49 protein-coding genes and 1 pseudogene (2 of these 50 running past the window's edge) are annotated in these 57,671 nt (G+C 66.9%); 13 read left to right on the top strand and 37 right to left on the bottom strand.

Annotation, left to right across the window (positions count from 1 at the left end; all coding sequences use genetic code 11):
* Positions 1 to 157: the end of an ATP-binding protein gene (locus tag ACZK3J_RS10075; RefSeq protein ID WP_032128780.1), read on the top strand. 920 nt of this gene lie to the left of the window's left edge; only the last 157 of its 1,077 coding nucleotides appear in the window; its start codon lies beyond the left edge, outside the window; its stop codon occupies positions 155 to 157.
* On the opposite strand, the gene ACZK3J_RS10070 is transcribed toward ACZK3J_RS10075, so the two are convergent.
* From ACZK3J_RS10070 to ACZK3J_RS10060, 3 genes are all read right to left on the bottom strand, one after another.
* Positions 135 to 1,931: a DUF7844 domain-containing protein gene (locus tag ACZK3J_RS10070; RefSeq protein WP_049462091.1), complete on the bottom strand. Its 1,797-nt coding sequence runs from the start codon at positions 1,929 to 1,931 to the stop codon at positions 135 to 137. The genes ACZK3J_RS10075 and ACZK3J_RS10070 overlap by 23 nt on opposite strands.
* Positions 1,932 to 1,971: 40 nt before the next feature.
* Complete coding sequence (locus ACZK3J_RS10065) at positions 1,972 to 2,271, bottom strand: DUF2388 domain-containing protein (protein WP_014037036.1); 300 nt, start codon at positions 2,269 to 2,271, stop codon at positions 1,972 to 1,974.
* Between the two features lie 62 nt (positions 2,272 to 2,333).
* A complete protein-coding gene (locus ACZK3J_RS10060; RefSeq protein ID WP_049462090.1) occupies positions 2,334 to 3,722 on the bottom strand; it encodes an FAD-binding oxidoreductase in 1,389 nt (462 codons plus the stop codon).
* A gap of 169 nt (positions 3,723 to 3,891) precedes the next feature.
* On the opposite strand from ACZK3J_RS10060, the gene serA reads away from it, so the two are divergent.
* Complete coding sequence (gene serA, locus ACZK3J_RS10055; RefSeq protein WP_014037034.1) at positions 3,892 to 5,133, top strand: phosphoglycerate dehydrogenase; 1,242 nt, start codon at positions 3,892 to 3,894, stop codon at positions 5,131 to 5,133.
* A 146-nt stretch (positions 5,134 to 5,279) separates the two neighbouring features.
* On the opposite strand, the gene ACZK3J_RS10050 is transcribed toward serA, so the two are convergent.
* On the bottom strand, positions 5,280 to 5,687 hold the full coding sequence (locus tag ACZK3J_RS10050) for a hypothetical protein (RefSeq protein ID WP_049462089.1): 408 nt from the start codon (positions 5,685 to 5,687) through the stop codon (positions 5,280 to 5,282).
* Positions 5,672 to 6,286: an NUDIX hydrolase gene (locus tag ACZK3J_RS10045; RefSeq protein ID WP_080356525.1), complete on the bottom strand. Its 615-nt coding sequence runs from the start codon at positions 6,284 to 6,286 to the stop codon at positions 5,672 to 5,674. Before ACZK3J_RS10045 ends, ACZK3J_RS10050 begins: the two co-directional genes overlap by 16 nt.
* 133 nt (positions 6,287 to 6,419) lie before the next feature.
* On the opposite strand from ACZK3J_RS10045, the gene ACZK3J_RS10040 reads away from it, so the two are divergent.
* The 6 genes and pseudogenes from ACZK3J_RS10040 to ACZK3J_RS10015 form a co-directional block, all read left to right on the top strand.
* Positions 6,420 to 7,895: an amino acid permease gene (locus ACZK3J_RS10040; RefSeq protein WP_049462087.1), complete on the top strand. Its 1,476-nt coding sequence runs from the start codon at positions 6,420 to 6,422 to the stop codon at positions 7,893 to 7,895.
* An 82-nt stretch (positions 7,896 to 7,977) separates the two neighbouring features.
* Entirely contained in the window at positions 7,978 to 9,405 is a 1,428-nt protein-coding gene (locus ACZK3J_RS10035) for an amino acid permease (protein ID WP_032128776.1), read from the top strand.
* 530 nt (positions 9,406 to 9,935) lie between these two features.
* Positions 9,936 to 10,577: a methylthioribulose 1-phosphate dehydratase gene (locus ACZK3J_RS10030; protein ID WP_032130340.1), complete on the top strand. Its 642-nt coding sequence runs from the start codon at positions 9,936 to 9,938 to the stop codon at positions 10,575 to 10,577.
* A 92-nt stretch (positions 10,578 to 10,669) separates the two neighbouring features.
* Positions 10,670 to 11,227, top strand: coding sequence for a 1,2-dihydroxy-3-keto-5-methylthiopentene dioxygenase (locus ACZK3J_RS10025; protein ID WP_125895900.1), 558 nt, complete (start codon positions 10,670 to 10,672; stop codon positions 11,225 to 11,227).
* 3 nt (positions 11,228 to 11,230) lie between these two features.
* Entirely contained in the window at positions 11,231 to 11,926 is a 696-nt protein-coding gene (mtnC, locus tag ACZK3J_RS10020) for an acireductone synthase (protein WP_043397315.1), read from the top strand.
* A gap of 120 nt (positions 11,927 to 12,046) precedes the next feature.
* Positions 12,047 to 12,184 (top strand): annotated as a pseudogene (locus ACZK3J_RS10015) (acireductone synthase); the annotation flags it as partial.
* Positions 12,185 to 12,312: 128 nt separating this feature from the next.
* Here ACZK3J_RS10015 and ACZK3J_RS10010 read toward each other — a convergent pair.
* From ACZK3J_RS10010 to ACZK3J_RS09985, 6 genes are all read right to left on the bottom strand, one after another.
* The gene (locus ACZK3J_RS10010; protein WP_478476858.1) at positions 12,313 to 14,931 is read right to left on the bottom strand and encodes a beta-mannosidase; all 2,619 of its coding nucleotides are present in this window, start codon (positions 14,929 to 14,931) and stop codon (positions 12,313 to 12,315) included.
* Between the two features lie 91 nt (positions 14,932 to 15,022).
* On the bottom strand, positions 15,023 to 16,249 hold the full coding sequence (locus ACZK3J_RS10005; protein ID WP_100468325.1) for an AGE family epimerase/isomerase: 1,227 nt from the start codon (positions 16,247 to 16,249) through the stop codon (positions 15,023 to 15,025).
* Positions 16,246 to 17,241 carry a carbohydrate kinase family protein gene (locus tag ACZK3J_RS10000; protein WP_032130344.1) on the bottom strand — a complete coding sequence of 332 codons (996 nt, stop codon included), beginning with the start codon at positions 17,239 to 17,241 and terminating at the stop codon, positions 16,246 to 16,248. The genes ACZK3J_RS10005 and ACZK3J_RS10000 overlap by 4 nt, the downstream gene beginning before the upstream one ends.
* 7 nt (positions 17,242 to 17,248) lie before the next feature.
* Positions 17,249 to 18,505, bottom strand: coding sequence for an L-fucose:H+ symporter permease (gene fucP / locus ACZK3J_RS09995; protein ID WP_414578556.1), 1,257 nt, complete (start codon positions 18,503 to 18,505; stop codon positions 17,249 to 17,251).
* 117 nt (positions 18,506 to 18,622) lie between these two features.
* On the bottom strand, positions 18,623 to 19,672 hold the full coding sequence (locus tag ACZK3J_RS09990; protein WP_049424705.1) for a LacI family DNA-binding transcriptional regulator: 1,050 nt from the start codon (positions 19,670 to 19,672) through the stop codon (positions 18,623 to 18,625).
* A gap of 96 nt (positions 19,673 to 19,768) precedes the next feature.
* Positions 19,769 to 22,234, bottom strand: coding sequence for a GH92 family glycosyl hydrolase (locus ACZK3J_RS09985; RefSeq protein WP_478476857.1), 2,466 nt, complete (start codon positions 22,232 to 22,234; stop codon positions 19,769 to 19,771).
* Positions 22,235 to 23,387: 1,153 nt separating this feature from the next.
* Between ACZK3J_RS09985 and ACZK3J_RS09980 the strand changes: the two genes are divergently transcribed.
* Complete coding sequence (locus ACZK3J_RS09980; RefSeq protein WP_197655931.1) at positions 23,388 to 26,465, top strand: TonB-dependent receptor; 3,078 nt, start codon at positions 23,388 to 23,390, stop codon at positions 26,463 to 26,465.
* A 200-nt stretch (positions 26,466 to 26,665) separates the two neighbouring features.
* Positions 26,666 to 26,860 carry a heavy-metal-associated domain-containing protein gene (locus ACZK3J_RS09975; RefSeq protein WP_021204511.1) on the top strand — a complete coding sequence of 65 codons (195 nt, stop codon included), beginning with the start codon at positions 26,666 to 26,668 and terminating at the stop codon, positions 26,858 to 26,860.
* An 80-nt stretch (positions 26,861 to 26,940) separates the two neighbouring features.
* Here the strand turns inward: ACZK3J_RS09975 and cueR are convergent, their stop codons facing one another.
* The 20 genes from cueR to hisS form a co-directional block, all read right to left on the bottom strand.
* The gene (gene cueR / locus ACZK3J_RS09970; RefSeq protein ID WP_032129957.1) at positions 26,941 to 27,396 is read right to left on the bottom strand and encodes a Cu(I)-responsive transcriptional regulator; all 456 of its coding nucleotides are present in this window, start codon (positions 27,394 to 27,396) and stop codon (positions 26,941 to 26,943) included.
* Between the two features lie 11 nt (positions 27,397 to 27,407).
* The gene (locus ACZK3J_RS09965) at positions 27,408 to 29,909 is read right to left on the bottom strand and encodes a heavy metal translocating P-type ATPase (protein WP_197655932.1); all 2,502 of its coding nucleotides are present in this window, start codon (positions 29,907 to 29,909) and stop codon (positions 27,408 to 27,410) included.
* Between the two features lie 128 nt (positions 29,910 to 30,037).
* Positions 30,038 to 32,995, bottom strand: a complete 2,958-nt coding sequence (locus ACZK3J_RS09960) for a TonB-dependent receptor plug domain-containing protein (protein WP_197655933.1) — start codon at positions 32,993 to 32,995, stop codon at positions 30,038 to 30,040.
* 282 nt (positions 32,996 to 33,277) lie between these two features.
* Positions 33,278 to 33,835 carry a hypothetical protein gene (locus ACZK3J_RS09955; protein ID WP_049398561.1) on the bottom strand — a complete coding sequence of 186 codons (558 nt, stop codon included), beginning with the start codon at positions 33,833 to 33,835 and terminating at the stop codon, positions 33,278 to 33,280.
* A 213-nt stretch (positions 33,836 to 34,048) separates the two neighbouring features.
* A complete protein-coding gene (locus tag ACZK3J_RS09950; RefSeq protein ID WP_197655934.1) occupies positions 34,049 to 34,780 on the bottom strand; it encodes a copper homeostasis protein CutC in 732 nt (243 codons plus the stop codon).
* The gene (locus tag ACZK3J_RS09945) at positions 34,777 to 35,775 is read right to left on the bottom strand and encodes a glycosylasparaginase (RefSeq protein ID WP_197655935.1); all 999 of its coding nucleotides are present in this window, start codon (positions 35,773 to 35,775) and stop codon (positions 34,777 to 34,779) included. Before ACZK3J_RS09945 ends, ACZK3J_RS09950 begins: the two co-directional genes overlap by 4 nt.
* 51 nt (positions 35,776 to 35,826) lie before the next feature.
* Positions 35,827 to 36,849 carry a glucokinase gene (locus tag ACZK3J_RS09940; protein ID WP_197655936.1) on the bottom strand — a complete coding sequence of 341 codons (1,023 nt, stop codon included), beginning with the start codon at positions 36,847 to 36,849 and terminating at the stop codon, positions 35,827 to 35,829.
* A gap of 84 nt (positions 36,850 to 36,933) precedes the next feature.
* Entirely contained in the window at positions 36,934 to 37,218 is a 285-nt protein-coding gene (locus ACZK3J_RS09935; protein ID WP_005409434.1) for a hypothetical protein, read from the bottom strand.
* A gap of 35 nt (positions 37,219 to 37,253) precedes the next feature.
* Positions 37,254 to 38,843, bottom strand: coding sequence for a calcineurin-like phosphoesterase C-terminal domain-containing protein (locus ACZK3J_RS09930; protein WP_049462014.1), 1,590 nt, complete (start codon positions 38,841 to 38,843; stop codon positions 37,254 to 37,256).
* 153 nt (positions 38,844 to 38,996) lie between these two features.
* Positions 38,997 to 39,617 (bottom strand): bifunctional phosphoribosyl-AMP cyclohydrolase/phosphoribosyl-ATP diphosphatase HisIE, encoded by a 621-nt coding sequence (hisIE, locus tag ACZK3J_RS09925; protein WP_049462015.1) that lies wholly within the window; start codon positions 39,615 to 39,617, stop codon positions 38,997 to 38,999.
* A complete protein-coding gene (gene hisF, locus ACZK3J_RS09920) occupies positions 39,607 to 40,383 on the bottom strand; it encodes an imidazole glycerol phosphate synthase subunit HisF (protein WP_012480036.1) in 777 nt (258 codons plus the stop codon). The genes hisIE and hisF overlap by 11 nt, the downstream gene beginning before the upstream one ends.
* Positions 40,377 to 41,111, bottom strand: a complete 735-nt coding sequence (hisA, locus tag ACZK3J_RS09915; RefSeq protein ID WP_049462016.1) for a 1-(5-phosphoribosyl)-5-[(5-phosphoribosylamino)methylideneamino]imidazole-4-carboxamide isomerase — start codon at positions 41,109 to 41,111, stop codon at positions 40,377 to 40,379. Before hisA ends, hisF begins: the two co-directional genes overlap by 7 nt.
* Positions 41,108 to 41,710, bottom strand: coding sequence for an imidazole glycerol phosphate synthase subunit HisH (hisH, locus tag ACZK3J_RS09910; RefSeq protein ID WP_008268504.1), 603 nt, complete (start codon positions 41,708 to 41,710; stop codon positions 41,108 to 41,110). The genes hisA and hisH overlap by 4 nt, the downstream gene beginning before the upstream one ends.
* Positions 41,707 to 42,780: a bifunctional histidinol-phosphatase/imidazoleglycerol-phosphate dehydratase HisB gene (hisB, locus tag ACZK3J_RS09905; RefSeq protein WP_262220690.1), complete on the bottom strand. Its 1,074-nt coding sequence runs from the start codon at positions 42,778 to 42,780 to the stop codon at positions 41,707 to 41,709. The genes hisH and hisB overlap by 4 nt, the downstream gene beginning before the upstream one ends.
* On the bottom strand, positions 42,777 to 43,871 hold the full coding sequence (hisC, locus tag ACZK3J_RS09900) for a histidinol-phosphate transaminase (RefSeq protein WP_197655610.1): 1,095 nt from the start codon (positions 43,869 to 43,871) through the stop codon (positions 42,777 to 42,779). The genes hisB and hisC overlap by 4 nt, the downstream gene beginning before the upstream one ends.
* On the bottom strand, positions 43,868 to 45,163 hold the full coding sequence (gene hisD, locus ACZK3J_RS09895; protein WP_197655609.1) for a histidinol dehydrogenase: 1,296 nt from the start codon (positions 45,161 to 45,163) through the stop codon (positions 43,868 to 43,870). The genes hisC and hisD overlap by 4 nt, the downstream gene beginning before the upstream one ends.
* The gene (gene hisG, locus ACZK3J_RS09890; protein WP_277779034.1) at positions 45,160 to 46,071 is read right to left on the bottom strand and encodes an ATP phosphoribosyltransferase; all 912 of its coding nucleotides are present in this window, start codon (positions 46,069 to 46,071) and stop codon (positions 45,160 to 45,162) included. Before hisG ends, hisD begins: the two co-directional genes overlap by 4 nt.
* 34 nt (positions 46,072 to 46,105) lie before the next feature.
* Positions 46,106 to 46,414 carry a YerC/YecD family TrpR-related protein gene (locus tag ACZK3J_RS09885; RefSeq protein ID WP_180844071.1) on the bottom strand — a complete coding sequence of 103 codons (309 nt, stop codon included), beginning with the start codon at positions 46,412 to 46,414 and terminating at the stop codon, positions 46,106 to 46,108.
* A 410-nt stretch (positions 46,415 to 46,824) separates the two neighbouring features.
* The gene (locus ACZK3J_RS09880; protein WP_065428524.1) at positions 46,825 to 47,091 is read right to left on the bottom strand and encodes a hypothetical protein; all 267 of its coding nucleotides are present in this window, start codon (positions 47,089 to 47,091) and stop codon (positions 46,825 to 46,827) included.
* 26 nt (positions 47,092 to 47,117) lie between these two features.
* Entirely contained in the window at positions 47,118 to 48,515 is a 1,398-nt protein-coding gene (gene hisS, locus ACZK3J_RS09875; RefSeq protein WP_478476853.1) for a histidine--tRNA ligase, read from the bottom strand.
* Positions 48,516 to 48,642: 127 nt separating this feature from the next.
* Between hisS and ACZK3J_RS09870 the strand changes: the two genes are divergently transcribed.
* Entirely contained in the window at positions 48,643 to 49,395 is a 753-nt protein-coding gene (locus ACZK3J_RS09870) for a Crp/Fnr family transcriptional regulator (protein ID WP_043397202.1), read from the top strand.
* Between the two features lie 101 nt (positions 49,396 to 49,496).
* On the opposite strand, the gene thrC is transcribed toward ACZK3J_RS09870, so the two are convergent.
* From thrC to thrA, 3 genes are read right to left on the bottom strand one after another with little or no spacing between them, the layout of a single operon-like run.
* Entirely contained in the window at positions 49,497 to 50,783 is a 1,287-nt protein-coding gene (gene thrC, locus ACZK3J_RS09865; RefSeq protein ID WP_197655606.1) for a threonine synthase, read from the bottom strand.
* Positions 50,784 to 50,812: 29 nt separating this feature from the next.
* Positions 50,813 to 51,727, bottom strand: a complete 915-nt coding sequence (locus ACZK3J_RS09860; protein WP_049462022.1) for a homoserine kinase — start codon at positions 51,725 to 51,727, stop codon at positions 50,813 to 50,815.
* Positions 51,724 to 54,228, bottom strand: a complete 2,505-nt coding sequence (gene thrA / locus ACZK3J_RS09855) for a bifunctional aspartate kinase/homoserine dehydrogenase I (protein ID WP_197655605.1) — start codon at positions 54,226 to 54,228, stop codon at positions 51,724 to 51,726. The genes ACZK3J_RS09860 and thrA overlap by 4 nt, the downstream gene beginning before the upstream one ends.
* A gap of 27 nt (positions 54,229 to 54,255) precedes the next feature.
* Here thrA and ACZK3J_RS09850 point away from each other — a divergent pair, with 27 nt between their 5' ends.
* Positions 54,256 to 54,576 carry a hypothetical protein gene (locus tag ACZK3J_RS09850; RefSeq protein ID WP_162292257.1) on the top strand — a complete coding sequence of 107 codons (321 nt, stop codon included), beginning with the start codon at positions 54,256 to 54,258 and terminating at the stop codon, positions 54,574 to 54,576.
* 9 nt (positions 54,577 to 54,585) lie between these two features.
* Here ACZK3J_RS09850 and ACZK3J_RS09845 read toward each other — a convergent pair whose 3' ends face one another.
* On the bottom strand, positions 54,586 to 55,536 hold the full coding sequence (locus ACZK3J_RS09845; protein ID WP_049462024.1) for a DMT family transporter: 951 nt from the start codon (positions 55,534 to 55,536) through the stop codon (positions 54,586 to 54,588).
* 159 nt (positions 55,537 to 55,695) lie between these two features.
* Positions 55,696 to 56,394, bottom strand: coding sequence for a helix-turn-helix domain-containing protein (locus ACZK3J_RS09840; RefSeq protein WP_049421347.1), 699 nt, complete (start codon positions 56,392 to 56,394; stop codon positions 55,696 to 55,698).
* An 81-nt stretch (positions 56,395 to 56,475) separates the two neighbouring features.
* Between ACZK3J_RS09840 and ACZK3J_RS09835 the strand changes: the two genes are divergently transcribed.
* Positions 56,476 to 57,255: a DUF6491 family protein gene (locus ACZK3J_RS09835; RefSeq protein ID WP_197655604.1), complete on the top strand. Its 780-nt coding sequence runs from the start codon at positions 56,476 to 56,478 to the stop codon at positions 57,253 to 57,255.
* Here the strand turns inward: ACZK3J_RS09835 and ACZK3J_RS09830 are convergent.
* Positions 57,252 to 57,671, bottom strand: partial view of a linear amide C-N hydrolase gene (locus ACZK3J_RS09830; protein WP_032127421.1) — the final stretch only. Its footprint extends 633 nt past the window's final position; only the last 420 of its 1,053 coding nucleotides appear in the window; its start codon lies off the right edge, out of view; its stop codon occupies positions 57,252 to 57,254. The genes ACZK3J_RS09835 and ACZK3J_RS09830 overlap by 4 nt on opposite strands.

Raw genomic sequence — 57,671 nt, 5'->3', positions numbered from 1 at the left:
CATGCGTGCCGACGGTTCGCGTTCGCGCCAGGGTGGCGGTAGCGGGCTCGGCCTGGCGGTGGTCAAGGCCATCGCCGACGCGCACGGCGGCCGCGTCTACTGCACGGCGGGCAACGCTGGTGGCAGCCGTTTCGTTATCGAGCTGCCGCGCCAATAGCCGGCGTGGCTGCCTGTTCCCGCAGGCGGGCACCGAGCGCAGCGAGGTTGGCGTCGATCGCATCCATTTCGTTGCGCTGCTTCTCCGGCAGCTGCTGACGCAGCTGTACGCGCAGCGCCTGCCAGGCCGGCACCGCCTGTGCGCTGGCGGTGGCAACCGCTTCGGCCAGCACCGCCTGCTCATCGGCCAGCGGCAACCCGTAGCCGCCGCCCGCCAGCAGCGTACCCGGGCGCAGCCATTGCCCACCCTGCTCCAGCAACTGGCGCAGGCCCCGGGTTTCGGCACTGTCCGGTGCGGCCAGCAGGCGCCGTTTCAGCACATCGCGCGCGCGCAGCTCGGCGCGGCGTTGCGCAGCCTGTTCCAGCAGCAGCAGGCCGGCGCTTGCGCGCAGGTCGCCCTTCAGCAACCACGGTGCCCGTTGCTGTGCAGGCAGCTTCAACCAGCCGCGTACGTCGCGTGCGGGCAATGCCAGCTGGGCTGCCGCCACGCCGAACAACTGCTGGTAGTGATCGCGTGCCGAGGCGAAGTAGTAACCCTGCGCCTGTGCTGCATTGCGGTCCGTGAGTACCTGCTCGTCCAGCACATGCAGCTGCGACAGCCGACGCTTCAAACCACGCGGACTCAGCTGGGCCAGCCCGGCCTCGCCCAGCCGCGGTACACCCGCCTGCAGCAGCTTGGCGGTTTCCACCGCGCAGTTGTTGCTGACGAAGTAATAGCGCCCGTCATAGCTCCAGTGCACCTGCGCAGTGCGCTCGAGCAGGCTGGCGATCTCGCCGGGCGACAACTGCAACGGCAGCGACTGCAACCCGCGCAGCTCGACCTTGGTGTACTCATCCACCACCTGCTGCAGCGGCAGCACGAACAGTCGCGACGGGTAGCCACCGGTAAGGCCACGCCAGTTGGAAATCTGCACGTCACCAACGAAGGCACGGAACGAAAGCACACGGTGGTATTCCAGGTCCAGGCGACAATCCTGCCCAGGTGCGCGCCCCGGCTTGCAGATCACCAGCCGCAGCATGCTGTGGCCCCAGCGACTCATCGGCTGCGCGCTGCCTTCGGCAAACAGGTAATCCACCGCGTAGACGCGCGCCGGATCGAGGTGCAGCAGCGATGCAGCGCCTTCTTCCGATTCGGCCTGGAGCAAGGGCAGCGTCGTAGCGCACTGCGGCTGTGGCAGCGACGGCGGGGTTCCGAAATGGGCCTGGTACCACTGCGCCAGTGCCGGGCGCCGGCAGGCAAACTCGCTGTCGAGCACGAAATGCTCGGCGTTCACTGCCAGGTACTCGGCCGGATCTTTCAGTTCATACGCATCGGGACTACGGTCTCGGAAGTCATTGCCGCCACGGCCGAGATGCCAGGGCTTGCGCTGCCATCCGGCCAGATCACGCCAGCGCATACTGCGCGACCAGTTCGCCGCCGTACGGTCGGCAACATGGGTCAGTTCGTGTACCAGCGCGCTGCGTCGCGCACGCCGGGCGCCGGGCATGCCGTCATCCAGCAGATCGCGGCGCAACGTGATGCGGTCGCCGAAAGCGCGGCCGTGCACCTTGGCAGGAAGGTCGTCATTCCAGCGCACCTGCACCTGAGCCGGCAAAGCGCGCAGCAGACCCTCCGGCAGCAGTGACTGTACGTCGGTCAGTGTATGCGTCGCCATCTGCTGCTGTGCAGGGCTCAGCCCCGCAGGATCGAGCTGCAGGCGATCAGCCGCGTGCGCGACATGAGCGATCAGCAGTAGAGCCACGCCGTGCGTGGCTGCGTTCCTTGCAGTTGTCATGGCGTTGCCGGCCAGCGGCCGGCACTACCCGAAGGCGGGATCAACGCGCCAGCAGCGCGCGGGCCAGTTCCAGGTCGCTCTGCTGCTGTGCGGCAGTGCTCTGCTCACGCAGGTGGACAAGCGCCGCCTGCAGGCGAGCGCCACGGATCTGGCCGTCGCTGGCGACGAACGCGGCGGCATCGTCGCGTGCAGCCAGCACCACCTTGTCATCGCCCGAGCTGCTGCCCGAGGAACCGGAGGACGCACCGGTGGCCGAGCCGGCCGAGGTGCCGGCGAAGCTGGAAGCGAAGCCGGCCAGCGGCAGGGACAGCAGGGCAAGCAGCAGAAGCGGACGGGTCATCGGTTCGAAGCCGGTTGTTAGGAAGCGTGGAGCGTAACGGGTACGTGAAGGATTTGCCCGGCTCAAACGTCGAACAGCTTGCCGGGATTCAGCCGCGCTTGGGGATCGAACGCGCGTTTGACCGCCTTCATCAGCGCGATCTCGGCCGGGCCGCGAGTGCTGTCCAGGTAGCCCTTCTTGACCAGGCCGATGCCGTGCTCGGCCGAGATGCTGCCATCGAAGCGGGCCAGCACCTGCGCCAACAGCTTGGTTACGTGCTCGCATTGCGCCACGAAATCAGCGTCGCTGGTGTCGTCCGGCTTGAGCACATTGATGTGCAGATTGCCGTCACCGATGTGGCCGAACCAGACCACGTCGAAATGCGGATAGGCCTGCCCGATCAGCGCCTGGGTCTCGGCCAGGAACGCAGGCATCGACGAGATCCGCACCGAGACGTCATTCTTGTAGGGCGTGTAGCGCGCCAGCGATTCGGTGATGCCTTCGCGCAGGCGCCACAGCTGCGCGGCCTGGGCATCGCTGGCGCTGATCACACCGTCGCTGACCCAGCCATTGCCCATGCAGTCCTCGAACGCGGCCATCGCCGCCGCTTCCTGGGCCTCGTCGCCCGCGGCGAACTCGGTGACCACGTAGTACGGATGCACCTCGTCGAACGGTGCCTGTGCGCCATGTGCCTGCACGTGCTCCAGCGCCCGGTCGGTGAAGAATTCGAAGGCCTGCAGCTGCAGGCGCGCGCGGAACGCGGCGAATACCTGCATCAGCACCTCGAAGCTGGGTACGGCCAGCAGCATCACATTGCTGGCCGGCGGCGGATCGGTCAATTTCACCGTGGCTTCGACGATCACGCCCAGCGTGCCTTCCGAGCCGATCAGCAGCTGGCGGAAGTCGTAGCCGCTGGAGTTCTTGATCAGGCCCTTGTTGAGCTCCAGCAACTCGCCATCAGCCGTGACCACTTTCAGCCCGGCGATCCACTCGCGGGTGTTGCCGTAGCGGATCACGCGGATGCCACCGGCATTGGTAGCGATGTTGCCGCCGATCGAGCAGGACCCGCGCGCGGCGAAATCCACCGGGTAGATCAGGCCGTGATCCAGCGCGGCGTTGTGCACGGCCTCCAGCGGCATGCCGGCCTGCACCACCAGGGTGCGATCGACCGCGTCGTAGGCCAGTGCCTTGTTCATCCGTTCCAGGCTGAGCACCAGCTCGCCGTTGGCGGCCACCGCGCCACCCGAGAGGCCGGTGCGGCCACCGGACGGCACCACGGCCACGCCCTCACCTGCGCTCCAGCGCATCACCGCCTGCACTTCCTCGACCGTGGCCGGCAGTGCGATCGCCAGCGGCGCCGGCGTCCAGCGCCGGGTCCAGTCGCGCCCGTAATGCTCCAGGTCGGACGGATCGGTCTTCAGCTTCAGGCCGGGGCAGGCTTGTTGCAGCGAGGCAATGCGGGAATCGGTCATGACGGTCCAGCGCGGTGCATGAAGAACGGGCAAGCGTGCCAGCGGCACGCGCCAGCGTCCAGCCCCGCAGCCGTGCAGATAGCTACGGATGCAACCAATTGCGCACTGCACCATGGTCGCTGCGATCTGGCATAGTGGTCAGCCCCTGTCCCACTGGCCGTGTCGCCCCATGTCGCCGAAGAAGACCTCGTTCCCGAAGCAGGATATCCGCGTGCTGTTGCTGGAGGGGGTCAGCCAGACCGCCGTGGAGGTATTCAGCGCCGCCGGCTACAGCCAGATCGAAGCGCACACCAAGGCGCTGCCCGAGGACGAACTGAAGGCGCGCATCGCCGAGGCGCATATCGTCGGCATCCGTTCGCGCACCCAGCTCAGCGCCGAAGTGCTGGCCGAGGCCAAGCGCCTGATCGCGGTGGGCTGCTTCTGCATCGGCACCAACCAGGTCGACCTGGACGCGGCCGAGCTGGCCGGCATCCCGGTGTTCAACGCGCCGTACTCCAACACCCGCAGCGTGGCCGAACTGGTGATCGCCGAGGCGATCATGCTGACCCGTGGCATTCCGCAGAAGAACGCTGAATGCCATCGCGGCGGCTGGTCGAAGTCGGCCAGCGGCAGCCATGAAGTGCGCGGCAAGACGCTGGGCATCATCGGTTACGGCCACATCGGCACCCAGGTCGGCGTGCTGGCCGAATCGCTGGGCATGCAGGTGATCTTCCACGACGTGGAAACCAAGCTGGCACTGGGCAATGCCCGTGCGGCGGCCAGCCTGGACGACCTGCTGGCGCGCGCCGACATCGTCACCCTGCACGTGCCGGAGACCCCGTCCACGCAGTGGATGATCGGCAGCACCGAGCTGGCGAAGATGCGCAAGGGCGCGCACCTGATCAACGCCGCACGCGGTACCGTGGTCGACATCGATGCGCTGGACGCGGCACTGGCCAGCGGCCACGTCGGCGGCGCCGCGCTGGACGTGTTCCCGGTCGAACCGAAGGGCAACGGCGATATCTTCGAATCGCCGCTGACCCGCCACGACAACGTGATCCTGACCCCGCACGTGGGCGGCAGCACGCTGGAGGCGCAGGACAACATCGGCGTTGAAGTGGCCGCCAAGCTGGTGCGCTACAGCGACAACGGCAGCACCCTGTCGGCGGTCAATTTCCCGGAAGTGACCCTGCCCGAGCACGCCGACAGCCTGCGCCTGCTGCACATCCACCAGAACGTGCCGGGCGTGCTGTCCAAGGTCAACGAGATCTTCTCGCGCCACAACGTCAACATCGACGGCCAGTTCCTGCGCACCGACCCGAAGGTGGGCTACGTGGTGATCGACATCACCGCCAGCGAGGAACAGGCCGCCGCCGTGCGCGACGAGCTGGCCGCGATTCCGGGCACGCTGCGCACGCGCATCCTGTACTGATCGAAGGTTCGGCGGGCATGGCCCGGCCCGCAAGATGACGGTAGCGCCGGGCCATGCCCGGCGACATGCATCTGCACCACGCGACCCCCTCATGGAGCGGATCTGCCGGGTTGCAGTAGAGCCACGCCATGCGTGGATGGGACACCTCAGAACCTTACGGCGTAAAGGCTCTTGTAGAAGTCCCAATGGATCAGAACCCTGTCTTCCATCGACAGGAACAGCGTATCGACGAAATCCAGCTCCTCGGCATGAACCAGCCAGTCCTGCAGGCGGCTGCCCAGCGAAGGCACCGCCCCATCCACCTGGACAATCGTCAACACAGCTTCGCATGGCAAGCCAACAGCACCTGCAATGGCACTCAACTCCTGCGCCAGCCGCTCCCGCCCCACCTCTGGGACCTCCAGGCGCGATGGCACGCGCTCCCAGTTGATGGATGTGATGACGGGCAATGCAGCCTTGATCATCGCGAGTGCCGCATCCTGCTTCGCCTCACCACAGGCATGAGCCGCAACAAACGCTGCACAGCCGTCGGAGAGCATCAGCGCGCCAACCACCGGCGCGCCATGCGCTGCATGGATTCGTCCGATTCCGGATCGGCCGCGACCTCGGTCACCGGCCGCCAGGCCAGTTCCAGCGACTCCTCGCTGAGCACGAAGGCCTCGCCACCCAGCGCGCGGATCACGAAACGCACGTCGTAGTGCCAGTGTCCCGGCACGTCCTTGCGCTCCGGAATCCAGTGCTTGTCCAGGTCGAAGATGGCCGGGTCTTCCAACACCAGGCCGCTCAGTCCCGATTCTTCTTCGGCTTCCTTCAGTGCCACCTGGGCCAGGTCGCGGTCGCCGTCGGCGTGGCCACCCAGCTGCAGCCAGCGCTGCAGCTTGCGGTGATGGGTCAGCAGCAGGCGCTGGCCGTCGGCACTGACCAGCCAGCAGCTGGCGGTGAAGTGGCCGGCCAGCCGCTCGCGCCGGAACGGATCTTCCGGATCGTCCAACAATGTGCCGAATTCGGCAGCCAGTGCGTCGTGGGCGGGCTCGCGCCGGGCATAGTCCCGCAGCAGGCCACGCAGGCGATCGTCAAGCACGGCAAGGGTTTCGGCGGTCTGGCGCATGAATGGGGGCGGTCTGGAAAAATACTGCTCATTATCGCCGTTCATTGTTGCGATTGCGCTTGTGCGTTGGCTTCAGCTTTGGCTAAGGTACAGCGGGCCGTTCGCGCGGCCTTCACCATTCCAGGGTTGCCGGCAACGTATCGGCGGCCCACCCAATCCGATCACTAGGAAGTACTGCATGCTGAAAGCTCTGTTGAGGGTCAAGCCGGTTGAACCGGCCGGGCACGTCGATGCCGGCGAACCCATCGAAGGCAGCCTGGACGGCGAAGCCACGTTGAAACGGACCCTCACGGCTAAACACCTCATCCTGCTTGGCGTGGGTGCGGTGATCGGCGCTGGTATCTTCGTGCTGACCGGCCAGGCCGCGGCCAACCATGCCGGCCCGGCGGTGATGCTTTCGTTCGTGCTGGCCGGTTTCGCCTGTGCCCTGGCGGGCCTGTGCTACGCCGAATTCGCGGCGATGATGCCAGTCTCCGGCAGCGCCTACTCCTACTCCTACGCCACCCTCGGCGAAGGCATGGCCTGGTTCATCGGCTGGTGCCTGGTGCTGGAATACCTGTTTGCCTCGGCCTCGGTCGCGGTGGGCTGGTCGGCATACCTGATCAGCTTCATCACCACCACGCTGCACATGCCGTTCCCGGATGCCCTGAGCGCAGCCCCGATCGCCTGGACCGGCAGCGAGTTCATCGCCTCGGGCAAGCTGTTCAACCTGCCGGCAGTGCTGATCGTGGCGGCGGTGTCCGGCCTGCTGTACGTGGGCGTGACCCAGTCGGCCTTCGTCAACGCGATCATCGTGGCGATCAAGGTCACCGTCATCTGCCTGTTCATCGGCATCGGCGCGGCCCACATCGACCCGGCCAACTGGCAGCCGTTCATCCCGGAAAACACCGGTGTGCCGGGTGAGTTCGGCTGGAGCGGCGTGTTCCGTGCGGCCACCATCGTGTTCTTCGCCTACATCGGCTTCGATGCGGTCTCCACCGCCGCCGGTGAAACCAAGGACCCGCAGCGCAACATGCCGATCGGCCTGCTCGGCTCGCTGGCCGTGTGCACCATCGTCTACATCATCGTCTGTGCGGTGCTGACCGGCATGATGCCGTACCACCTGCTGGGCACCGACAAGCCGGTGGCGACCGCGCTGGAGCCCTACCCGACCCTGTCCTGGCTGAAGACGTTCGTGGAAATCGGCGCCATCGCCGGCCTGTCCTCGGTGGTGCTGGTGATGATGATGGGCCAGACCCGCATCGCCTACACCATCTCCCGCGACGGCCTGCTGCCGAAGTTCTTCGGCAGGGTCCACGCCCGCTTCCGCACCCCGTACGTCGCCACCATCGTGGTCGGCGTGATCGCCGCGGCACTGGCCGGCCTGGTACCGCTGAACGTGCTGGGCGAACTGGTCTCGATGGGCACCCTGCTGGCCTTCGCCACGGTCTGCATCGGCGTGCTGGTGCTGCGCTATACCAAGCCGGAGATCCACCGCCCGTTCCGCGTGCCGGCGGTCTGGATCATCTGCCCCCTCGGCGCAGCCACCTGCCTGTTCCTGTTCTGGCAGGCGTTCGTGGTGCACTGGCACCTGTTCGTTGGCTGGACGCTGCTCGGCCTGCTGATCTACCTGGGCTACGGCATCCGCAACAGCAAGCTGGCCAAGTCGCCCTGATCCGCCTACGGGCCGGCCTCGCGCCGGCCCGTCCGTTTTCCCCGCGCGCCGGTCATGGCGCGCTTCGACAAGACCACCACACATGTTCAAGCAACTGTGGGCCACGAAGCACCCGCATGCCGCCCATGAAGACGCCAACGGCCTGAGCCTGCGCCGCCACCTCGGCCCCTGGGGGCTGACTGCCCTGGGTATCGGCGCGGTGATCGGCGGCGGCATCTTCGTCATCACCGGCCAGGCCGCCGCCAACCACGCCGGCCCGGCCATCATGCTGTCCTTCGTACTGGCCGCCATCTGCTGCGCCTTCTGCGCGCTGGCCTACGCGGAATTCGCCTCGATGGTGCCGGTTTCCGGCAGCGCCTACACCTATACCTACGCCACCTTCGGCGAGCTCTCCGCCTGGTTCATCGGCTGGATGCTGGTGCTCGAGTACGGCGTCTCCGCCTCGGCGGTCGCGGTCAGCTGGACCGGCTATTTCCTCAGCCTGCTCAGCCAGTTCGACATCCATCTACCGGCGGCGCTGGTCAGTGCCCCACTCGATGCACAGCTGCGCCCCACCGGCGCGATCGCCAACCTGCCGGCCGCCGCGCTGGTACTGCTGCTGACCTGGCTGTGCTACGTCGGCATCAGCAAGTCCTCGGCGATGAACATGGCGATGGTCGTGCTGAAAACCGGCCTGATCGTGCTCGTCATCGTGGTCGGCTGGAAGTACGTGGACACCAGCAACTGGACTCCGTTCATTCCGGCCAATGAAGGCCCCGGCAAGTACGGAATGGAAGGCGTGCTGCGTGGCGCGGCGATGGTGTTCTTCGCCTACATCGGCTTCGAGGCGGTGTCGGTGGCGGCGCAGGAATCGAAGAACCCGCAGCGCGACATGCCGTTCGGCATGATGCTGTCGCTGGTGATCTGCACCGTGCTGTACATCGCCATGGCCGCAGTGATGACCGGCCTGGTGCCGTTCCAGCTGCTGGGCACCGACGAGCCGGTGGTGACTGCAGTGGCAGCGCATCCGCAGCTGGGCTGGCTGCGCTGGGTGGTCGAGGTGGGCGCGCTGGTCGGCCTGTCTTCGGTGGTGCTGGTGATGATCATCGGCCAGCCGCGCATCTTCATGATCATGGGCCGCGACGGCCTGCTGCCGCCGGTGTTCACCAAGATCCACCCGAAGTACCGCACCCCGCACATCAACACCGTGATCACCGGCATCGGCATCGCCCTGCTGGCGGCGCTGTTCCCGCTGGACATCCTCGGCGAGCTGACCTCGATGGGCACGCTGATCGCGTTCGCGGCGGTGTGCGCGGGCGTGCTGATCCTGCGCCGCACCCAGCCGGACCTGCCGCGTCCGTTCCGCATGCCGATGGCGTGGCTGATCTGCAGCCTGGGCGTGCTGAGTTGCCTTGCCCTGCTGTCGGCGATGACGATGCACAACTGGATGCTGATGGGGGTGTGGACGTTCGTCGGCTTCGTGATCTATTTCTGCTACGGCTTCAGACACAGCCGCCTGCGGGGTAAGTAAAGGGATTGCAGGGCCTGCGGCCCTGCACCCGCCTTTGAAGCCGGAGCAACGACAAGAGCTGGGCTGAGGGTTTGGCGGGGAGGCATGGGTTCGCGGGGGACGCCGTGAATCCATCCCTGGAGGCTTGGCCGCGGCATCCATGCCGCGGACACCCCCGCGAACCCATGCCTCCCCACCCCTGACACTCTCCCGGCGCGTCCGGGGGATCCACGCCATGCGTGGATGAATTCGGTCTGGGAAATGAATTCTCTGTAGAGCCGAGCCATGCTCGGCTCCGAGCAAGCGCAGCGCCGCGACCCGCTTCTGCCTTTCCTTCTTCACTCCGTGGCTGACGCGCACGGAACCTGTCCGTGGTCGGGCGGGTGGGTTGTGCAGGGGTGTCCGCGGCATGGATGCCGCGGCCAAGCCCCCAAGGAAGGGTCTACGGCGTCCCCTGCACAGCCCACCCGCCCGGCCAAAGCAAGAAATCCAGCCCGGCGAGACAGCCACGAGGGGCTCAGCCGTTGGCCGAATCCAGTAAAATCGACGGCATGAACGCCCCCACCTTCCCGTACGACACCGCGCGCCTGAGCGAACTGGCCCAGCTGCTGATCGACAACGTCCGCGAACTGGCCCACGCCGGCTGGACGCCGGCCACCAGCAGCAACTTCTCCCACCGCCTGGATGACCGCCACGCCGCGATCACCGTCTCCGGCAAGGACAAGGGCCGCCTGATCGAGGACGACATCATGGTGGTGGACTTCGACGGCCTGGCCGTCGGCCGCCCGCTGCGCCCGTCCGCCGAAACCCTGCTGCACACCCAGCTGTACCGCCGCTTCCCGGAAATCGGCTGCGTGCTGCACACCCACTCGCCGGTGCAGACCGTCGCCTCGCGCCTGTACGCGCCGCAGGGCCACATCCGCCTGGAAGGCTACGAACTGCTGAAGGCCTTCGCCGGCAACAGCACCCACGAGATGGCCATCGACGTGCCGGTGTTCGCCAACACCCAGGACATGAACGTGCTTTCGAAGCAGGTCGATGACCTGCTCGACCGGCAGAACCTGTGGGGCTACCTGATCGACGGCCACGGCCTGTATGCCTGGGGCCGCGACATGGCCGAGGCACGCCGCCACCTGGAAGCGTTCGAGTTCCTGTTCCACTGCGAGCTGGAACTGCGCAAGCTGCGCGGCTGAACCCGCAAGCAGGTGCAGATGCCGATCCGGAATCTGCACCTCGTGCCCACCCTGCTACCCTGTCTTCCCCCCGAGACGTTCAAGCTGCCGCCATGAGCCGACTGCGCATCTACGACGACACCCGCCCCGAATCGCCGCTTCTGGATACCCAGGACGGCGCGGTCATCGCTGCCGAGCTGCAGAAGATCGGCGTCACCTTCGAGCGCTGGCAGGCCACCGCACCGGTCGCACCGGGCGCCAGCCAGGATGAAGTGTTCGCCGCTTACCGCGCCGACATCGACCGCCTGGTTGCCGAGCGCGGCTTCAAGAGCGTGGACGTGGCCTCGATCGCCCCGGACAACCCGAACCGCGCCGAGCTGCGCAGGAAGTTCCTCGACGAACACTTCCACAAGGAAGACGAGGTGCGCTTCTTCGTCGCAGGCTCCGGCCTGTTCACCCTGCACGTGGGCGACAAGGTCTATGAGATCGAGTGCGTGAAAGACGACCTGATCGCCGTGCCCGATGGCACCACCCACTGGTTCGACATGGGCGAAGAGCCCAGCTTCGTGGCGATCCGCTTCTTCACCGAGCCGGATGGCTGGGTCGGTCACTTCACCGGCACCGACATCGCGCAGAAATTCCCCCGTTACGTACCTACCCAGGCATCCTGATCCATGCAGCCCCGCGTCATCCTGACCGATATCGAAGGCACCACCAGCAGCATCTCGTTCGTCAAGAACGTGCTGTTCCCCTATGCCCGCAAGGCGCTGCCCGCGTTCGTCGCCGAGCACGGCCAGCAGCCGGAAGTCCGCCGTTGGCTGGATGCGGTGGCCACCGAGATCGGCGGCGCCTGCCAGGACAGCCTGGTAGCCGAGACGCTGCAGGGCTGGATCGACCAGGACCGCAAGCACACCGCACTGAAGGCGCTGCAGGGCCTGATCTGGGACGAAGGCTACCGCCGCGGCGACTACACCGCGCACTTCTACCCGGAAGTGGCGCCGGTGCTGAAGGGCTGGCACGCCTCCGGCCTGCCGCTGTACGTGTACTCCTCCGGCTCGGTGCCGGCGCAGAAGCTGTTCTTCGGCTTCAGCGACGCCGGTGACCTCAGCCCGTTGGTGTCGGGCTGGTTCGACACCGAAGTCGGCGGCAAGCGTGAGGCCGACAGCTACCGCCGCATCGTGCAGGCCATTGGCGTGCCGGCCGGCGAGATTCTGTTCCTGTCGGATGTGGTGGAAGAACTGGATGCTGCCCGCGAAGCCGGCCTGCAGACCCGCCTGATTGATCGCCTGGATGACTACCCGCTGCCGCGCACCGGCCAGGCCGCCAACGGCCACGAGCGGGTCGAGAATTTCCAGCAGATCCAGTTGTAAACGCCGCCTGCCGATGGGCTCTGGGGCATCGGCTACCGGGTACCGCTCTTGGTAGATGCCAACCTTGGTTGGCATACGACCGATGTGTCAACCAAGGTTGACACCTACCAAAGCGGCGGAGAAGAGCTGGATGCTGCCCGCGAAGCCGGCCTGCAGACCCGCCTGATCGACCGCCTGGACGACTACCCGCTGCCGCGCACCGGCCAGGCCGCCAACGGCCACGAGCGGGTCGAGAATTTCCAGCAGATCCAGCTGTAAAGAAGAGATGTGTGCGGACCAACGGTCCGCACCTACCCGTCTCCGCTTCTGGTAGATGCCAACCTTGGTTGGCATGTTCGGGGTGTGCCAACCAAGGTTGGCACCTACCAAAACAGGATGCGCCGCCTTCAACGATCGTTGAGGGTTTTTACCTTCAGCGCTTCGCGCAGCGTCGTCAGATCCACCGGGCCGCGTACTGCGATGTCGCGGGTTTCGCCCGGCAGCAGATCCAGCAGGTTGTCTTCCACCTGCACGTCCAATGCACCGAAGTCGATCCACACCGAACGCATGTAGGCCGCGCTTTCCAATCGCAGACGGTAGTGGTCGCCTTCAATGGACAGGCTGGCCTTGAGCTTCTGCCGCGGCAGGATCTGATCCTTGGCCTCAACGAAGCCGACCACCTGGCGGGCACTCACCGCCCCGTTCTGCAGCAGTTCGAACACGGCCACCGTGCGCTTTGGATCGGCACCGGCCAGCAATTCGGCGTCGCGGAAATCACCGATCGAGGTGACACCGGCGGCAGCCAGCGACACCGCTTCCTCGCGGCGGCGAAGCACCTTGCCGTCTACATCCATCACCCGCAACCGCCAGCGTGCATCCAGCGCGGCACCGTCGTTGATCAGGCGCACCCGCGTACCGCCCTCGTCGCGCAACGCCGCCACCGCCACCGGCGCGAAGAAACGCCGCGCGGCGAAGTGCAGCGCCTTCCAGCGACCGAAGTAGTCCACGCTGGACCATGAAGCACCTGGCCAGACGTCGTTGAGCTGCCAGTACAGCGAGCCCATCGTGTACGGCCGCGAGGCGCGATGATGCAGCGCCGCCAGTGCGATGCCATCGGCCTGCATCACCTGGCTGAGGTAGACGAAGTCCTCGAAGTCCTTCGGCGTGCCATAGCCCAGTTCGATGTAGTGCAGCAGGCGGCTGTTGCCCTCGCCGGCCATGAACTTCTGGTGCGCGCGGATCACCGGGCTGTCGATGCGCTGCTCGGCGCGGGTGGCGATCTGGTCCACCGTCGCCACCGACGGCCACGCCTGCAGCCCGTACTCGGACATGAAGCGCGGGGTCTCACGCAGGTAGGCCTGCACCGGCAGCGCTGGATTGCCCCAGACCTGCCAGTAGTGCTTGTCGCCGCGGGTGGAATCGTTGGCCTTCTCATCCAGATCATTGCTGGGCGAGCTGGACCAGTACGGCACGCCCAACCCCTCCTCGCCCACTACCTGGCGCAGGTCATTGCCGAACAGGTCGACATAGCCCTGCCAGACCTTCGCCGCAAATGCCGAGTCGGCCGCCTTCAGGTCGCGGCCGTGGCCCCAGTCCTTCCAGGCGGTTTCTTCCTCGTTGTTGCCACACCACAGCACGATGCTGGGGTGATGGCGCAGCCGGCGCACGTTGTCGCGCGCCTCGGCCACCACGCTTGCCCGGAAGGCCGGATCGTAGCCCGGCTGCATGCCGCCGCCGAACATGAAGTCCTGCCAGACCAGCAGGCCCAGCTCATCAGCGATGTCAAAGAACGCATCGTCCTCGTAGTAGCCGCCGCCCCAGTTGCGCAGCATGTTCATGTTGGCGTCGCGCGCGGCGGTCAGCACCTGGCGCAGGCGTGCGGCATCGACGCGTGCGGGGAAGGCGTCGAACGGAATGACGTTGGCGCCCTTGGCAAAGATCTCCACACCATTGATGACGAAGGCGAAGCCCTGCCCTCCCTTGCCGTCTTCCTCGCGGCGCAGTTCGACCGTGCGCAGGCCGATGCGCTGCTCGCGCGCCAGCGTTGCATCGCCGCCACCATCCAGGCGAGCCTGCACGGTATAGCGATCCTGAGCACCATGGCCCACCGGCCACCAGCGCCGCGGCGTGGCCAGCTCAACCGGCAGCTCAACCGTATTCTGGCCTGGCTTCAGCAACACCGTGCGTTGCACCTGCGCCACGTTGCGGCCTTCCGGATCACGCACATCCACATTCACCAAGGCCGAACCCGCTGCAGCATCCTGCTCCACCTGCAGCAACACCGCCAGCTTCGCCTGCTCCGCGCTCAATGCATCGGTACGCACGGCAAGATCGGCCAGGCGGTGCGCGTCCCAGGCCTGCAGGTCGACCCCGCGCCAGACCCCGGCGGTGACATAACGCGGGCCCCAGTCCCAGCCGAAGTGGTAGGCCGGCTTGCGCGCGAAGTTGCCGACCATCGCCTCCTTCGGCTCATCGCCATAGGGCGACGGGTAATTGCCAGCGATCTTGTGCGGCATTGCCTGCACGCCCGGCAGCAGCGTGCGGATCGGTGAGCGGAACACGATCTGCAGTTCATTGCCGTTCGCGCGCAGGCGCCCGTCCACACGTGCATGCCATGTGCGGTGCGCGTTGTCCGCGCGCAGCAGCGGCTTGCCGTTGAGGCTGACCTCGGCGTAGGTATCCAGCCCGTCGAAACGCAGTTCGGCATTCGGCTTGGCCAGCGTCGTGGCGTCCACGTCAAAGCGGGCGCGGTACTCCCAGGCAGCCAGGCCGATCCATTGCAGCTCGGCCTCGGGTGCACCGACGTACGGATCGCGGATCAGCCCATGCGCCAGCAGGTCGGTGTGCACGCTGCCCGGCACCTTCGCCGCACGCCATTGCTGCAGGCCTGGACGCGCGGCGCCCTGCGCGTCGCCGGGCAGCATGCGGAATTCCCACTGCGCCTGCAGCGGGGCTGCGGCCACCGGGAAGGAGATGGCTGCAGTCAGCAGCAGGAGCAGACGGACAACGAGGGAAATGCGATGCACGTGGCGCTCTTGTTTTTCCGCCGGGCGTGACCCGGCGCTACCGATTTCGGATTGCCAGGCATGGCCTGGCACTACTGCATTCGAACGATCTTCAACGCACGACGTTCAACACTTCGTAGCACGCGCCCATGGTGTGGTAATCCACCTTGCCGGCAGGGCTTTTCTCGTCGCTGTACTTGCGGTTGTCGGCATCGAGAATGCGGAACCATGCACCGTACTGGTGGTCGACGAAGTGCTCCCACGAATACGCCCAGATGCGTTCGTACCACTGCCAGTAGCGGTCATCGCCGGTACGCTTGGCCATCAGCGCGGCGGTCGCCAGCGTTTCGGCCTGCACCCAGAAATACTTGTCGTCGTCGCAGACGAAGCTGTCGCCGCCGATCGGGGCGCCGTCCATACCGGGCTGCCGGCGCGATTCCGGTGCGAAGCCGTAGTACAGGCCACCACGGGTGTCGTCCCAACTGCGTGCGACGGCGACGTCGAACAGATGCTGCGCGGTCGGCACCAGCCAGTCGGCCTGCACGTGGCGATCGAGGATCAGCAGCAGTTTGGCCCACTCGGTCTGATGCCCCGGCTGGAAGCCCCACGGGCGGAACAGGTGCTTGGGATCGTCCAGGTTGTAGTCCCAGTCGATTTCCCAGTTCACATCGTAATGTTCCCAGACCAGGCCACCGGCCTTGGCGGCCTGGCGGCGGGTCATGTTGTCGGCCAGCTGCAGCGCGCGCTCGACATAGCGCTGCTCGCCACTGGCCTCGAACGCGGCCAGCATCGCTTCGCACATGTGCATGTTGGCATTCTGGCCGCGGTAGCCAGTGAAGCTCCACTGGCCGTCAGCCTCGTCCTTGTACAGGCCATGCTGCGGCTCCCAGAAGCGTGCTTCCAGCAGCTGCCAGGTCTCGTCCATCCAGTCGCGCGCCTGCTCGATGCCCGCCTTCAGCGCGCAACTGTAGGCCAGCAGCACGAAGGCCACGCCGTAGCAGTGGTTCATATCGTCCTCGACCTTGCCGTCGCGCAGGGTCCAGGCATAACCGCCGGTGGCCGGGTTGCGGTGCACCTCGCGCAGATAGCGCACGCCATGCTCGACAGCCTCCCGGTATTCGGCATTGCCGAACTCGCGGTAGGCCATCGCATAGTTGAAGACGAAGCGGGTGCTGCTCACCAGGTGGCGGTGGCTGGCATCGTAGATGCTGCCGTCATCACGGAAGTAGTGGAAGAAACCGCCGTCCGGATCGATGCAGCGCGGGTGGTAGAACGCCATCGTGTCGGCGATATGCGCGCGCAGGAACGCGGGCGAACGGAAATCGGGCGAGGTGCTCATGCGGTAATGTCCTGGGCCTGCAGCAGCTGCTGCACTTCATCGAGCGAGGGCATCGCGGCGAACGCGCCCTTGCGGGTAACAGCCAGCGCACCCACGGCGGCACCGAAGCGCAGCGTGGCGGTGATCGCCTCCGGGTCCTGGCAGAACGCGGCAAAGCCTGCGCCCGCCCCACCACGCTCCAGCAGGCCGACCAGCACGCCACCGACGAAGGCATCGCCGGCGGCCGTGGTATCGACGGTGGCCACGCGGAAGCTGGTGACCGTGCCGTGGTTGTCGCGCGTGTACCAGTGCAGCGTGGCCGCACCATCGGTAACGATGACCCAGCGCGCCTGCGCGGCCAGAAGGCGCTTGAGCACCACTGACTCGCCATCGGCACCCAGCGGTGCCGCCAGGTAATCCAGCTCCTCGCGCGACAGCTTGACCAGGTCGGCGCGCTCCAGCGCCTGCCACAGGCGCGGCGTCGGATCTTCGTTGGCTGGCCACAGAGCCGGGCGCAGGTTGAGGTCCAGGCTGACCACCGCACCGGCGGCACGGGCGCGCTCCATGCCGGCGAAGGTCGCCTCGGCGATGGCCGGCTCGGTCAGGCTGTTGGAACAGACGTGGAAGCACTGCGCGCTGTCGAGGCACTCCGCCTGGAAGTCACTGTCACGGAACAGCAGGTCAGCCGCCGGCGGGCGGTAGAAACTGAAGCTGCGCTCGCCACTGGCATCCAGCGCGACGAAGGCCAGCGCAGTCTTGGCGGCGTCGGTGCGCACGATGTAATCCGTGCCCACGCCGTGCTCGACCAGACTGTCGGCCAGGAAATCACCGAACATGTCGCGGCCAAGCATGCCGACGAACTGCGTCTTCGCCCCCAGCCGCGCAGCGGCCACCGCGACGTTCGCCGGCGCACCGCCGGCGTACTGCAGGAACGCGCGCGGGGTATCGGCCGAGGCCGGCGGCTGCGCTAGTAGATCGATCAAAATTTCGCCGAAGCAGACAATGGCACCCATTTCCGACTCAGCCTCCCTGCGTTGCGGAAGCCGGCGGGCGCGAACCCACCAGGCCGTAGAAGATGATGTAGACGTAGCAGACCACCGGCAGCACGAAGCTGAGGTGCAGACCGATGCGGTCGGCCAGCACGCCCTGCAGCAGTGGGATGATCGCGCCGCCGACAATGGCCATGATCAACAGGCTTGACGCCTTGTTGGTCAGCGGGCCCAGACGTTCGATGGCCAGCGAGAAGATCGTCGGGAACATGATGGAATTGAACAGACCGGTCGCCACGATGCCGTACAGCGCGACCTTGCCACCCGACGCCAGCGTGACGCCCAGCAGCACCACATTGGCCACTGCGAATCCGGCCAGCAGGCCGCGCGGCGAGTACTTGGCCAGCAGCCACGCACCTGCAAAGCGACCAACCATGGCGCACCCCCAGTAGGCCGACACATAGTGCGTGGCCTGCTGTTCAGTCATGCCGCCGATCTCCGGCAGTGCCAGGTAGTTCACCATCAGGCTGCCGATGGACACCTCAGCACCGACGTAGAAGAAAATAGCCAGCACGCCGAAAAGTACGTGCGGATGCTTGAGTGCATCCAGCAGCGTGTGGTGGCCGCTGTCGGCCTGCTCGGTGGTCTCGGTCAAGCTGGGCAGGCGGAACAGGTAGACGAACACTGCCAGCAGCACCAGTGCGATGGCCAGGCCCACGTACGGGCCCTGCACCGACTGCGCTTCGGCGGTACGGTAGGCAATCTGTTCGGCCACGGGCAGCGCGTTGATCTCGTCGCCGCTCTTCACTGCGGTGCTCAGAATCAGGAAACCACCAAACAGCGGCGCCAGCGTGGTACCCAACGAGTTGAGTGCCTGCGCCAGGGTCAGACGGCTCGATGCGGTCTGTTCCGGGCCCAGCAGCGCAACGTAGGGATTGGCTGCCACCTGCAGCACGGTAATGCCGGTGGCAAGTACGAACAGCGAACCAAGGAACGCTTCATAGGTGCGCAATGCAGCCGACGGCCAGAAGCCCAGCGCGCCCACGCCGGCGATCAGCAGGCCGGCGATGATGCCCTTCTTGTAGCCCAGGTGGGCCACCAGCCGACCGGCCGGCACCGACATCAGGAAGTACGCGCCGAAGAAGGTGAACTGCACCAGCATCGCGCGGGTGTAATTCAGTTCGAACACCGCCTTCAGGTGCGGAATCAGCACGTCGTTGAGGCTGGTCAGGAAGCCCCACATGAAGAATATGGTGGTGGCAACCGCCAGAGCAGCACGGACATTCATGACCGGCGCCTGGCTGCTGGAGGTACCCGATGGACGGGGCGTTGCGGAGATCGGCATGCGGTACGCGCCTCGATGCGCGGAAGGTCGTTGTTGCGTGGAAGGGGTGTATGGAAGGAATCAGTTCGGTCGTGCGGCGCTGCTTTCGCGGATGCGCAACTGCACCGGCGCGACCGTGCGCCGTGGCGGCGCATCCGGCTCGTCCAGTCGTTGCAGCAACAGCGCGGCAGCTTGCCGACCACGCTCGCGCGGATCGGCAGTGAGCGTGGTCAACGGCGGCACCGCGACCGACGCCTCGGAAATATCATCGAAACCGGTAACGGCGAAGTCGCCACCCGGGCGGATGCCACGCGAGTTCAAGCCCAGCATCAGGCCCAGCGCGACGGTGTCGTTGTAGCAGACCGCTGCACTCGGGCGATGTCCGTCGGCAAACAGCTCATCGGTGCGCGCCGCAGCTTCCAGGCGGTTCGGCGCCGACTCGATCATCCAGCCCGGCGGCAGCGACAGACCGGCCTCGGCCAGCGCCTGCTGGAAACCGGCACGGCGCTGGTGGCACGAGCTCGATGCAGCGTGGCCGCCGAAGAAGGCGATCTGGCGATGGCCGCGCTCGATCAGGTGGCGCGTGGCCAGATAGGCGCCGTGCTGGTTGTCCAGGGTCAGGAAATCCCAGTCGGCCCCGTCCAGCTCGCGGTTGAACAGCAGCACGTTGGCATTGGCACCTAGTGCCTGCCGCAGCAGCGCGGTATCGCTGCCCTCGGCTGGCGACAGGATCAGGCCGGCCGGGGTGTGCTCCATCAACGTGGACAGCACCGCCTGCTGCCGCTCCGGCGATTCGCCGGTGCTGCCGAGCAGGGTCACGTATCCGCGTCCGCCCAGCGCCTCGTCCACGCCGGACGCGAATTCGGCGAAGAACGGGTTGGACAGATCGTTGATCACCAGCGCGATGCTCGACGAGGTGCGGCGGCGCAGGTTGGCCGCCGCGCGGTTGTAGACATAGCGCTGGCGGCGCAGTTCGGCCTCGACCTTGGCCCGGGTATCGACGTTGACCAGCGGGCTGCCGCGCAGCACCAGCGACACGGTTGCCCGTGACACGCCGATGGCACGCGCGATGTCGGTCACCGTCACCGCCTTGCCGGCGCGCTTGCTGGGACTGCTGCCGTTGTCGTTCATCGTCTTCCCGGACTCCGCTGGAAGCTCAAGCCTAATAGATCAGGGCCGTGTCGTGCCGTGCCGTTCGCTGGGTCACCGCGAACGGCACAGTCCGGCTCAGTGCAGCTGGCTGCCCGGTGCCGCGCACCAGGACACCGGCAGGTCCTTCACCGCCGTGCCCCAGCCCTGCTCCGGCGCCTTCGCGTCGAGCGCGAACTGCAGGCGCGGGCCCTGCTGCAGCTGGTTCCAGTCCAGCCACACCGGCGCATGCGCCTGGCCATCGGCCTTCACGCCCTGCACGTACTGCAGGCGGCGGCCATCGGCGCCCGGCGCGTCGATGCGCAGGGTGCGGCCATTGCCCATGTCCACTTCCACCTTGCTGAAACGCGGGGTATGCAGCAGGAACTGGCCGCTGCCCGGCACCGCCGGATACACACCGATGGCACTGAACAGGTACCAGGCCGACATCGTGCCGAGGTCATCATTGCCGGTCACGCCATTCGGGGCATTGGTGAACAACTGCTGCGCGGCACGCACCACGGCAGCGGTCTTCCACGGCTGGCCGATCAGCGTGTACAGCCACGGCGAGTGCAGGTCCGGCTCGTTGTTCGGGTTGTAGCGGAACTGGTTGTAGTAGCTGTACGGCCCGACCACCCACTCCTTGCGGGCAGCGTTGAGCGGGTCGGCCTGCAGCGCGTTCATCGCGAAGAACGCATCCAGGCGGCGGCCAGCCTGTTCGCGGCCATCCATCGCTTCGACCAGGCCTGGCACGTCCTGCTGCACCAGCCACTGGTACTGCCACGCCGTGCCTTCATGGAAACCGTGGTGCGAGCGCGGGCTGTAGTGACCATCGGCCGGCGTGTACCACTGGCCGTCCTCGGTACGCGGGCGCGGGAAACCGGTGAAGCCGGTCTCGGCGTCACGCACCTGCGGGTCCCACACCTTGCGCCAGTTTCGGCCGCGCTCACGCAGCGTCGCCGCGTCCTGCGCGTGGCCGAGGCCATCGGCCATCTGCGAAAGCGCGCAGTCGGCCAGCGCATATTCCAAGGTGGCCGAACCGCCGTGGTGCGGATCGACGTCCATGCCCTTGGATGGGAATGCGCGGTCGTAGACCACGTAGCCCTTGTCCAGGTAGGTCGGGTTACCGGAACGGCCGGCCATGCGCGAGTTCAGCGGCGGCGTGCCGAACGCATTGCGACGCAGCGCGTCCCAGGCCTGTGTTTCGCGGCCCTTGAGCGCACCGAAGCGCCACAGGTCGACCATGAACGGCGTGACTGGATCGCCGGTCATGATGTTGGTCTCGAAGTTGGCATAGCCCCAGCGCGGCAGCCAGCCACCCTGCTCGTCGATCGCCAGCAGGGTACGGCCGATGTCACGCGCCACGTCCGGGCGGGTCAGTGCCAGCCACTGGTTCTGCGCGCGGTAGGTATCCCACAGCGAGAAGTACTCGTAATAGGTCCAGCCATCGGCGCGGTGGATACCATCGTCATAGCCGCGGTAGCGGCCGTCGGCATCGTTGCCGGTCATCGGCTGCAGCAGCGCGTGGTAGGCCGCGCTGTAGAACACGGTGCGGTCATCGGCCGTACCGCCCTGCACACGCACCCGACCCAGCTGCTCGCGCCACGACTGCTGGGACAGCGCACGCATGCGGTCGAAACCGAGCAGCGCCCCACCCTGCATGCCGTCCGCGCGCAGATTGATGCGCGCGCCTTCGGCGTCCACATGCGAGATCGCGCTGACCGCCGTCACCGACTGGCCCTTGGCCAGGTCGAAGCTGAGCCAGGCCCCGTTCGGCTTCTGCTCGCCTTCCATGCTGTGGCGCGCACCCGGCAGGCCACCGCCCTCACCCCAGGTACCGTGTGCCTTGAACGGGCGGTCGAACTCGATGCGGAACCAGGTGGTGTACTGATGGCCACCACAGAAACTCTTGGTGACCAGCTTGCCCTCGACCACGCGGTCGCCGACCACATCGACCACGCTGCCGATCACCGAATGGCGCTCATTCGCCTGGCCGACATTGACCAGCACGTGGCCATCGCCACTGCGCTGGCTGAAGGTGTAGCGCTCGGCCGCGGCACGCGTACGCGCGGTGGTCTCGGCATCGATGCCGCCGTAGCTGGTCAGCCGCACCTTGTAATAGCCCGCCTGGCCGATCTCGCCGTCATGCGTGTACGACGCGGCATAGGCCTTGTGGTCAAACTTCTTCGCGTTGCCGGTATCGAAATCGCCGCCGGGACCGATCGAACCGGTCACCGGCAGCACCGACACCTGGCCACCCTGCTCCCAGCAACCTGCGCCGGAGATGAAGGAGTGGCCGAAACCGCGGATCTTCTCGTCGTCGTAGCGCCAGCCCGAATAGTGGCTGCCGATCGGGCTGACCTGGATCAGGCCGAACGGTGCCGACGCGCCCGGGAACGTGTTGCCGTCGTCCTTGCTGCCGATGAAGGTGTTGACCTCGCGCTCCAGCGCAGCCGGCGCGGCCTGCAGCAGCACCGGCACTGACGACAGTGCGAGCAGGCAGGCCAGGCGCAGCAGCGGGCGCGAGGACACTGGGACGGCGGGAGCGGACGGCACTGGACGCATGTCGGGTTCCTGTAGTCGATGAGGCGGAGGCAGACGGCCGGGGCCGTCCGGCACCGTTCCGCTGAGCCCCGCCATGACTGGCAGAAAGCTCCCCCTGGAATGACGCCCGACCCACCAGACCGTGAATTTAGATCGATTCAAGTAGAGCATGCAGGTTCAGCCGAATGCATTCTGCGGCGCAGCATGAGAGGGGGTGTTCGGCAGGGCTGCGCCCTGCACCCGCTGCGAGCTGGAGCAACAGCAACAGCAACAGCAACAGCAGAAGCTGATTTCCTGTGGGGAGGCGGGGTGGGTCCGGTTGCGGGGGCCGCTGCAAGTACGTCCATGTAAGCTCGGTCGCCGCATCCATGCGGCTCACGCCCCCGCAACCGGACCCACCCCGCCTTCGACAGTTTCTCGCGATCTGCAGTAGATCTACGCCATGCGTGGATCAATCTCTGTCGGATAACGAAATCAATCGGGATCAGATCCGTTTTCCAACGGAGAACGGATCTGACCCCATGACCTCGCGTGATTCCAAGACCTATCCAACCGTCACCGGGAAACTGTCAAAGGCGGGGCGGTGTGGGCTGGCAGGACCGTTGGCGCCATGGATGGCGCCATCGAGCCCCCAGGGGTGAGGGCGCTTTGCTTGCGAAGCACTGCTTCGCAAGCGCCCGAACGCACAGCCGCCAGCGGCTGGGCCGGTCTGGGGGTTTACGGCGTGTCCTGCCAGCCCACACCGCCCCGCCAAACCAGCAGAAACCCAGAGCCGCTTTGGCTTTGGCTTTGGCTTTGGCTTTGGCTCCGGCTTTGGCCGTTGCCTTAGCTTCAAGCAGGTGCAGGGCGCAGCCCTGCCGCCCCACCCTCCCCTGCGCACGAAAACGATTTCACTGATTTCAGCAAACCGTCATGCCTTCGCCACGCCAGTACCATATTGCGGAGCAGCATGCGCCCGCGGGCGACCCATGCTAAAAAACGCCCGCCCATCGCTTAGATCGATCCAAGAACGACACTGCGATGGCCGGGAGTTGGGGGAGCAGCAACAGGACGTACCAGGCCACGCGCACGGTGCTACTGCCACTGCATGGCAATAGCGACAATGTCACTTCAAATTAGATCGATTCAAGTTGTCCGTGCCACGTCACCGGATCAATCCAGGAGAGAGGGAGAGATGGGAATGAAGCATTCAACACGTACGCATGGCCAGGATGCACTGGCGCTGGCCATCGCGCTGGCCTTGGCCGCCGCCGTCATTCCGGCTGGCGCCGCCGCGCAGCAGGCCGCTTCCACCGGCTCGCAGGAAGCCACCAACCTGGACAGCGTCCAGGTCACCGGCTACCGCTACGCCATTGAAAAGAGTCTTGAGCAGAAGCGCGACGCCAACGCAGTGGTCGAAGTGATCACCGCCGAAGACGTCGGCAAGTTCCCCGACAAGAACGTGGCCGACGCACTGCAGCGCGTGCCCGGCGTGGTCATCACCCGCAGCGGTGGTGAAGGCAAGAGCGTCAGCGTGCGCGGCCTTGCGCCGGACCTGACCCTGACCCAGTTGAATGGCAACTACGTGGCCACGTCGGAAACCAACGACGAAGCCACCCGCTCGTTCAACTACACCCTGCTGCCGTCGAACATGCTGTCCAGCGCCGAGCTGTTCAAGTCGCCGGAAGCACGCATCGACGAAGGCGGCATCGGCGGCACGGTCATCCTGCACACCCGCCGTCCGCTGGACATGGAGTCCAACTCGGGCTTCGTCACGCTCGAGGGCACCTCCTCCGATACCCACCACGATATCGACCCGCAGGCCTCGGCCCTGTATTCGTGGCACAGCAAGGACGAGCGTTTCGGCGTGCTGGTCGGCGTGACGCAGCAGAAGCGCACGACCCGTACCATGGAAGCCAGCACCGAGGACTACCAGTGGTACGGCGCCGGCAAGGCACGCGACGCCTATGGCAACGTGCAGCAGCAGGATGGCATCCACTACTGGTGGGGCAAGTCCGGTTTCAACAACCAGACCGGCGGCAACTACAGCGATTTCTTCATGCCGACCTCGGTCAACTTCGCCGTGAAGGAAGAAAAGCGCGAGCGCAAGGGCGGCCAGCTGACCTTCCAGTTCAAGCCGGTCGACAACGTCACGATGACCGCCAACTACTTCCGCTTCGAGCTGCAGGGTGACTACACCCAGAACATGCTGAAGATTCCGGAATGGAGCATGGCCCGCTTCAACGGCGATGGAAACTGGGCCGGCGGCCGCCTGCTCAACGGCCTGGATTTCGACCCCAGCGGCAACACCGTCACCGGTGCCCAGTTCGAAAAGCTGGCCGGAAAGACCTACTACTGCAGCGAAGACCAGGCCAAGGCCGCCGGCCTCAAGCCCGGCGGCTGGGGCCCGGACGACTGCACGATTCCGACACCGCAGCTGACCGGTGGCTACAGCAAGGAAAAGGCGCTGTCGCAGACCGCCGACCTGACCATCGACTGGGACATCAGCCCGCTGTGGAAGGCCTCGTTCACCGGTGGCCGCACCTGGTCTGAAGGTGGTCCGTCGATGAACTTCCGCATGTCGGCCAAGCCGCGCCGCAAGGTCGGCAACGACTACCTGTCCGGTAACCAGTACAGCGCATGGGACCTGACCGGCACGCCGTCTGCCACCTTCTCGCCCGACCTGCAGCAGCAGCTGATGAACGGCATCGCCGAAGTCGACACCGGCTCGACCGATTCGTCGTGGAAGCGCACCGAGGTCAAGCAGAACTACTTCCAGGCTGACGTGACCAAGCTGTTCGAGTCCGGCTGGCTGGATTCGATCCAGTTCGGTGCCAAGTACCGTGATGGCAAGGTCCACCGCAACACCGGCAACACCTACTGGGTATGCCCGGGCCGTGACCCGGCCGACTATGACAACAGCCGCTACCAGAGTGGCTGCGATCCGACTGCCGGCGATGCGCAGCCCGGCTTCTTCCTGTCGAACCCGATCAGCAACATTGCCGGTGGCTTCGATGCCAACGTGTTCCCGGGCATCAACTACCCGGCGTACATCGACTATCTGAACAAGACCTACGGTGGTTCGCACAACCGCACCGAGGAAGACTTCGTCTACAACGTCAACGAGAAGATCTACTCCGGCTACTTCCAGGCCAACTTCCGCACCGAGCGCCTGCGCGGCAATGTCGGCGTGCGCGTGGTGCGCACCAAGCAGTTCGCGCAGTCTTCCGACTCGATCGAGAAGTTCAACGACTACTTCCTGGACAACGCGTCCGGCGCGCCGATGGCGTGCACCGACCCCGCCGCTGCGGCCTACCCGACCTACAGCTGCGAGAGCGGCTTCGTGCGCCTGCCGCATGACCTGGCGCAGAGCAAGACCTACAGCCTGATCGGCGTGGACCGCACCTACACCGACGTGCTGCCGAGTTTCAACATTGCATGGGACATCACCGACACGCTGGTGCTGCGTGGTGCCGCATCGAAGGTGATCGCCCGCCCTGGCTACACCGATATCGCAGCACCGGGCGCACTGAGCTACTACAGCGAGGAGTACGTCAATGATCGCCGCGTTGCCGGTGGCGCATCGACCGCAGGCTGGGTCGGCCAGGGCAGCAACAAGCAGCTGGAGCCGTTCAAGGCCACCCAGTTCGACCTGGGCCTGGAGTGGTACTTCCAGCCGGGCGCGGTCGCCGGCGTCAGCCTGTTCCGCAAGAACGTGGACAACTTCACCCTGCCGGTGGTGCGCGACACGCCCATGGTCATCAACGGTGAAGCGGTGAACGTGCAGCGCTACGAGACCCAGGCCAATGGCCGCGATGGTGTCTCGCAAGGCGTCGAGCTGTATGGCCAGTACACCTTCGATTTCGGCTTCGGCGTGCAGGCCAACTACACCTACAACGACACCAACCTGGCCTCCATTGTTCTGGACGGTCAGGAAATCGGCTCCTCGCCACTGGTCGGCAGCGCCAAGAACCAGGCCAATGTCACGGTGTTCTACGAGAACGAGAAGTTCCTCGCGCGCGCCTCGTTCAACCGTCGCGGCCAGGTGGTCGGTGGGCTCAACAATGGCCTCACCGTCTACACCGAGCCGTATGACCAGCTGGATCTGAACGTGGCCTACAACCTGACCCCGGACTGGACCCTGACCGCCTCGGTGATCAATGCCACCAAGTCCGAGCAGCGCGTTCACCTGGGCAGCGACACCAAGGCACGCCTGATCTCCAATACCTACGCAGGCCGCCAGCTGTACTTCGGCGCTACCTGGAAGTTCTAAGGCAACACCGGGTTGCCCGGGCCCGCCCCGGTGCAACCCACGCCCCGCCCTGGCGGGGACGTTCCTCCACGGCAGCCACGCTGGTACAGGTGGCTGCCGTTTTCATTGGTGCTTTGTCTTCGGTTCAGCCCTGCGCTTGACCCTGCCAATGTTGGAAGGTGCACACTGGCGCCACCCCAAGAGCACCGAAGGAGCTACAGATGGAATTCCACGTGGAAGGCATGACCTGCGGCGGCTGCGCACGCAGCGTGACCAAGGCAATCGAGCTGGTCGATCCGCAGGCCAGCGTGCAGGCAGATCCGGCCAGCCGTCGCGTGCAGGTGCAGACCTCGGCCAGCGAAGCGCAGATCGTGGCGGCGCTGACCGATGCAGGCTTCCCGCCGCGCACGGCCTGATCCCCTAGCCTGCGCCTGCAACGAAAAACCCGCCCGGTGCAGCTGCACCGGGCGGGTTTTTTCATGCATGCAACGCCAGGTCAGTGCTTGTGCGTGCGGCGCCGTACTGCACCGGTCTTCGCGGTCTCCGGCGGTGCCAGGGTCTCTTCGTCTTCGCCCAGCCGCTGCAGGATCGGGCATTCCGGGCGCTCATCGCCCGCACAGCAGCTGATCAACGACTTCAGCGTGTCGGCCATCTGCCGCATGCTTTCGATACGCTGCTCCAGGTCGGCGATGTGCTGTTCGGCAAGATGCTTGACGTCGGCACTGTGCCGCGAGGTGTCGTTCCACAGGCCGAGCAGATCGGTGATCTCGGCCACCTGGAAGCCAAGATCGCGCGCCCGCCGAATGAAGCGCAGGCGGTGGATGTCCGCCTGCGAATATGCCCGGTAGCCGGACTCGGTGCGATCGGCCGCAGGAATCAGGCCGATCTGTTCGTAGTAGCGGATCATCTTCGCCGAAACGCTGGACGCCTTGGCGGCTTCACCGATGTTCATGCGGTTCTCCTTCAGTGGCTCGCAGCGGGGGCATCCGCCATCGGCGGCTGGAAGCGGCGCAGGCGCAGTGCGTTGCCCAGCACGAACACGCTGGACAGTGCCATCGCACCGGCGGCGAACACCGGCGACAGCAGCACGCCCCAGACCGGATACAGCACGCCGGCCGCTACCGGAATCAACGCGGTGTTGTAGGCGAAGGCCCAGAACAGGTTCTGCCGGATGTTGCCCAGCGTTGCCTTCGACAGCGCGATGGCATTCGGCACGCCCTGCAGGTTGCCCGACATCAGCACCACATCGGCCGACTCCACCGCGATATCGGTGCCGGTGCCGATGGCCAGGCCGACATCGGCTTCGGCCAGTGCCGGCGCATCGTTGATGCCGTCACCAACGAAGGCGACATGGCCATGGGTGGCCTTCAAACGGCGCACCGCTTCGACCTTGCCTTCCGGCAGCACCTCGGCCACGACTTCATCGATACCGAGCTGGCGTGCGATCGCCTGCGCGGTGCCGGCATTGTCACCGGTGATCATCGCCACCTTCAGGCCAAGCTGATGCAGCGCCGCGATCGCGGCCGGCGTGCTCGGCTTGATCGGATCGGATACTGCGATGATCGCTGCCAGGCGTCCATCGATGGCAGCGTACAACGGCGACTTTCCCTGCGCGCCGAGTTCAGCCGCCAGCGCCGCAAATGCAGTGATGTCCACGCGCAGGTCGCGCATGAAGCGATCAGCACCGACCTCCACACGCGCACCCTCCACGCTGGCGCGTACACCCATACCGGTGACCGATTCGAAGTCGACCATGGCCGGCAATGCGAGGCCCTGCTCGGTGGCTGCATCGACAATGGCACGGGCGATCGGATGCTCCGAACGTGACTCCACGGTAGCCACCGCGGCCAGTACCGTGGCGCGATCGAAGCCGTCGGCGATCTCCAGGTCGGTCAGGCGCGGGCGACCTTCGGTCAGCGTGCCGGTCTTGTCCACCGCCACCACCTGCGCGTCCTTCAGCAACTGCAGCGCTTCACCCTTGCGGAACAGCACGCCCATCTCGGCGCCACGACCGGTTCCGACCATGATCGACGTCGGCGTGGCCAGGCCCATTGCACACGGGCAGGCGATGATCAGCACCGCCACCGCATTGACCAGCGCGAAGCTCAGCGCCGGCGATGGGCCGAAGATCAACCAGACCGCGAAGGTCGCCAGTGCGGCCAGCATCACCGCCGGCACGAACCACAGGGTGACCTTGTCGACCACCGCCTGGATCGGCAGCTTCGAGCCCTGTGCCTGTTCGACCATGCGGATGATCTGCGCCAGCATGGTCTGCGCGCCCACCGCCGTGGCACGCACGGTCAATGCACCTTTCTGGTTGACCGTGCCGCCGACCACGCTGCTGCCCGGCTGCTTCTCGACCGGAATCGGTTCGCCACTGATCATCGACTCGTCGATGTAGCTGCGCCCCTCGATCACCTCGCCATCGACCGGCACGCGCTCGCCCGGGCGCACTTCCACCACATCGCCGCTCAGAACCTCGTTGACCGGGATCTCGATCGTGCGGCCGTCACGGATCACATGCGCGACCTTGGCCTGCAGGTTGACCAGGCGCTTGATCGCCTCCGAGGTACGGCCCTTCGCGCGCGCCTCAAGGAAGCGGCCGAGCAGGATCAGCGCGACGATCACCGCCGCTGCTTCGTAGTAGACGTTCACCGTGCCCGGCGGCAGCAACCGCGGTGCAAAGGTTGCCACCACCGAGTAACCGAACGCTGCGGCGGTACCCACCGCCACCAGCGAGTTCATGTCCGGCGCCAGCCGCAGCAGTGCCGGGAAACCCTTCTGGTAGAAACGGCGGCCGGGAATGGCCAGCACCAGCAGGGTCAGTACGAACTGCAGGTACCAGCTGGTCTGCATGCCGAGGGTGGCCATCACCCATTCGTGCATGCCGGGAATCAGGTGCGACCCCATTTCCAGCACGAACACCGGAAGTGCAAGTGCGGTGGCCACGATCAGGTCGCGTTTCAGTTCGGCGCGCTCGGCATCCTTCTTTTCCGCCGCTTCGTCATCGGACTGAACGCCCGCTTCGATGGCATGGGCGGCATAACCGACCTTGTCGATCGCGGCGACCAGCGCAGCCACGTCCGCCATGCCACGCACCGTGGCGCGCTCGGTGGCCAGGTTGACGCTGGCCTGGCTGACGCCGGGCACGGCCAACAGCGCGCGTTCGACACGGCCCACGCAGGAAGCGCAGGTCATGCCTTCGACCGCCAGTTCGGTGGTGCCGGCCGGCACGTCATAGCCCACCCGCTCCACCGCCTGGATCAGCGCGGCGTGATCGACCGGACCGGACGCGCGGATATCCGCGCGCTCGGTGGCCAGATTGACCGAAACACTGCCGACGCCCTCGACCTTGGACAGCGCCGCTTCGACACGGCCGACGCAGCTGGCGCAGGTCATGCCCTCGATGGGCAGGCTGATGGTGGACGGGCTTGCGGGGACTGCAGTGGCGCGGGGCGTGCTCATGATCGGATTCCCGGGGTTCCTTCTGGATGCGGACAGGCTAAACCTTGCCATCGTGGGAAGGTCAAATCCAGCCACCCCGTCCAGCCGGTAGCGCCGGGCCATGCCCGGCGTACCGCCCGCAATCCACCTCAGAAGGTGAACACGTATTCCAGCGCGAACTCGCGGCCAACCGCGCCGAGCAGGCGGGTCGGAGCGAAATCGTAGTCCAGCTTGTACGGGTCCTTGTGGTTCCAGCTGGCCGAGTTGAACGCGTTGTTGACGTAGACATTGACCTTGGCGTGCTCGGTCACCTGGTAGCCCACGTTGAAGTTCCAGGTGATGAACGGCCCGACCCGCCCGTAGTAGCGCGCCGTCTGCTGGCCGGCATTGGGATTCGGATTCGGCGAGCCGTCCGGACGCGTGGCCGGCTCCAGGCAGTTGAGCGACGGGCTGTCGCTGGGCACGTAACCATCGGCGAACGGCAGGCAGCCGCCAGGATTGTTCAGGCGATCGGTGCCCCAGTGGTAGCGCACGCCCGGCACCGAACCGATGCGATCGGCATAGACGTTGGCATTCCAGTTGCCACGCTGCCAGGCAAGGCTCGCGCGCAGCTTGCTGCGCAGGTCGCGGTCACGACGCTCCGGGTTCGGATCGTTGGCGTAGCGCTGCTCCTTGGTCGAGATCTGGTTGGTGTAGTTCAGGCCGAGCTGGAAGCTGCCCCACTGCGCGGTTTCCAGGCGATAGCGCGCGGTCAGGTCGATGCCGCGCACTTCGCGGCTGGCCAGGTTGAACGGGCCGCGCTCGATCGATACCAAGCGGCCGTTGCTGTCACGGTTCACGCGGGCCAGGATGCCAGCGCAATACTCGCCACCGGCCGGATTGGCCCACGGCGTACCGTCCATGTTCTTGCCGGTCAGGCAGCCCGCTTCGCTGGCCAGCACCTCGTCGGCGCCAACGTCGACGATCATGTCTTCCAGCTTGATTGCCCAGTAGTCGGCACTGACCGAGAGATTGGGCATCACGTCCCAGACGAAACCGACCGTCCACGAATCACCGGTCTCCGAGCGCAGCAGCGGCGTGCCACGCCGGTTCACATCGAACGTGTACCAGACATCGGTATTGCCCACGCCACAGTTGTTGACCAGGTACGCGCCGCTCTGGATGCAGCGCAGGCGGTCATAGGTCTGCACTTCGGAGCTGCTCGGCTGGCCCAGCAGGTAGTGCATGTCGGGCGCATGGAAGCTGGTGGCATAGGAGCCACGCACCAGCAGCGACTCCACCGGGCGCCATTCCAGGCCGACATTCCAGGTGGTCTCCTTCTGGCTGCCGATGTCCAGCGCTTCGCCGCTGTTGTCAGCCTTGTAGCTGCCATAGCGGTCATAGCGCGCGGCCGCAGTGGCGGTCACGCTTTCCAGCAGCGGAATCTTGAACTCGACGCCGGCCGAATAGCGCGTGCGCTCGCCGCCACCGCGATCGACGTTCTGCAGGTCGAAGTCGATGCCGGCGCGCGGATCCGGACTGAGGTGATAGCCCTGCTGCGCGACTTCGGCCACCGCCGCGAACGAGATCGGGCCGGCCCAGCCCTGGAACAGCTCGCCGGTGATGTCCGCCGAAGCCTGATTGACCCATGAGGACGCACGGTTCTTCGCCACGGTGCCCATCTGCCAGTACTGGTCCGGCGTCAGCGGGTTCCACCAGCGCGATTCGTTCAACGCATAGATCGCCTCGCCGTCGGCGGTAGTGCCCAGCTTCGAGCCTAGGAAATAGTCGTACGACTTCTGCTTGTCGACCACGTTCTGCCGCTCTTCAACGCGGTAGTAGGAACGCCCCACCGTGGCACTCCAGTCGAAGCGATCGGCCAGGCGACCACGCAGGCCCGCACTCCAGTCCCAGGACAGTTCGCGGTTGGTGTTGCGCAGCGTATCCAGGCCGCCCACCTCGTTCGGGGTGAACTGGCGCACGCCGAGGATCGGGCGGTTGCGGTTGGCGTCCCAGTAGTAGCCGTTGTCATCGTCGATCAGCGACACGCCGGGCGGATTGGTGCCCCAGATCGCTTCGGAACGGTATACCGCCAGGTTGGTCCAGGCCTGCAGGTCGTTGCTGAAATCGAAGGTGGCATACAGGTTGCCGGACACGTTCTCGGCACCACCGGTGAGCAGCCAGTTGGCGTAGTCGGCGCTCATGCCGCACAGGCGGCCGGTGTTGCTGATGGTGTTGGCGGCGTAGTTGTAGACCAGGCGATCGGCGGTGTAGTACTCGCCATCGAACTTCTCGCAGGTGCCGGTGGGCGGCGCCAGGCGCTGGCCGGTGGTGGGATCGATCAGCGCCAGGCCGGCGGTGGGACGGAAGCCGACCTTGCGTTGTTCCATGTTCCAGGACGGGTACGGCGCATCGTCGGCATCGTCCATCTGCGGACGGTCACGTCCGAACAGCGGATCGCGCTTGGTGTACTGCAGCGCGTAGGTCACGCTCCAGTTGTCGCCGGTCCTGCCGCCGGCCCAGGACAGATCCCAGGTATCGCGGCCGCCTTCGGTGGAGGTACCACCGCGCACGCGTACTTCGTCGCCGTCATAGTTGGTCTTCAGGATGACGTTGACCACGCCGGCGATCGCATCCGAGCCATAGATGGCCGAGGCGCCACCGGTCAGTACTTCGATGCGCTCGACTGCGGCAGCGGGAATGTTGCCGTAGTTGGAGAAGTTGGTTTCGCCACCGTAGGGCAGCGGGTAGTCGGCCACGCGGCGGCCGTTGACCAGCAGCAGCGAGCGGTTCGGGCCCATCCCGCGCAGGTTCAGGCCGCTGGCATTGGGCGTATGCGAGCCCCACTGCGAGGCCGCCTCGACGGTGCCGGTGGCTTCAGTGAGTGTCTTCAGCGCGTCGTACACGCTGACGAAGCCTTCCTTCTGGATCTGTGCGGCAGTGATCACGTTGACCGGCGCCGGACCTTCGACGCTGGCGCGCTTGATGCGCGAACCGGTGACGGTGACCGCGTCGAGATCCTTGGTGGACGAGTTGGCGGCCTCCTGCGCGCTGGCCGCCAGGGGCAACAGGGCCAGGACCAGGGCCTGGGACAGCAGGTGACGACGCTTGCGGACGATCTGAGCCATGGGTGGTTGCTCTTCGAAAGTGTGGACGCACGGACGGGTGGTGGCGCGGCACTACGGCTGATCCGGGCACCTGGATCGGTTCAAGACCGATACGGCGCCCTCCCCTGTGGATCGATCCAAACTAAAGCACAGCTGAACCGCGCCGGGCATGCGGCGACGCAGCAACACGTGGCGTAATGCCGTTATCGGCTGCAGGTATCCAGAACAATAAAAGGGTTGCGAAACATCGCTGAGAAGACGGCGCACACGTCAATGACACGATCGCGACAATCGTGCGCGGAACTATTTTGTCCGCCCCCAGCGGCTTCTCTCGTCCGATTGAGCCGGGACAAAACGGCCATTGCGGAGTGCATAGTGGCTTGAGCCCTTTCCGTCGGACCCGGCACCCCACCACGTGATGGTGAACCCGTCGTGCTGCCAGACCACCGAGGAAAAGTCGGACTCACTTTCGGGACTTCCCGAGTTCTGGCTGGCCAGGGACACGGTCTCAAGGCAACTACTGATCAGTATCCTGCCCCGCTCGACAGGCTTGGGCGGGATCAATTCGTAGACGTAGAGTTCGATCTCGCGCCCCGCGCCACAACGGCCCATCGGATTATCGGCGTTTGAATCGAATACCTGATACAGCGCGCGAAAGCGCTTTCCCCCAACTTCATGCATGCGCCTGTCGACGAATGCGCCCCGAGCGGCTGGCGCCAGTTTCACGCCGGGCATAGGCAGGATCTCTCGACCTTCCTCGCCATTGGCTTCGTGCCACTGCCACACGGATGCCGAAACCTCTTCGGCGCCACTCGCACTGAGCGCAAGCAAACAGGAGAGCAGCGGAAGCAGTTGAAACATCTGGGCGCTCGCGGTCGAAGGATGGTCGGCCACACTGTCCGGACTGATACCGTGCTCCGCCATATGCAGACGCAGATGACGTTTACTTTCCGTGACTTGCCGCTTCGACCCCGGCAATCACATGTGCCTGAAGCGTCATCTGATCCAGCGCCCAATCCATCGCGAACAGTGGGGTCGGAGCCCTTCTGCGAAGGGATCCGACCCCGGCGGCGTTCAACCGTCCAGCGCCTGCCGCAGCGAAGCTACGGTGGCGGTGGCGGTCTGGCTCCAGTCCGGGTCCAGCCCTCGCAAAGCCTGGTTCTGGAACTGCATGGCCGAGCGCCGCAGGCCCTTGGCCGAGGCGTGCAGTTCGGTACAGCCGGTCTGCCGTGCGACGGTTGCGATGTTGCCCGGGGCCAATCCGGCGCCGGCCATCACCGTAATGCGGCCCGCTGCCTGGGTAACGAGGCCTGCCAGCACATCGGCACCCGCCTCGGCGCTGACCTGGCCGCCTGAGGTCAGCACCCGTTGGCAACCCAGCCCGATCACCTGCTCCAGCGCCGCAGGCAGATCACGGGCGGCATCAAAGGCGCGATGGAAGGTCACCTGCAGCGGCCCGGCAGCCTGCACCAGTTCACGGCACAGCGTCAGATCGACGTTGCCCTGTACATCCAGCGCGCCGATCACCACGCCATCGCAGCCCAGTGCGCGGCACTGCGCGATGTCACGCAGCATCAGTTCGGCTTCCAGCCCGTCGTAGTGGAAGTCGCCCGGGCGCGGCCGCACCAGCACGAACAGCGGAATCGACAGGCGTTCGCGGGCAATCGCAATGCTGGCGAACGACGGTGTGGTGCCGCCTTCGGCCAGGTTGTCGAACAGCTCGATGCGGTCGGCACCGCCGGCCTGCGCGGCCAGCGCCGATGCCAGCGAATTGCTGGCGATCTCCAGGGTGAGCCGCGTGCTCACGTCTGGGTGCTCGTGTAGATCGATGGCGAGTCGCGCAGGTCATCCTGGCGCTGCCCATCGCAGACCGCGTAGACAAAGCCGCGATGCAGCGCGTAAGCGCCGACCTCGCCCTGCTTGTTCATGGCCAGGAAGCAGACCTGCAGTGTCTTGCTCGCTTCCGGGCGCTTGCGCACCACACGGTCGATCGCTTCGCGGCAGGCCTGCGCGGGAGAACGTCCCTGGCGCATCAGCTCGACCACCAGGAACGAGGCGGCATTGCGGATCATCTCCTCACCCACGCCCGAGGCAGTGGCCGCGCCCACGTCGTTGTCGACATACAGGCCGGCACCGATGATCGGGCTGTCGCCGACGCGGCCATGCAGTTTCCAGGCCATGCCGCTGGTGGTGCAGGCACCGGCCAGGTGGCCCTTGGCATCCAGTGCCAGCATGCCGATGGTGTCGTGGTTGTCGCTGTTGCCGGGAATACCGCGGCGCTCGGCATTGATCTGCGGCTGGTACTTCTCGGTCTTCAGCCACTCGTGCCAGGCGGCTTCAGCCTGCGGCGTCAGCAGGTGCTTGCGCTCGAAACCCTGCTGCACCGCGAACTGCTGCGCGCCCTCGCCCACCAGCAGCACGTGCGGGCTGTTCTCCATCACTTTGCGCGCCACCGACACCGGATGCAGGATGTCGACCAGCGCAGCCACTGCACCGCAACGGCCATCGCCGTCCATGATGCTCGCATCCAGGCTCAGCACGCCATCGCGATCCGGATTGCCGCAATGGCCAACGGTGGGGTTGCACAGCTCGCTCTCGGCCCAGCGTGCACCGGCTTCGACTGCATCCAGTGCGCTGCCACCCTGCGCCAGCACCTGCCATGCAGCCTGGTTGGCCGGCACGCCGAAGTCCCAGGTCGAAACCACCCTGGCACCACCCTGCGTGCGCGCCTGCACGCCCGGCAATGCCGCCATGCCTGCGGCCAGTGCACCGGCCTGCAGGAACTGCCTGCGATCCACCATCTTCCCCTCCCAGTCTGCAATGCATGGCCGGCCCGATGCCGGCCCTGCCGATCAGTCGTGCGTGGGCTGCCGTGCGGCGTGCCAGACCGCTGCACCGAGCACACCCAGCTGGCCGTGCTCCACCCTCCACACCGGTACCTGGCGCAGCACTTCGGTCAGCACACCCTTGTTGAGGAATCGCTCACGGAAGCGGCCATCTGCCAGGAAATCCTGCACATGCGCGGAAATGCCCCCGGCCAGATACACCGAGCGCGCGCCGACGGCGATCGCCGCGTCGCCGGCCAGGCTGCCCAGCCAGGCACAGAAGACATGCAGCGTCTCCACCGCCAGCGCGTCCTCACCGCTGCGGGCGGCACCGATCAGCGCCTCGGTGCTGCTCCACACCGGGGTGACACCGCGCAGTTCGCACAGGCACGGATACAGGTTCATCAGGCCGCTGCCGGACAGCACTCGCTCGTTGTCCACGTGCGCCCAGCGCTGCAGCAACTTGCCCAGCACCTGCAGTTCCAGCGCGTTGCCGGCGCCGAGCGCGGCATGGCCGATCTCGCTGGCCAGCACCGGGCGCTCGCCATCGGCGAAACGCAGCGCGGCACCCAGGCCGGTACCGGCACCCAGCACCAGCGCCGGGAAGGCCTGGGCTGGATCGGCGTCGCCGTTCAGCGGCACCAGGGTTTCCGGCTGCAGGTACGGGATGGCCAGCGCCACCGCTTCGAAATCATTGATCAGCTGCAGTTCGCGCAGGCCGGACTGTTCGCGCGTGGTCGACAGCGAGACCGTCCACGGCAGGTTCGAGTTGATCAGCACATCGCCATCGAGCAGGCCGGCGATGGCCACAACCGCGGTCTGCACCGGCTGACCAAGGCCTTCGGTGAAATCGGCCAGGATCGCGGCCAGGCTGGGGTGCTCGGCGCAGGCATAGGTGCGATGACTGCCCAGCCGCGGCGCGTGGCCGGGTTGGGTCTCAGCCAAGGCCAGGCGGGCGAAGGTGCCGCCGACATCGGCAACGACCAGATGGCGCGGAAGACCGCCGCGGGCGGAGTCGGAGGAAACCGGGGACGCTGCTGCGATGGTCACGCTGGCCTGCTTGGATCGATTGAATCGCCCCGATTCTCAGGCATCGGGGCGGCTTTGCCTAGCGCGCCGATGGTTCAGGTTGGCCTACATGCCTTCCTGTTCGGCCACCTGCACACCATCCACCAGCACGCGCAGGCGCTGCGGGCGGAAGCCGGCGAACAACAGCGGCCGGGTGCGCTCGACCAGCACTTCGTGGCCGGCGATGTGACGCAGCCACGACTGTACCAGCGAGAACGAGAAGTGGGTGCCCGGATGCAGCGGGTGCTGCACCCAGACCTTCTCGGTGGCGCTCTGCAGCAGCATCGCGCCGGTGAACCAGTGGCGGCTTAGCGTCACCGGCGTGGTGCCGGCCATGAAGCGGATATCCATGCGGGGTCCTTTCGCTGGAGCGCTGGTGCGCGGTGTCAGGGCTGGGCAGTCTGCAGGCTGTAGCTGGTGGTGGCGGTGAACACTGCACCATCAGGCTGGGTGGAGCGTACTTCGACCTTGTGGCTGCCTGTTGCCAGGTCGGTCGGCAGCGCGCCCCGCCACAGGTGCGGCGACGCAGTGGCCTCCGGCGAACGGTCGTAGCCGCGCAGGCTGTTGGCCAGATCATCGGCCACGTTCTCCACCATCAGGCGCGGATCGGGCTGGCTGACCTGCTTCATCGGCTGCCAGGCGCCGCCATCGACGCGGTACTCGACCACGCTGGCGTCCTCACCCATGTAGACGTTGGCGTAGACACCCCACGCCGGATAGGCGCCCTGGCGCAGTACCTTGGGTGCATGCAGGCCGATCTGCTCGCTGGCCGGCTGGCCAGCCACGCGGTACTGCAGCTTGTAGCTGCCGTTGCCGGCCACATCGAGCAGGGCATAGCCCTTCGGCGTGCCGTCGCTCATGGTGCTGTCCGGCACGCCAGCGGCATTCTTCACGCCGGACCAGAACGCACCGCAGTTGGCACCGACGTTGTATTCGTGCAGCGGCTTGTCGCCGTTCCAGCCCTCGGCCTTGCCGTGGTAGACGTGCTGCTGGGTGTGGCTGTGGCCGCTGAGCACCAGCACGTTGCGGAAGTCCTTGAGCAGGTCGAACAGGCGCTGGCGGTCGGCGTGGCGGAAGGTCTCGCGCCCCGGCGCCGCGTCGAACAGCGGGATGTGCATGCCCAGCACCAGCAGGCGGTCCTTGTGCAGGCCCTTCAGGTAGCTGGCGAGGAAAGCGAACTGGTCTTCGCGCAGGCCGCCGATGTATTTCGGCTTGGCCTTGGGGTCGTAGACCACGTCGTCGAGGAACACGAAGCTGGCGCCACCCTCTTCCACCGCGTAGGTGTCCGGGCCGTAGATGTTGCGCCAGCTGTCCAGCGAGTGTTCGTCGCTGGCCGCATCGAAGTCGAGATCGTGGTTGCCCGGCACGTGGAACCACGGCACACCGAGCTCGGTGGTGACCTTGTTGATCGCCGGGTACAGGGTCAGGTCGTCGTTGACGATGTCACCCAGGGTGGTGCCCATGCGCGCCCTGGTCTGGCCAACCAGCGGCGCCACGATCGACTGCTGGTAGTAGCCGATGTCCTTCAGGCTGGCGGTCTGCGAATCGGTGAACACCAGCATCTGGAAACCACGGCGGCTGTCATGGCGATCCGACTGCAGGGCGAAATCCCAGTTGCGGGTGACGTCGCTGGTCGCGGCGATGCCACCGTACTTCAGTGCCGGTGAACCGTTCGGGCGGTAGTGGCGCCAGAACGAAGGCAGGCCATCGGCCGCCTTCGGGAACGAATACGCATCGGGCTTGATCACGAACACGGTCTGGCCGTCGCGCACTGGCAGGCTGTAGCTGCCGTCGGCGGCGGTCTTGACGATGGCCTCGCCGTTGGAGACCTGCACCCCGGCCAGGCCCGGATCGGTCGCACCGCGGCCGGGTTTGCCGTCGCGCTCCAGATAGACCTTGCCGGTGACCACGGTGTCCGCGGCCCAGGCCGGCGAGGTCAGCAACAGGCAGCACAGCCAGGCGGCAGGCAGTTTCATGGGCGGTCCGGGTAAAGAAAGACCGCCTATTGTAGATTCCGTTGATGACATCGCGCACGCGATGACGCATGCCGGTAGTGCCGGCCGCTGGCCGGCAGCCCTCAGATGCCAGGCGAGCATGAGTTGCCGGCCAGCGGCCGGCACTACCGCAGCTCAACGATGGCGTTTTTCCAGCACCGCCCGCGCATCATCCAGCGACAACCCGCGCGCGCGCAGCAGCACCAGCAGGTGGTACAGCAGGTCCGAGGCCTCGCCCAGCAACGCCTCGTCGTCCTGTGCCACCGCCGCCAGCGCCGTCTCCACGCCCTCCTCGCCCACCTTCTGCGCGATGCGGCGGATGCCGCCCTCGAACAGGCTGGTGGTGTAGCTGCCTGGCGGGCGCTGTACCTCACGCATCGCCACCAGCTGGCCCAGCCCGCCCAGGAAATCCTTCGGTGCCCCGTCGAAACAGCTCTCGGCACCGGTGTGGCAGGTTGGCCCGGCCGGGCGTGCAATCACCAGCAGGGTGTCGGCATCACAGTCGACGCTGATCGACTGCACCACCAGCACGTTGCCGGACTGCTCGCCCTTGGTCCACAACCGCTGCTTGCTGCGGCTGAAGAAGGTCATGTGACCGATGGCCAGCGTGGCCGCCAGCGAATCGGCACTGACATAGCCCAGCATCAGCACCTGCAGGGTGTCGGCATCCTGCACCACCGCCGGCAGCAGGCCGTCGCCCTTGCCCCAGTCCAGCGCCTGCAGCGCATCCAGCGACGGCCTCACTTCAATAGACATCCCGCACCTCGATCTGCTGTCCGCGCAGGTAGCGCTTCAATTCTGGAATGGCGATGGCGCCGCTGTGGAACACACTGGCCGCCAACGCGCCGTCGACGTCGGCCTGGTCGAAGGCCTCGGCGAAGTGCTCCATCGCGCCGGCACCGCCCGAGGCGATCAGCGGCACCTGGCACAGGGCCCGCGCCTGCTGCAGCTGCACGACATCGTAGCCACGGCGTACGCCATCGCTGTCCATGCAGTTCAGCACGATCTCGCCTGCGCCACGCCGTTGTGCTTCGACGATCCAGTCCAGCGTGCGCAGCGGCACCGCCTGGGTCTTGTCCGGGTCACCACTGAAACGGCGTACCCGCCACTGGCCATCAGTCTCGCGCACCGAATCGACACCGACCACCACGCATTGCACGCCAAACTCGTCTGCCAGCTCGGTGATCAGTTCCGGGCGGCCCAGCGCCGGCGAATTGATCGACACCTTGTCGGCACCGGCGAACAGCACGCGGCGCGCAGTTTCCACGCTGTCGATGCCACCGGCCACGCAGAACGGAATATCGATCAGGCGTGCGATGCGCTCGATCCAGGCGACGTCGACTGAACGCGCCTCGGGGCTGGCGCCGATGTCATAGAACACCAGCTCGTCCGCCCCCTGGTCGCGATACCGCTGGGCCAGTTCGGCGATGTCGCCCATGTCGACGTGGTCGCGGAAGCGCACACCCTTGACCACGCGGCCGTCGCGCACGTCCAGGCACGGAATGATGCGACGGCTCAACATGCCAGCGCCTCCGCCAGGTCCATGCGCTGCTCCAGCAGCGCCTTGCCGAGGATCGCGCCACCGCAGCCGGCGGCACGGGCTTCTGTCACATCGGCCACGTCACGGATACCGCCGGAGGCCTGCACGGCCACGCCCGGCAGCAGCGCCGACAGGTGCTGGTAGAGGCTGATGTTGGGCCCGGCCAGCATGCCGTCGCGGGCGATGTCGGTACACAGCAGGTGGCGCATGCCGGCACGCGCATAGCGCTGGGCCAGATCATCCAGGGTCACCCCGGCGTTCTCTGTCCAGCCATGCACCGGCAGCTGCCATTGGCCCTGCGCGTCCTGACGGGCATCCAGCGCGATGGTGACGCGCTCGGCGCCGAACTCCTCCAGCCACCCGACCACTTCATCCGGACGACGCACCGCCAGTGAGCCGACCACCACGCGGCCAGCGCCGGCATCGAGGATGCGCGCCACATCGTCACGGCCACGCACGCCACCACCGGTCTGCACCTGCAACCTGGTCTGCGCGCGGATCGACGACAGCAGCGGTGCCAACGTGTAGCCACCGGCGCGTGCGGCGTCCAGGTCGACCAGATGCATCCACTGCGCGCCCTGCGCAGCGAAGGCCTGTGCACGCGGCAGCGGATCGTCGCCATACGAGGTTTCCTGCGCGTAGTCACCCTGGCGCAACCGCACCACGCGGCCGTCGCGGATATCCAGCGCGGGGTAGACGATGAAACTCATGCAGCAGTGCCCTCGAGGAAGTTGCGCAGCATCAGCGAACCGGTCTCACCGGAGCGCTCGGGGTGGAACTGTGCGCCGTAGTAACGCCCCTGCTCCACCACGGCAGTGAACAGGCCACCGTGGTCGCAGGCAGCAACAGTGTGGGTATTGAGTGGCGCCGCATAGCTGTGCACGAAGTAGGCGCTGGCGCGCTCCGGCACGCCTTGCAGCAGCAGCGATTCGCGCAGCGGGAGCAGGCGGTTCCAGCCCATGTGCGGCACACGGATGCCACAGGCCGGTACCAGCTTGCGCACCACGCCCGGAATCAATCCCAGTGTCTCGACGCCGGCCTCCTCGGACCGCTCGAACAGCAGCTGCATGCCGAGGCAGATGCCCATCAGCGGCACCTCCAGTCGCTGCAGCGGTTCCACCAGGCCCTGCGCATGCAGGCGCTGCATGCCGGGACCAGCGGCGCCGACGCCGGGCAGGATCACCCGCTGCGCACCGACCAGACCGTCCGCATCGCGCACCAGCCGCACCGTCGCGCCCAGGCGCTCCAATGCGTAGCGCACCGAGCCCAGGTTGGCACCGCCGGCGTCGATCAGCGCAACGTCGCTCACAGCGCCCCCTTGGTGCTCGGCAGTGCCCTGCCCTGGCGGGCCAATGCCGGGCGCAGCGCGCGCGCCAGTGCCTTGAAGCAGGCCTCGACCTTGTGGTGGTCGTTGTCGCCGCGCACCTGCAGGTTGAGGTTCAGGCCGCTGGCGTCGCACAGCGAACGGAAGAAGTGCGGCACCAGCTCGGTCGGCATGTCGCCCACGCGCTCGCGCTTGAACTCGCCCTCGAACACGAAATAGGGGCGGCCGCTGAAATCCAGCGCAGCGCTGGCCAGGGTCTCGTCCATCGGCAGGGTGAAGCCGTAGCGGCCGATGCCACGCTTGTCGCCCAGCGCCTCGCGCAGGGCCTGACCCAGCGCCAGCCCGGTGTCCTCGATGGTGTGGTGCTCGTCGATGTGCAGGTCGCCCTCGGCCTGGATGTCCAGCGCGAACCCGCCGTGCTTGCCGATCTGTTCCAGCATGTGATCGAAGAACGGCAGCCCGGTGGCGATGCGCGCATCACCGGCACGGTCCAGATCCAGTTCAACGCGGATCTTCGTCTCCTTGGTGTTGCGTTGGACCACGGCGGTGCGCGGCGCATCGGCCAGCGCGTGGGCGATGCCCGGCCAGTCCCACTCGCCACCGAACTGCTCGGTGCGCAGCTGGAAACCGCGGATGTTGAGATTCTCGGCGAACTGCAGGTCGGTGATGCGGTCGCCGACCATGCCCGAGCGCGCCCAGTCGATGCTGCGGTCCTGCAGGTAGCCTGTCATCAAGCCGATGCCCGGCTTGCGGGTCGGCGCCTTGTCCTGCGGCCAGCTGCAGTCGATCAGCACGTCACGGAAGGTGATGCCCTGGCTTTCGAAGATCTGCAGCATCAGGTCGTTGGGGCCATCGAAGCTAGCGCGCGGGTAGCTGTCGCTGCCGAGGCCATCCTGATTGGTGACGATCACGAACTGGTAGCCGGCATCGCGCAGCTTCAGCAGCGCCGGGATCACCTGCGGCACGAAGCGCAGTTTCTCGTAAGCATCGATCTGGAAGTCGGCCGGTTCTTCAATGAGGGTGCCGTCGCGGTCGATGAACAGGATCGGTGTCATGCTGCGGCCCTCCGCGCCGACAGGGCCGCAAGCACGCGGTCATTCTCTTCGGGGCTGCCGATACTGATGCGCAGTGCATCACCCAGCTGCGGCGCGGCGCGCTGGTCGCGCACCACCACACCGGCATCCAGCAAGGTGTCGAACGCTGCCTGCGCATCAGCGAAGCGGACCAGCAGGTAGTTGCCGGACGAGCGGTACACGCGACGAACGCCAGGCAGGTCCGGCAGCGCAGCGAACAGGCGTTCGCGCTCGGCGATGACCGTGGCCACGCGCTCGGCGGTACGTGCCAGTGCGGCCGGCTGCAGCGCCTGCACGGCCAGCTCGGCGCACGGGGTCGGCACCGGGTACGGCGCCTGGCAGCGCCGCAGTACGGCAATCAGTTCCGGCGCGGCGATCAGGGTGCCGATGCGCGCGGCCGCAAGTGCGTGCGCCTTCGACAACGTGCGCAGCACTGCCAGATTAGCGTGCGTGGCCAGCAACGTGGTCGCCGACGGGCGCTGTGCGTACTCGACATAGGCCTCGTCCACCACTACCAGCGCCTGCCCACGCAGAGCAGTGGCCACGCGCTCGATCTCGTCCAGGGCGATGTCACTGCCGGCCGGGTTCGACGGTGCGCACAGGAACACCAGCGTGGCATTGCGTGCCCTGGCGGTGTCGATCACCGCATCCAGATCGGCGCGCAGGCCATCTTCGCTGTCCACCAGAGGCACCTCAATCAGTGCAGCCCCCTGCAGGCGCGCGCAGACCGCATACATGCCGAACACCGGCGGCGTGACCAGCACGCCATCGCGGCCCGGCACGCACAGCGCGCGCACCAGCAGATCAATGGCTTCGTCGCTGCCACGGCCGATAAGCAGCTGCGGCGGCGTCACGCCGTACAGCGCCGCCAGGCCCTCACGCAACGCCAGCGGCTGTGGTTCCGGATAGCGCCGGCTGTTGCCCGCCGCATCAGCCGGATTGGCCCAGGCCGACTCGTTGGCGTTCAACCAGACCTCGCCCTGCACCGCCGCGCTGCGCGCCGAGCTGTAGCCGGCGAAGGCCTGCAGATCCGGGCGCACCAGCGCCAGCACTTCATCAATGGCGGCGCTCATGCGGCGGCCTCCATGCGCAGGGCCACTGCACGCTCGTGCGCATCCAGCCCTTCGGCGCTGGCGATGACGCGTGCGCAGCCGCCGATTGCCGCCAGGCCGGCAGCGCTGGCGCTCTGCACGCTGATCAGGTTCTGGAAGCTGGCCACGCTGACGCCGCTGTAGGCACGCGCGGCACCCGCAGTGGGCAGCACGTGATTGGTGCCGCTGCAGTAGTCGCCCAGCGCTTCGGGGGTGTAATCGCCCAGGAACACCGAGCCGGCCGCCTGCACCTTGTCCAGCCACGCGCGCGGATCACGCAGGGCCAGGATCAGGTGCTCGGGCGCGTAGCGGTTACTGATCGCGAACGCCTCGGCCAGCGAATCGACCTGGATCAGGCGCGACGCCGACAGCGCCTGGCGCGCGATCTGCTGGCGCGGCAGCAGAGCCACCTGGCGCTCCACCTCGGCTTCAACCGCCGCCAGCATCGCGGCATCATCGGTCAGCAGCAGCACCTGCGAATCCGGACCGTGCTCGGCCTGCGACAGCAAGTCGGCGGCGACGAAGGCCGGATTGGCGCCAGCATCGGCGATCACCAGCACTTCGGAGGGACCGGCCGGCATGTCGATGGCGGCCGCGCCATCCTGTGCGACCTGCTGCTTGGCTTCGGTGACGAAGCTGTTGCCGGGCCCGAACAGCTTGTCGCAGGCCGGAATGCTGGCCGTGCCATAGGCCATCGCGGCGATCGCCTGCGCGCCGCCCAGCTTGAACACGCGCTGCACGCCGGTCAGCCGCGCGGCTACCAGCACTGCCGGATCGGCGCTGCCGTCGGCGCGCGGCGGCGTGCACAGCACCACCTGCGGGCAACCGGCCAACTGCGCCGGAACGCCCAGCATCAACGCGGTGGACGGCAGTGGCGCGCTGCCGGCCGGCACATACAGGCCCACCCGGCCGATCGGGCGCAGCATGCGTTCGCAGACCACGCCCGGGGCGGTTTCAACTGCATAGCCTTTGCCCATGCCGGCGGCGTGGAAGCGCGCGATGCGTTCGGCGGCGTCCACCATCGCCTGGCGCAGTTCGGCGGGCACGGCCGCTTCAGCAGCGGCGAATTCGGCTTCGGAAACTTCAAACGAGGCCAGCTCGACACGGTCGAAACGTGCAGTAATCGCACGCAATGCGTCGTCGCCCTGCGCGCGCACCTGTGCAATCAGGGCCGCCACCGCGTCACGGGTCTGCTGCGCCACGGTCTGCACCGGGCGGGTCAATGCCGCGCTGCGCGCGGCCTCATCAAGTCGGGACCAGATCAGACGGTTCATGCCAGCGACCGCTCCACGCTCAGTACCATCAGGCCCTGCGCACCGGCGCGCTCGAGTTCTTCCATGCGCTGCCAACTCAACGGCCCGGGGCACATGGTCTGCAGGCGCAGCGCACCGCCATCGGCCGGCAACCGCACCAGCGGCTCGGCATCGGCCAGCAGCTGCGCCAGCGCGTCAACGCGGTCCTCGCTGGCACGGAACATCAGCAGCTTGCGGTCCTGGCGCTGCACCACGCCGTCGAGGCGGCGCAGCAGCATCGTGCGCAGCGATGCACGTGCATCATCCGGCACGCGCACCGCGCCGGCCAGCACCGCCTCGCTGTCGAGCAGGTTGTGCACCGCGGTCAGCTGATTGGCGCGCAGGGTGGCGCCGCTGGACACCAGATCGCAGATCAGGTCGGCGGTGCCCAGGCGCGGGGCGATTTCCACCGAACCGGACAGCTCGACCACCTGTGCGTCCACGCCCTGCTCGGCCAGCCACTGCTTGAGGATGGCCGGGTAGCTGGTGGCGATGCGGGTGCCGGCCAGCTGCGCCGGACCCTGCCACTGCCATTCCTCGGGCACCGCCAGCATCAGCCGGCACTGGCCGAAGCCCAGCCCGCGCAATGCCTGGTAGGCATCCGGCAGACCGATCTGGCGCCGCGCGGCGGCCTGTTCGTCCAGCTCGTTGCGGCCGACGATGCCGAGATCGCAGACGCCGTCGGCGATCAGGCCGGGGATGTCGTCGTCGCGCACCAGCAGCAGGTCCACCGGCAGCGATTCGCCGTAGCAGAACAGCTTGTCGCGGCTCTCGCGCCAGCTCAGGCCGCAGGCGCTGAGCAGGTTGCGCGCGGGTTCGGCCAGCCGGCCACTCTTCTGGATGGCGATACGCAGCCGGTCTCGTGCCGGCGCTGCCTGGGTTGCACTCATGGGGGATGTCTCGAAGTTCGGAACGGGGCGCGGATCAGCGCGAAGCAAGGCGGTCGATGGCGGCGGCATAGCCTTGATGGCCATGCTCGAGCGTGCGTGCCACCCGTCCGGTGGTGGTCACGCTGACGCCGGTGCGCTCGTGGATCTCGCGGTACGGCACGCCCTGCTGCAGCAGCGGCACCACCTTCCAGCGGTCGGCCATGGCTTCCAGCTCGGCCGGGGTGCACAGATCACGCAGGAAGGCTTCGACCTGTTCCGGCTCGCGCAGGGCGGCAAAGGCCTGGGCCAGGGCTTCCAGGTCGGCCTTCGGGTCTTTGGCGGCAATTTCGGGGCGGGCTTTCACGGGGTCGTATCCATGCATCAATGTAATAGCGCGCTAGTACATTAGCGCATTCTTGCGCAGTGCGTCAAATCGAGGGTTGAGGGGGCGGCAGGGCTGCTGCCCTGCACCCGCCAAGAGCCAGAGCAAAAGCAAATGCTGATTTGCTGAGCGTTGGCGGGGAGGGTCCGGTGGCAGGGGACGCCGTTAACCCATCCATGGGGGCTTGGTCGCGGCATCCATGCCGCTCACACCCCTGCCACCGGACCCTCCCCGCCTTCGACAGTTGGCCGCGATCTGCTGGATCTCGCTGGGAAAGTGATCGAGAACGGCTTTTGTGGAGTCGAGCCATGCTCGACTGCGCTTCGTCCAGAAACGCAGAACGCCCACCAAAGGGTGGGCGTTCTGCTTTCAAATCAACAACCTGGCCCGACTCAGGGCAGACAGCGCACCTCGGCCTGCAGCGCTCCGCGCCGCAGGCATTCGCCGAACAGGCTGCCCTGCCGGCTCGGCAGGGACTGGATGTTCTCCAACGCCCCCGCTCCCGCCCGGCACGTCCGCGAGGCCAGGGCCTGCAGATCGTCCTCCAGCTGTGCGCGGTCGATCGCATGGCAGCGATCAACCGCCAGCCGGTACTGCGCCGGCCCGATCCGCGTGCTGTGCAGCGCCGGGTCGCTCTGGCAGCCCGCCAGCAGGAGCACGCTCAGCACTCCTGCGGCGGCAGGCTTCACACCATCGCCTTGGACTGCTCCAGCTCCACCAGCAGGGTGCTGGCCAGCTCGTCGCGGGAGACTTCGAACTGCTGTTCGCGCAGCAGGTCCTTCACTGCCACCACGCCGCGCGCCAGTTCATCCTCACCCGCCAAGACCACGAAGCGGATGCCAGCCTTGGCCGCGTACTGGAACTGCTTGCCGATCTTCTTCGGCTCCATCTGCACTTCGGTGTTGATGCCACCGGCACGCAGGCGGCGCGCGATGTCCAGCGACTGCGGCATGCCCTGCTCGTCCATCAGCGCCACCAGCGCCTGTACGCTGCTGGCTTCGATGCCGTCGATCAAGCCGGCCTCACGCAGCTGCCAGAACAGGCGCGACAGGCCGATGGAGATACCCACACCCGGCAGCTTGGACTTGCTGTAGTGACTGGCCAGGTCTTCGTAACGGCCGCCCGAGCAGATCGAGCCGATCTGCGGGTGGTCGGTCAGCGTGGTCTCGTAGACGGTACCGGTGTAGTAATCCAGGCCGCGCGCAATGGAGAAGTTCAGGCAATACGCGGTTTCCGGCACGCCCAGCGCCTGCACCAGCTGCAGCACTTCGCGCAGTTCGGCGACGCCGGTACGCAGGATCTCCGAAGAACCGGCGTCGGCTTCCAGCGTGGCCAGCTGCGCCAGCGCATCGGCATGGCCCTGCGAACGCACGGCGACGAACGCCAGGATCTTCTCGACCTGTTCTGCCGGGATGTTGAAGCCCTCGCCCACCAGCGTCTCGCGCACATAATCGGCGCCGCGCTTGTCCAGCTTGTCCACTTCGCGCAGCACCGCCAGCTGGCGCTCACCCTCGGCCACACCCAGGCTTTCAAAGAAGCCGCGCATCAGCTTGCGGTTGTTCAGCTGGATGCTGAAGTCACCGATGCGCAGTTCCGAGAACACCGCATGGATGACCGCCAGCACTTCGGCGTCGTACCGCACGCTCAGGCTGTCCTTGCCGATCACATCGATGTCGCACTGGTAGAACTCGCGGAACCGGCCGCGCTGGGCGCGCTCGCCGCGGTAGACGCGCTGCATCTGGTAGCGGCGGAACGGGAAGGTCAGTTCGTGTTCGTGCTCGGCCACGTAGCGCGCCAGCGGCACGGTCAGGTCGAAGCGCAGCGCCATTTCCGGCAGCGAGCGATCGCCCGACTCGGCCGCGTTCGCCAGCGCCCCGGTGGACTGCACGAAGTACACCTGGCGCTCGGTCTCGCCACCGGACTTGGTCAGCAGCACGTCGGACAGCTCGAACACCGGCGTCTCCACCGGCAGGAACCCGAAGCGCTCGTAGTGGCGGCGGATGACGTCCAGCATGCGCTGGAACGCAATCTGCTCGCGCGGCAGCAGTTCAAGGGTGCCGGGCGGGGTACGGGGCTTGATCACGGGCGGAACTCCTGCTGGAACGGGACGTGGGAGGGGGCGACATTCTAGCGCCCCCGCCACGGGCAGGGTCGAACGGCCGCTTGAAGTATCATAAGGCCCTCCCCGCCCGCGATACGCCCCCCGCAACATGTCACGGCCTTCCGGCGCTCCGCCCGCCACCAACGATCCCGCCTCGCCGTCCTGCGCCACGCTGGACTGCCTGCACTGCTCGGTTCGCCACCTTGCGGTGTGCTCGGCGCTGTCGCCCGATGAAGTGCAGGCGCTGGAGCAGGTCACCGTCTCGCAGCAGGTCAGCATGGGCAGCACGCTGGCCCGCACCGGTGAAGAGCGCGACCATGTCTATACATTGACCGGCGGCGCACTGCGCCTGGTGCGCACCCTGGCCGACGGCCGCCGTCAGATCAACGGCTTCGTGCTGCCCGGCGACTATCTGGGCCTGAGCGGCAGCGACCACCATCGCTACGACATCGAGGCCATCGCCGACAGCCGCGTCTGCCGCGTCGCGCTGCCACAGATGAAGGCACTGCGCAGCCGTTTCCCGCACCTGGAGCGCAAGCTGCTGCAGCGTGCCTGCCAGGAACTGGATGCCGCGCAGGACGCCGCGCTGGCACTGGCGCGCCTGCAGCCGGCCGAGAAGCTGGCTGATTTCCTGCTGCGCCTGGCCGCGCGCGAGGCCAAGCTGGGCGGCGACGGCCTGCGCGTATCGCTGCCGATGGGCCGCGGCGATATCGCCGACCATCTGGGCCTGACCATGGAAACGGTCAGCCGTACCTTCACCAAGCTGCGCCAGCAGGGGCTGATCGCCCTGCCCCACCTGAACGTGGTGGAGATCCTCGACGAGGATGGGCTGCGTACGCTGGCCGGTGAAGGGTTGATCTGACCGCATCACGGTTCATGGGGTTGCCGGCCAGCGGCCGGCACTACCAGATAACGCAGCACGGGTAGTGCCGGCCGCTGGCCGGCAACCGCGTCCCTCTCCGCTCAGCGCAGCAGTACCTCACGTAATGCCGCGTAATCGGCCGCCAACGGTTCGGCGTGCGCCGGCCGCTGCAGCAACGCATCCAGCGCAGGCGGCACCGCCACCGTTTCGCCGATCAGCGGCTCGACCACGGCCTCGAACTTGGCCGGATGCGCCGTGGCCACCACCGCCCAGTCGCCCTTGGCACCGCGAGCACGCAGGTCCTGCAGCACCTTCACCGCGGTCGCCGTGTGCGGGCAGAACAGCTCGCCATTGCTGGCATGCGCCGCCGCAATCGTCGCGCGGATGGTCACGTCATCCACCGCGAACGCACGGAACGCAGCACGCAGTTCCGCGTCGTCGCCGTGGTAGAGCCAGCGCAGTCGCTCGAAGTTGCTCGGCGCACCCACGTCCATTGCATTGGCCACCGTCGCCACACTGGCCTGCGGCTGGTACTCGCCGCCATTGAAGTACGCCGGCAGCACAGCATTGGCATTGGTGGCCAGCACGATCTGACCGATCGGCACGCCCAGCGCGCGCGCCAGCACGGCCGCCATCGCATTGCCCAGGTTGCCGGTCGGCACCACCAGATTGAGCCGGCGACGATGCGCCGCGTAGTGGCTCAACGCCGCATGCGCGTAATAGCTCATCTGCGGTAGCAGTCGGCCCAGGCTGATGCTGTTGGCCGAGCTCAACGGCACCTGCGCCTGCAGTTCGCGGTCAGCCAGTGCCTGCTTGACCATCGCCTGGCAATCGTCGAATGCGCCCGCCACACGCAGCGCCTGGATGTTGTCGCCGAAACAACCGAGCTGGTGCGCCTGGCGCGGAGATACGCGGCCATCCGGATACAGCACCACCACGCGCACGCCGGGCTGGCGATGGAAGGCCGCCGCAACGGCGGCACCGGTATCGCCGGACGTGGCGACGACGATCGTCAGATCGCGGTCCTTACCGGCCTGCAGCCGCGACAGCGTGCCGGCCAGGAAGCGCGCGCCGATATCCTTGAACGCCGCCGTTGGCCCATGGAACAGCTCCAGCACGTGGTCACCGTCTCCGAGCGCACGCAGCGGCACCGGGAAGTCGAACGCTTCGCGGCAGATCGCCGGAAGCGCAGCCTCAAGTGCATCACCAGCGAAGAACGGTGCCAGCAGATCGGCGGCGGTATCGGCCAGGGTCGGCCCGGCCTGCAGCTCGCGTGGCGCCGACAGCATCTGCGGAACATACAGCCCGCCATCGGGCGCCAATCCGGCGGCGATCGCCGCGCTGAGGCCAACGGCCGGAGACTGGCCGCGGGTCGAAACAAATTGCATGGGTTCGGTATCCAGTAAAGGGGTAGGATTCAGCACAAGCGGGCTCCCGGTGCATCCAGCGGTGACACCCAGGCATCGCTGTCAAAACCTGCGGCGGCGAATGCCGCCTGCACCGGTGTGGCGGCGGCACGCGCCTGGTCGGCATCCTCGAACCAGGCGAACACGCTGGGACCGGCACCGGAAATGCCCGCGCCCATTGCATTGGCCGACAGCGCCGCATCACGGGCGGCTTCGAAGCCGGCAATCAATCCGGCCCGGCGCGGCTCCACCAGCACGTCGCGCAGTCCCGCGCGCACCAGTGCGGCATCGCTGCGATGGCAACCACTGAGCACCAGTGCGAGGTTCGCGCTCTGCGCCACGAACTCGCCCAGCGCATAGCTGCCCTGCAGGGCCTGGCGTGCGCGGCGTGTTTCCAGCACCGCATGCGGATGCACCAGCAGGCTGTGCCAGGTAGCCGGCACCGGAATCGGCAGCAGCCGGTCGGCCGTGCACAGCGCAAGACCACCCAGCAGCAGCGGCCCCACGTTGTCACCGTGGCGGCCACCACTGGCCACCGCCTCGCCATCCAGCGCAAACGGATACAACGCCTCGCGCGACAGCGGCACATCCAGCAGCGCGTTGGCGGCGACCAGCGCCGCAACACTCGACGCTGCCGAACCGCCCATGCCGGAACCGAACGGAATGCCCTTGTCGATCTCCACCGCGAAACCGAAGTCCAGGCCCAGCCCTGCGCGCAGCGACATCAACGCTGCACCCGCAGTGTTTCCAGCCGCATCCAGCGGCAACTCAATGGCACTGCCGCGGATCGCCTCGATGCGCACCAGCGGCTCATCGATGCGGCGCACGCTCACGGTATCGCCAATGCCGGCAATGGCATGGCCGAGAATATCGAAGCCCACCGCCACGTTGGCCACCGAGGCAGGCGCGAACGCACGTGCGATCACAGGCGCGCTCCTTCACCGGCCGCGACCCGCAGCAGGTCGGCAAACACACCCGCCGCGGTGACTTCCGGGCCGGCGCCCGGCCCCTGCACCACCAGCGGATTGTCACAGTAACGACGGGTGCGGAACTGGACCACGTTGTCGGTCAGCCGCAGGTTGGCGAAGGCATGATCGGCCGGCAGTTCCTGCAGGCCGACCGAGGCGCCGTCGGCACCCAGCCGTGCCACATAGCGCAGCACCGCCCCCCGCGCCCGCGCATCCTGCAGGCGCTGCAGCAGGCTGGCGTCGGACTCGCCCAGCCGCGCCATGAAGTCATCCACGCTGCCCTCGCGCAGCAGCGCCGGCACCAGGCTTTCCACCTGTACCTGTTCCAAGCTGAGCGCGTGGCCGGCTTCGCGGGCGAGGATCACCAGCTTGCGCGCCACATCCACACCCGAAAGATCATCGCGCGGGTCCGGCTCGGTGTAGCCCATCGACCGCGCCTGCGCGACCAGCTGCGAGAACGGCTGGCTGCCATCGAAGCGGTTGAACAGCCAGGCCAGCGTGCCGGAGAAGATGCCTTCAATCGCCAGCACCTCGTCACCGGTATCGACCAGGTCACGCAGCGTGGTGATCACCGGTAGGCCCGCGCCGACCGTGGCCTCGTAGCGGAAGCGTGCACCACTGGCCGCCGCAGCGGCGCGGATGCGCTGGTAGCGCGGCAGCGGCCCGGCGCCGGCCTGTTTGTTGGGGGTAACCACGTGGATGCCGGCCGCCAGCCAGCCCTCATAGCGCTCGGCCACCTCGGCACTGCCACTGCAGTCGATCACCACCGCATGCGGCAGGTGCGCGGCCAGCAGGTGTTCGGTGAAGCGATCCAGATCGCTGGACTCGCCCGCTTCGCGCAAGGCCTCCCGCCAGTCGGCGTGCAGGCCATCCACTTCCAGGCGCATGCGCGAACGCGAGGCCAGCGCGCGCAGGCGCAGATCCACATTGGCCTTGGCCAGCAGCTGCGGGCGTGCGGCAAGCAACTGGTCCAGCAGTGCGGCACCGACGTTGCCCGGCCCGATCACACCGACCGCAAAGGTCTGCGGCGACAGCCAGAAGCCGGCATGCGCGGCGCGCAGGGCGCGGGTGGCATCGGCACTATCCACCGCCACAGAAATGTTGCGTTCGGACGAGCCCTGCGCGATCGCCAGGATGTTCACCTGCGCACGGCCCAGCGCCTCGAACAGACGTGCGGCCACACCGGGCTGGCCGGCCATGCCGTCACCGACCGCGGCCAGCACGCTGACGCCCTCACTGACCTGCACGCGTTGCACCTGGCCCACCGACAGCTCATGCGCGAACGCATGCAGCAGCGCTTCGCGGCCACGGCCGGCTTCAGCAGCACGCACCACACAGCAGATCGAATGTTCCGACGACCCCTGCGAGATCATCACCACCGACACCTGCGCCTGGCGCAGGGCGGCAAACACACGCTCGGCGGTACCGGGCACACCGATCAGCCCGGTGCCTTCCAGGTTCAGCAGGGCCAAGCCGGGGCTCAGGGTCAGGCCCTTCACCGGCCCGCGCGGCGAGCGCTCGGCGCTGATGCGCGTCCCCGGATGCGCCGGCTGGAAGGTATTGCGGATGAAGATCGGCAGGCCGAGGCGGATCGCTGGCGACATCGTCTGCGGGTGCACCACCTTGGCGCCGAAATAAGCCAGCTCGCAGGCCTCGTCGTAGCTCAGCGACTCCAACTGCACCGCCTCGGGCACCAGCCGCGGGTCGGCCGACAGCACGCCGTCGACATCGGTCCAGATGTGCAGTTCATCGGCGTTGAACAGCGCGGCGAAGATCGCGCCGGAGTAATCGCTGCCGTTGCGGCCGAGCGTGGTGATGCGGTCATGACGGTCACGGGCGACGAAGCCGGTGGCGACCAGGCGTGGCTGCGGATGCTGCAGGCGCCACTTGGCGAGGCGGTCGGCACTGGCTTCCCAGTCGACATCCACGCCCAGTTCGCCATGCCCCACCACCAGTACGTCGCGCGCATCCAGCACTGCACAGTCTGCGCCCAGCGCCTGCAGGTGCGTGCCGAGCAGCTGCGCGGAAAACACTTCGCCCAGGCCCTGCACGCGGTCGAGTACTTCGCCTGGCAGCTCGCCGATCACCGCCAACGCTGCCAGCACGTCGGCCAGTTGATCGAAGCGGGCGTCGATCCATTCGACGGTCTCGCCCACCTGCTCGCCCAGCAGCGCCACAGCGGCGCCACGATGGCGCGCGCGCAGCGCATGCCAGGCCTCGCGCCAGCCGTCGTCCCCCTTGGCTGCCAGCTGGGCCAGATCGATCAGTGCGTCGGTGACGCCCTTCATCGCCGAGACGACAGTGACCTGCAGCGATTCGGGGCGGGCCAGCAGCAGGCCGGCAACATGGCGGTAGCGTTCGGCATCGGCCACCGAGGTGCCGCCGAACTTGTGCACGACGATGGACGGTGCAGCCAGATCGGCCGGGGCAACGGGATGAGCGGGGGCGTGGGAAGACATGCAGACCTCGGTAGGAGGCCCCGTCGCATGCAGGTGTCGAGTTTCCCCGCCACCTGTATGGTGCGGGGCCGTGGTTTTCGGGAGTTACACGAAGACGACGGGCCGCACCAGGGCAGTGGTGACGGTGGTGGTGGTAATGGTGGTGGTGGCGACCGGCGCAGTCGAACGGCCCGCAGTAGCGGGGGCGATCAGGCTGGCGTGGGCGGCATCAAGAACCATGACGCACAGAAAACACCGTGCGCCGGGCCGCTGTCAAGTGCTGCGGTGCAAAAAGTCGTTGCCGCGATCATCGGCCAACGTGCCGACATTTGGTTGCATCTGAGACAAAGCGGCCATCAGTATGCTTGACGGCCACATTCAGCCGGCATGTTCGGCGATCGCGCGGGGCGTGCGATGCGCATGCGCGCACAGCATGACGCCGGCCACCAGGAACACGATCGCCAGCGCTTCGAGCAGCGAGGGCCAGCGCTGCTGCCAGGCGAATGCGTAGAGCAACGCGAACAGGGTCTCGAACACGATCATCTGGCCGGTCAGGGTCAGCGGCAGCAGGCGGCTGGCACGGTTCCAGAACGCATTGCCAAGGATCGAGGCGACCACCGCCACACCCGCGCTGATCGCCCAGAAACCACTCCACTGCGCCGCCGTGTGCCCGCCGGTGTGGCCGATGAAGGCCATCGGCACCAGCAGTAGAGCCAGGCCGCCGGTGGTGACACCGGTCAGCAGCGACCAGTCGTGGCTGGACAGATCCGGTCGGCGCGCCAGCCAGCGGCTGTTGCCGATCGAGTACAACGCCCACGAGAACAGCGCGCCGAACGCGCACAGCAGGCCGATCAGGCGCTGCCGCCACGGTGTCGCGAGGTGCTCAGACATCAGTGCTTCCCAGCCAACCAGTGCCACGCCCAGCACGCACAGGCCCAGTGCCGGCAGCAGCTGCTTCAGCGGCACCGCGCCCTGCTCGCGCACACCGACCAGGGTCACCACCACCGGAATCAGGCCGACGATCAAGGACGCCGCCGCACCGCCAGCCCACTGCACCGCCGTCGCCAGCAGCAGGAAATACACCAGGTTCCCGGCCAGGCTCAGCCACAACAGGCCGATCCACTCGGCGCGGCCCAGCCGTGGTGCCAGCCGCTTCCAGCGCGGCAGCAGCAGGGCTACGGCGATCAGACCGTAGACCAGATAGCGGCCGGCCGACAGTTGCAGGGCATTGAACGACTGCAGCACGGCGGGCGCGAGGAAGACCACGCCCCACAGCGCGCCAGCGGCAACGCCATTGGCGATGCCCAGGGCCATCGGGTTGTTGCGCATTCGGGTTCTTCGGGGGGAGGAACAGGCCGCGCAGTGTAAGCGCTGGCCGCTGGGCGCTCTTGACCGAGGCTACTGCCCTCCCGCCTTTGTAGCGTCGAGCCATGCTCGACTGCCGTTCGCGAGGTGGCCGGTGCAGAAGCCGTCGAGCATGGCTCGACGCTACAGTCCGGCGTTCCTGCGCCACGCGGCGGGGGTCTGCCCACACTCACGGCGCAGCGCGCGGGTCAGTGCGCTCTGCTCGGAATAGCCTGCGGCCAGCGCGATATCACTGATCGGCGCCGTGCTGGTGCGCAGCTGGTGCTTGGCCCAGCGCAACCGGCTTGTACTGAGCCATGCCTGGGGGCTGAGCCCGAACTCACGCTGGAACAGCGCGTGCAACCGGCTCTCGCTGACCCCGACAGACGCGGCCATGCGCGCCACCGGCCACGCCTGGCCCGGATCGGCCTGCACTGCCGCACACAGTCCCTGCATGCGCGCGCCACTGCCGGCCGGTGCAAACACCTGCAGCAGCTGCGGCAGCAGGGCCGGCATCGGCTGCCCGTCCTGCACGCCCGCCAGGCGTTGTCGCAGCGCATGCGGCAGGTGCAGCCAGCGCTGCCGGCACAGATGCTCCTGCGTGCCGTCATCAAGCACGCCGGGAGGACAATCGACGATCACGAAACCGTTCGGGCCATCGGCCATCTGGTCATGCGCTTCGCCGGCCGCAACGAAAACCCCCTGCAGCAGGTCGAGGCGACCACCGCGGCCTTCCATCTCGAAGTGCAGTTCGCCCTGCAGCGGCAGCACCCACTGCGCGTAGTCATGGCGGTCCAGGCCGGTGGCCTGGCCGTAGTGCCGCAGATGGAAGATGGCGCCCATCCGCGCAGTGTGCGCGTGTGGCAACGGCCGTGCAAACCGCTGCTATAGTCGATCCGTCATCCAACGCAGGGAGTGCAGGACATGGCCCATCGGCAGGTGTCACTGGTGCTCGCCACCAGCCTCGGCCTGGCGCTCGCAGCTTCGGTCTCCGCACAGGAGCGTACGCCACCGGCCCCGCACTGCATGGACGCGGTCGGCGTACAGGAAGTGGAGCAGGCATCACCGCGCTCGATCGCACTGCGCGCCGCCTCCGGTCAGGCCTATCGGATCGACTTCAACGGAGATTGTCCCGGCGTCCGCGGTGCCACCTCGCTGAAGCTGGAAGCACCTGCCGGCTGGGCCTGTGGTCGCCCCAGCGAACGCGTCGTGGTCGACGGCCGCCGCTGTGCCGTCAGTGCGGTCACCCCGCTGCAGGATCGCGACTACGCCAGCGTCGCCCGCGACAGCGACCGCCTGCGCACGGCCACCCTGCCCGCCGTGACCATCCGCGAGCGCAAGGACATCCGCCGCAGCTTCGGCGGCTCACCGTCGTACTGCTTTGCCACCCGCAACGTCCGCGCGTGGTCGTCCGACCCGCAGGGCATGCTGGTGGAGACCAATCCTCGCCGCAATGGCGGCCACCGCTACTACCGGGTCGAACTCGGCAGCCACTGCCGCCAGCTCGACCGAGCGCCGCAGCTGAGCTTCCACTCGGGCCTGCAGAACGGCCTGATCTGTGGCAATCCCGGCGATCGGATCATGACTGCCGAGTTCGAGACAGACGATCTGCGCGGTGAAAGCATCGCCCCGCTGCCGCAGTACACCCGCGGCAGCTGCGCGATCCAGGCGGTCTACCCGGCCTCCAACCAGGCATCGAACTAACCGTCGACGCCCAGGAAGGTGAACGGTGCGCTGGGCACGAACTGGCCCAGTGCATCGCCGGCAAAGGTATTGCGCTGGTCCTTGCCAAGATCGAGCTTGAGCACCTGGCCGCCGAAATCGACCTTGTTCAGATCGACCCAGAAGGTGTTCGGGGTCAACGCCGACTCGAAGAAGTACAGCCGCCGCTTGTGATCAGCCACCGTGCGCCAGCGCGTGGATGAGATGTTCGGCTCACCCGGCGTGGTGATGCCATACGGCACCGACGCATTGCGGATCACGCTGAACACACTGGCCAGCGCCTCCACCGGATCTTCGGCCTTGGGAATGGCGTTGATGTAGAACGAGGCGCGCGCGAAACGATCGGCGGAGCGGTTGGTGCCCGGCAGCATCACCGTGCCACCGATCTGCTGCCAGTA

Source organism: Stenotrophomonas sp. 86428_Sma (genome assembly GCF_056481585.1).
The sequence above is the reverse complement of the archived record's forward strand: the minus strand, read 5'-3'. Positions and strand labels throughout refer to the sequence as shown.

Excerpts from the sequence above, each read along its gene's own strand:
- thrA (WP_197655605.1), bottom strand. The coding sequence starts at position 54,228 with ATGTCTTCCCACGCCCCCGCTCATCCCGTTGCCCCGGCCGATCTGGCT.
- ACZK3J_RS09850 (WP_162292257.1), top strand. The coding sequence starts at position 54,256 with ATGCAGGTGTCGAGTTTCCCCGCCACCTGTATGGTGCGGGGCCGTGGT.
- ACZK3J_RS10035 (WP_032128776.1), top strand. The coding sequence starts at position 7,978 with ATGTTCAAGCAACTGTGGGCCACGAAGCACCCGCATGCCGCCCATGAA.
- ACZK3J_RS09840 (WP_049421347.1), bottom strand. The coding sequence starts at position 56,394 with ATGGGCGCCATCTTCCATCTGCGGCACTACGGCCAGGCCACCGGCCTG.
- hisF (WP_012480036.1), bottom strand. The coding sequence starts at position 40,383 with ATGTTGAGCCGTCGCATCATTCCGTGCCTGGACGTGCGCGACGGCCGC.
- ACZK3J_RS09985 (WP_478476857.1), bottom strand. The coding sequence starts at position 22,234 with ATGCGTCCAGTGCCGTCCGCTCCCGCCGTCCCAGTGTCCTCGCGCCCG.
- ACZK3J_RS10045 (WP_080356525.1), bottom strand. The coding sequence starts at position 6,286 with ATGAACGGCGATAATGAGCAGTATTTTTCCAGACCGCCCCCATTCATG.
- ACZK3J_RS09975 (WP_021204511.1), top strand. The coding sequence starts at position 26,666 with ATGGAATTCCACGTGGAAGGCATGACCTGCGGCGGCTGCGCACGCAGC.
- ACZK3J_RS09935 (WP_005409434.1), bottom strand. The coding sequence starts at position 37,218 with ATGGATATCCGCTTCATGGCCGGCACCACGCCGGTGACGCTAAGCCGC.
- hisG (WP_277779034.1), bottom strand. The coding sequence starts at position 46,071 with ATGAGTGCAACCCAGGCAGCGCCGGCACGAGACCGGCTGCGTATCGCC.
- ACZK3J_RS10000 (WP_032130344.1), bottom strand. The coding sequence starts at position 17,241 with ATGGGTGCCATTGTCTGCTTCGGCGAAATTTTGATCGATCTACTAGCG.
- ACZK3J_RS09930 (WP_049462014.1), bottom strand. The coding sequence starts at position 38,843 with ATGAAACTGCCTGCCGCCTGGCTGTGCTGCCTGTTGCTGACCTCGCCG.
- ACZK3J_RS09955 (WP_049398561.1), bottom strand. The coding sequence starts at position 33,835 with ATGTTTCAACTGCTTCCGCTGCTCTCCTGTTTGCTTGCGCTCAGTGCG.
- ACZK3J_RS10060 (WP_049462090.1), bottom strand. The coding sequence starts at position 3,722 with ATGACCGATTCCCGCATTGCCTCGCTGCAACAAGCCTGCCCCGGCCTG.
- ACZK3J_RS09990 (WP_049424705.1), bottom strand. The coding sequence starts at position 19,672 with ATGAACGACAACGGCAGCAGTCCCAGCAAGCGCGCCGGCAAGGCGGTG.
- ACZK3J_RS10030 (WP_032130340.1), top strand. The coding sequence starts at position 9,936 with ATGAACGCCCCCACCTTCCCGTACGACACCGCGCGCCTGAGCGAACTG.
- ACZK3J_RS09945 (WP_197655935.1), bottom strand. The coding sequence starts at position 35,775 with ATGGTGGATCGCAGGCAGTTCCTGCAGGCCGGTGCACTGGCCGCAGGC.
- fucP (WP_414578556.1), bottom strand. The coding sequence starts at position 18,505 with ATGAATGTCCGTGCTGCTCTGGCGGTTGCCACCACCATATTCTTCATG.
- hisIE (WP_049462015.1), bottom strand. The coding sequence starts at position 39,617 with ATGTCTATTGAAGTGAGGCCGTCGCTGGATGCGCTGCAGGCGCTGGAC.
- ACZK3J_RS10005 (WP_100468325.1), bottom strand. The coding sequence starts at position 16,249 with ATGAGCACCTCGCCCGATTTCCGTTCGCCCGCGTTCCTGCGCGCGCAT.
- ACZK3J_RS10040 (WP_049462087.1), top strand. The coding sequence starts at position 6,420 with ATGCTGAAAGCTCTGTTGAGGGTCAAGCCGGTTGAACCGGCCGGGCAC.
- ACZK3J_RS09835 (WP_197655604.1), top strand. The coding sequence starts at position 56,476 with ATGGCCCATCGGCAGGTGTCACTGGTGCTCGCCACCAGCCTCGGCCTG.
- hisA (WP_049462016.1), bottom strand. The coding sequence starts at position 41,111 with ATGAGTTTCATCGTCTACCCCGCGCTGGATATCCGCGACGGCCGCGTG.
- ACZK3J_RS10070 (WP_049462091.1), bottom strand. The coding sequence starts at position 1,931 with ATGACAACTGCAAGGAACGCAGCCACGCACGGCGTGGCTCTACTGCTG.
- ACZK3J_RS09870 (WP_043397202.1), top strand. The coding sequence starts at position 48,643 with ATGTCACGGCCTTCCGGCGCTCCGCCCGCCACCAACGATCCCGCCTCG.
- hisC (WP_197655610.1), bottom strand. The coding sequence starts at position 43,871 with ATGAGCGCCGCCATTGATGAAGTGCTGGCGCTGGTGCGCCCGGATCTG.
- cueR (WP_032129957.1), bottom strand. The coding sequence starts at position 27,396 with ATGAACATCGGTGAAGCCGCCAAGGCGTCCAGCGTTTCGGCGAAGATG.
- ACZK3J_RS09980 (WP_197655931.1), top strand. The coding sequence starts at position 23,388 with ATGGGAATGAAGCATTCAACACGTACGCATGGCCAGGATGCACTGGCG.
- mtnC (WP_043397315.1), top strand. The coding sequence starts at position 11,231 with ATGCAGCCCCGCGTCATCCTGACCGATATCGAAGGCACCACCAGCAGC.
- ACZK3J_RS10065 (WP_014037036.1), bottom strand. The coding sequence starts at position 2,271 with ATGACCCGTCCGCTTCTGCTGCTTGCCCTGCTGTCCCTGCCGCTGGCC.
- serA (WP_014037034.1), top strand. The coding sequence starts at position 3,892 with ATGTCGCCGAAGAAGACCTCGTTCCCGAAGCAGGATATCCGCGTGCTG.
- ACZK3J_RS09960 (WP_197655933.1), bottom strand. The coding sequence starts at position 32,995 with ATGGCTCAGATCGTCCGCAAGCGTCGTCACCTGCTGTCCCAGGCCCTG.
- ACZK3J_RS10025 (WP_125895900.1), top strand. The coding sequence starts at position 10,670 with ATGAGCCGACTGCGCATCTACGACGACACCCGCCCCGAATCGCCGCTT.
- thrC (WP_197655606.1), bottom strand. The coding sequence starts at position 50,783 with ATGCAATTTGTTTCGACCCGCGGCCAGTCTCCGGCCGTTGGCCTCAGC.
- ACZK3J_RS09965 (WP_197655932.1), bottom strand. The coding sequence starts at position 29,909 with ATGAGCACGCCCCGCGCCACTGCAGTCCCCGCAAGCCCGTCCACCATC.
- hisB (WP_262220690.1), bottom strand. The coding sequence starts at position 42,780 with ATGACACCGATCCTGTTCATCGACCGCGACGGCACCCTCATTGAAGAA.
- ACZK3J_RS09845 (WP_049462024.1), bottom strand. The coding sequence starts at position 55,536 with ATGCGCAACAACCCGATGGCCCTGGGCATCGCCAATGGCGTTGCCGCT.
- hisD (WP_197655609.1), bottom strand. The coding sequence starts at position 45,163 with ATGAACCGTCTGATCTGGTCCCGACTTGATGAGGCCGCGCGCAGCGCG.